This window comes from Burkholderia arboris, assembly GCF_902499125.1.
In the GTDB taxonomy this organism is placed as follows: domain Bacteria; phylum Pseudomonadota; class Gammaproteobacteria; order Burkholderiales; family Burkholderiaceae; genus Burkholderia; species Burkholderia arboris.
On record NZ_CABVPX010000016.1, the window covers coordinates 1 to 57671 of the forward strand.

Below are 57671 nucleotides of genomic sequence, written 5' to 3' on the forward strand. Positions count from 1 at the left end.
CCGGCCGCGGGCGCCGCGCCGCGGCGGGCGGCCATCGCGCGCACGCCGGCCGCAGCCTGCGTCGCAATCACGTCGAGCGCGCGCCGGTGGCCGGCGACGAGCGCGTCGTAGCCGTCGGCGACCGGTTCCGCGACGCTCGTGCGGCAGGTCATCACGGCCTGCGTGGCAAGCGAGCGCACGCTCCACACCGCGTCGACCGCCGCGCGTTTGCCGGGCCACGACTCGAAGCGCTGCACGTTCACGCTGACGCGGTACACGGGCACGCCGGGCGGGTACGCGGAATTCGCGACGTCGATCGTGCCGAGCTGCGCGGCGAGGTCGTCCGACAGCGCGCGGCGGATCTCGTCGGCGGGCGGCGACGCCCAGCGTTCCTGCTCGAGCACGTCGACCTGCGCGGCGTTCTTCTGCACGACCAGCTGGTTTTTCGCGACCTGTTCGGGCACGCCGACCGATGGCACCTCGATCAGGAACGCCGGGTTGGCCGGCGCGGTGCGCACCGGCGCTGCGGCGTCGGCCGGGCTGAGCGTGTAGAACCGCGCGGGCGGCGAGCTGCACGCGGCGAGCGCGAGTGCGGCGAAGGCCGCCGCCGCGCCGCTCGCGAAACCGTTCACGCGTGTCGTCATTGTTTATCTCCTGGCTTGCCCTTGAGCAGCGATTCGGGGTGGCGCTCGAGGTAGTCGGCGAGCGCGTTCAGCGATTGCAGCGTGCGCGTGAGCTCCTTCAGCGCGCCGCGCACGTCGGACTGCAGCGGCGAATCCTGCTGCAGCGTCGCTTCGGCGGTCGAGAAGGTCTGCTTCGCGGCCGACAGCGTGTCGCGCGCTTCCGGCGCGACCTGCGTGTCGAGCTGCTTGAACAGCTTGTCGGCGTTCGCGAGCGCGCTGTTCAGGTTCGCGCCGATCTGGTCGAACGGCACCTTGTCGAGCTTTTTCGCGATGTCGGCGACCTGCAGCTGCAGCTCGTCGAGCGAATTCGGCACGGTCGGCAGTTCGAGCGGCTGGCGCGTCGTGTCGATCTTCACGGTCGGCGCCTTCGGGAAGAAGTCGAGCGCGACGTACAGCTGGCTCGTCAGCAGGTTGCCGGTGCGCAGCTGGCCGCGCAGCCCGTGCCGGACGAGCCGCTCGACGATCTCGCGGCGGGCCGGTTCGCCCTTGCTCTCGATCGTTTCGCGGAAGCGGCGGCCGAGGCGTTCCGGATACACGTTCATCGTCACCGGCATCAGGAAGTTCTTCGTCTTCGGATCGAAGTCGATGCCGATGTTCGTCACTTCACCGAGCACGATGCCGCGGAAGTCGACCGGCGCGCCGACGGCGAGCCCGCGCAGCGACTGGTTGAAGTTCATCACGACCTGCAGCGGCTGGCCGTCCGGGTCGCGCATCGCGTCGGCCTCGTCGGAGCCGAGGCGGAACGTCGTGTTGTTCGCTGCCGTCGCACCGCTGCCCTGGTTCGGCGGCGTCTGGAACGCGATGCCGCCGAGGATCACCGTCGCGAGCGACTGCGTGTTCAGCTTCAGGCCGCTCGAATCGAGCCGCAGGTCGACGCCGCTCGCCTGCCACCAGCGCGAGTTGATGCCGACATACTGGTCGTACGGCGCATTGACGAACACGTTGAACGTGACGCCCGTGCCGTCCTTGTCGAGCGAGAAGCCGACCACCTGGCCGACCTGCACGCGGCGGTAGTAGACCGGCGAGCCGATGTCGACCGAGCCGAGCGAATCGCCGCGCAGCACGTATTGCGTGCCTTTCTGGTCGCCCGTGACGGCGGGCGGTGTTTCGAGGCCCGTGAAGTCGGTCAGCGTGTCCTGTCCGCGGCCGGCGTCGACGCCGATGTACGCGCCGGACAGCAGCGTGCCGAGCCCCGACACGCCGGTCGCGCCGACGCGCGGCCGCACGATCCAGAAGCGCGAGCCGTTGACCGCGAAGTCCTCGGCTTCCTTTTTCAGCTGCACCTGGACGAGCACGCGCGACAGGTCTTTCGACAGCTTGATCGTCTTGACCATGCCGATCTCGACGTCCTTGTACTTGACCTGGGTCTTGCCGGGCTCGAGCCCTTCGGCGCTGTGGAAGCTGATCGTGATTTCCGGGCCGCGCTCGCGCACGGACTTGATCACGAGGCCGATGCCGATCAGCGCGGCGATCAGCGGCACGAGCCAGACGAGCGACGGCAGCCAGCCGCTTTTCGTCGAGATCGTCGGATCGGGCGGCCGGGGCGCGTCGTGCTGCGGGCCTTGTGGACTATTCATGGTGATTCCCTGAGGTTTCGACTGGATCCCAGATCAGGCGGGGATCGAACTGCATCGACGCGAGCATCGTCAGGATCACGACCGAACCGAACGCGAGCGCGCCGGGGCCGGCCGTGATGATGGCGAGCGAACGGAAATGGACGAGCGCGACGGTCAGCGTCACGACGAAGATGTCGAGCATCGACCAGCGGCCGATGCGCTCGACGATCCGGAACAGACGCGTGCGCTGCAGCGGCCGCCATGCGGCGCGGCGCTGCGCGCTGATCACGAGGATCGACAGCACGCCGAGCTTGAGCATCGGCACGAGGATGCTCGCGACGAACACGACGACGGCGAGCGGCCAGTCGCCGGAGGTCCAGAACAGCACGACGCCGCTCATGATCGTGTCTTCCTGCGAGCCGACGATCGACGACGTGCGCATGATCGGCAGCAGGTTCGCCGGAATGTACAGGATCACGGCCGCGATCAGCAGCGCCCACGTGCGCATCAGGCTGTTCGGCGTCCTGAAATGGAGCGTGGCGCCGCAGCGGGCGCAGTGCGCGTGCGGATGATCGAGCGTCTGCACGAGCCCGCACGTGTGGCAGCTGACATAGCCCTCGCGGGCGGCGGTCGGGATCGTCATCGGCGGGCGGCTTCCGGCAGCGGCGCGGCCGGGTCGGGCTGCCCGGGCGAGCGTCCGGCGCGCAGGTCGTCGGCGATGTCCCACAGCGTACGGGGATCGAACATCAGCACGACGGCGATCATCAGCGTGAGCGCGCCGAATGCGAACAGCGCGGCATCGGGAACGACTCTTGCGAGACTCACCATCTTCACGATCGTGACGAGGATCCCGAGCATGAACACTTCGATCATGCTCCACGGCCGCGCGAGCTCGATCGCGCGCAGCACGAAGTTGAACCCGGGCGGCACGACGCCGCGCCGCATCGGCAGCAGCAGGTACAGCAGCGCGGCCATCTCGACGAGCGGAAACAGCACGGTCGAGCAGAACACCATCACGCCGACGACGGCCATGTCCTGGTGCCACAGCGCGTCGATCGCGCCGATCAGCGTCGTCTGCACGCGGTTGCCGTTCACGTCCATTTCGAGGATCGGGAACGCCTGCGCGATCGTGAACGTGATCAATGCCGCGAGCGCGAGCGCGCAAATCCGCTCGATCTGCGCGGCGCTGTTGCGATACAGGAGCGCGCCGCAGCGCGGACAGCGCGCGACTTCGCGGCCGCTCAGGCGCGGTTTGTGCAACAGTGCGTCGCACTCGTGGCAGGCAATCAGGTCGTTTCGTTGCATGGAAAAGGCAGTTGTGCGACGGCTGGGGGAACGCGTCGACGGGGCCGGAACCCGCGCCAATCTTACCAAAAGGCCTTTTTCGGCGTGTCAAGGATCGCGCGCTTGGTGACCGAGCGGTAACATGACAGGAAACCGTCAGCCGGCTGGCGTGCCTGTCCTCAGAGTCCGCGCGTGTCAAAAGGTTGCGGTAGCATGGCGCCCTTGACAAGCGTCGGATGCATGGCCGGCGCAGCTGTTCGCTGAACTGAGGAATCCAAGATGGTATCGAAATCGCCGCCGGCCGCGCCGGTACGTTATGCGCATACCGCGATCGCGCTGCACTGGCTGATCGCGCTGCTGATCGTCTGCGGCTTCGCGCTCGGCTGGGTGATGACCGACATCCCCGGCTTCACGCCGACGAAGCTGAAGTACTTCTCGTGGCACAAGTGGATCGGCGTGACGGTGTTCGCGCTGGCCGTCATCCGCGTGCTGTGGCGGGCGACGCACGTGCCGCCGCCGCTGCCGGACAATACGCCGGCGTGGCAGCGCGCGGTATCGCACGGCGTGCACATGCTGCTGTACGTGCTGATGATCGTGATCCCCGTGACGGGCTACCTGTACAGCTCGGCATCGAACATTCCGGTCGTCTACCTCGGCATCGTGCCGCTGCCGCGGCTGATCGACCCCGATCCGGTGCTCAAGGAAACCTTCAAGACGCTCCACGTGTCTTTGAATTACATTCTGCTTGCGCTCGTCGCGATGCACGTGCTCGCGGCGCTCAAGCACCAGTTGTTGGACCGCGACGGCCTGCTGTCGCGGATGCTTCCCTCTGCCAAATGAAGGATCTCATGAAAGTGTCTTTCTCCCGCTCCATGCTGACCGCGTTCGCCGCGGCGGCACTTGTCGCGTCGGGCGCGGCGCACGCCGATGTCGATCTCGCGAAGAGCAAGGTGTCTGCCGTGTCGAAGCAGATGAACGTGCCGACCGAAGGCGCGTTCAAGAAGTTTTCCGCGCAAGTGAAGTTCGACCCGGCGAAGGCCGCGCAGGGCACCGCGCAAATGACCATCGACATCGCGAGCTTCGACCTCGGCGACAAGATGTACAACGACCAGGTCGCAGGCAAGGACTGGTTCGACGCGAAGGCGTATCCGCAGGCGACGTTCGTTTCGTCCGCGATCGCGCCGGCCGGCGGCAACAAGTACAACGTGACCGGCAAGCTGACGATCAAGGGCAAGTCCGAGACCGTTACGGTGCCCGTCACGGTTGCGCAAAGCGGCGCGACGCAGACGTTCGACGGCGTGCTGCCGATCAAGCGTTCGGCCTTCAACGTCGGTACCGGCGAGTGGAAGGACACGTCGATCGTCGCCGACGAAGTGCAGATCAAGTTCCATCTCGTCGCCACCAAGTAAGCGGCGGGCTGTCGCCTCACCAGAATGCCGCGCGAGGGCGCGGCGCCGTTCCAAGGAGAAAGAGTTTGAAAAAGCAACTGATCATCGCCGCGGGCGCGCTGGCAGCATCGCTGTCGTTCTCGGCCTTCGCCGAAAGCGTCACGTACCAGTTCGACCCGAGCCACACGTACCCGAGCTTCGAAGCCGACCACATGGGCGGCCTGTCGGTCTGGCGCGGCAAGTTCGACAAGTCGAGCGGCACCGTGACGCTCGACCGTGCGGCGAAGACGGGTACGGTCGACGTGACGACCGACATCGCGTCGATCCACACCGGCAGCGCGAAGCTCGACGAGCACCTGCAGACGGCCGAGTTCTTCGACGCGGCGAAGTTCCCGCAGGCGAACTACAAGGGCGCGATCAAGTTCGACGGCGACAAGCCGGTGTCGGTGGTCGGCAACCTGACGCTGCATGGCGTCACGAAGCCGGTGACGCTGAAGATCGACGGCTTCAAGTGCATGCCGCATCCGATGCTCAAGCGTGAAGTGTGCGGCGTCGACGCCGTCGGCGAATTCGACCGCAGCGACTTCGGCCTCGACTACGGCAAGCAGTACGGCTTCAAGATGAAGACGAAGCTGCTGATCACGGCCGAAGCGCTCAAGCAGCAGTAAGGCCGCCGGCCTGCCGCGAGCAAACCGCCGCGCTCCCGTTTCCGGGAGCGCGGCGGTTTTTTTTGCGCGCCTATAATCGCCCGAGCGTCGCGTGCGGCGCCGGGCAGGCCGACGGCGCGAGCACGGCCGCTTCGAACAGAACGTACAACGACAAGGAGATCGCCGATGCATGCCGTCACGCAGTCCCGTTCCATTGCCTCGTCGCCGCGCGTGTGGCGCGCGGTGGTCGCCGCGTCGATCGGCAACGCGCTCGAGTGGTTCGATCTCGTCGTCTACGGCTTCTTCGCGGTGACGATCGCGAAGCTGTTCTTCCCGGCCGGCAACGACACCGTGTCGCTGCTGCTCACGCTCGGCACGTTCGGCGTGTCGTTCTTCATGCGGCCGCTCGGCGCGATCGTGCTCGGCGCGTATGCCGACCGTGAGGGCCGCAAGGCGGCGCTCACGTTGTCGATCCTGCTGATGATGGCCGGCACGCTGATCATCGCGGTGCTGCCGACCTACGAGACGATCGGCGTCGCCGCGCCGGTGATCCTCGTCGCCGCGCGGCTGATGCAGGGCTTCTCGGCCGGCGGCGAGTTCGGCAGCGCGACGGCGTTTCTCGCAGAACACGTGCCGGGCCGGCGCGGCTTCTTCGCGAGCTGGCAGGTTGCGAGCCAGGGGCTCACGACGCTGCTCGCGGCGGGCTTCGGCACCGTACTGAACGCGCAGCTCTCGGCCGCGCAGATGGCATCGTGGGGCTGGCGCGTGCCGTTCTTCTTCGGGCTGCTGCTCGGGCCCGTCGCGTACTACATCCGCACGAAGGTCGACGAGACGCCCGAATTCCTCGCGGCCGAAGGCACCGCGAACCCGCTGCGCGATACGTTCGCGTCGCACAAGGCGCGCCTGGTTGCCGCGATGGGCGTGGTCGTGCTCGGCACCGTCGCCACCTATCTCGTGCTGTTCATGCCGACCTACGGCGTGAAGCAGCTCGGCCTCGCGCCGTCGGCCGCGTTCGCGGCGATCCTCGTCGTCGGCGTGATCCAGATGGCGTTCGCACCGCTCGTCGGCCACTGGTCGGATCAATACGGCCGCGTGCGCGTGATGATCGCGCCGGCCATCGGCATCCTCGTGCTGATCTATCCGGCGTTCGCGTATCTCGTCGCGCATCCGGGTTTCGGCACGCTGATCGCGCTGCAGGTGCTGCTCGCGTTCCTGATGACCGGCTATTTCGCGGCGCTGCCGGGGCTGTTGTCAGAAGTGTTTCCGGTGCAGACGCGTACGACCGGGATGTCGCTTGCGTATAACGTCGCGGTGACGATTTTCGGCGGGTTCGGGCCGTTCATCATCGCGTGGCTGATCCGCGCGACCGGGATGAAGACCGCGCCGAGCTTCTACCTGATGTTCGCGGCCGTGCTGAGCCTCGCGGCACTGATCGTGCTGCGCAAGCGCTTCGGTTTTCGATAGAACGGCGGCGCGTCAGTTGTCGGCGCGCTCGCAGACCGGCTGCGCCGGCATCAGTTGCGCCGGCGCGTCGATGGTCCGCACCGGGCGCCCCGCGAGCGCGGCGAGCGCCTGTTGAAGCTGCCAGTCGGCGGCCGTGCCGAATGCGCGCTGCGGTAGCGCCGCGCTGTTCGCCGTATCGACCTTTGCGCGCACGCGTTTGTCGCGCAGCTGCTGCCGGGCCTTGCGCACCTGCACGAATGGATCGGGCGCCTGCCGGTCCGCATACGGCGCGCGCGCGAGATCGACTTCCCGATACCACATCAGTACACCGTCGACGTCCGAGTCGCGGCGTGGCGGCACGAGCCAGTCCGGCACGACGCCGTAGCCGTCCATCGGGCAGCCGTTCGGCCGCAGGTTGCGTGCGTACGTGAAATTCAGGCGCGTGCCGTCGATCAGGTCGACGCCCGTCTGCGCGAGCCCCTTCCCGTAGGTCGGCATGCCGAGCAGTTTCGCGCGGCCGAGATCCTTCAGCGCGGCGGCGGTCGCTTCGGCGGCCGACGCGCTCTGTCCGTCGACGAGCACGACGAGCGGCACGGTGCGCCACCAGTCGTCGGCCTGCAGCGGTGCGAGCGGATCCTGCCCGTGCATGACGGGCAGTGCGTAGTCGGGCCAGTTGGTCGTGTAGCGGCGGCGGTGCGTGTCGCCGCGCTCGACCGTCACCATCGCGGTACGGTCGCGTCCCGCGAACAGTGCGGTGATGCCGATCGCCGCATTCAGCGCGCCGCCGCCGTTGATGCGCAGGTCGAGAATCATCCCTTTCACTGGCGGGCCCGCGCGACGCGCGGCCTGTACGGCGTCGATATAGTCGCCGACCGCCGGCTCGGGGAAGCTCGACAGCCGCGTGTACAGGATGTCGCCGTCGAGCCGCTTCGCGATCGCCGGATGCGGCTTGACGATCGCGCGCACGGGCGCGAAGGTCAGCACCGCATGCGTCGGGCCGCGCTGCACCGTGAGCTTCAGCGGCACGCCCGCAGCGCCCTTTGCCAGTTTCACGAGTTCGCCGCTGTCGATGCCGACGACGCTCCTGTCGTTCATCGCGACGACGAGATCGTCGGGCCGTACGCCGGCTTTCTCGGCGGGGGCGTCGGGAATCACGTCGATGATGTGCAGTCCGTCAGGGCGCGTCTCGAACACGATCCCGATGCCCGGCGTGCCGTCGCGCGCACGCTGCTCGTCGTCGCGCCGTTCCTGCTCTTCCTTCGCGTTGAAGAAGCGCGCGTACGGCAGCGTCTTGATCCCGTCATGGGTGGCGGCGTCGAGCAGCGCGCCGATGTCGATGTCGGTCAGGTGCTGCTGCTTCAGCACTTCGACGGCCGCCTTCAGTTCGCAGAGCTGCGGTTCCCAGTCGGGCGGGCAGGGCGATGGCGGCTGGGCGACGGCGGGTGAAGCGGCGACGGGTGAAGCGACGGCGGGTGAAGCGGTGGCGGGCGACGCGGATGCCGGTTGCGCACCGGCGCGAGACGCACACGGCAGCAGCACGGCCGCGACGGTTGCGCAGGCGGCAAGGCGACGAACGACACGCATGGAAGGCATCATCGGGACGGCACGTTCGGACGGGGGGCGACCTGCCTGCCGGCGTGCGGCCGGCAGGCAAACGGGGCAGGGCGGTGACGATTGTAGCCGACGCCTGCGACGGTGCAGGTCGGTTCCGCCGCGCACCGCATCGCGGCGGCCTGCGCATAAAAAAAGCCGGCCCGATGGGCCGGCTTTTCTGCGATGCCGAAACGGCGGGGCGCTTAAACCTGCGCGCCTGCGTTCGGATCGTCCGGATCGTGCGCGGTCTTCTTGTCCTTGATCAGGTCTTCGCGCTTGATGCCGAGCCACATCGCGAGCGAGCCCGCGACGAACACCGACGAGTAGATGCCGAACATGATGCCGACCGTCAGCGCGAGCGCGAAGTAGTGCAGCGTCGGGCCGCCGAAGAAGAACATCGACAGCACCATCATTTCCGTCGACGTGTGCGTGATGATCGTACGCGACATCGTGGTCGTGATCGCGTGGTTGATCACTTCCTGCACGCTCATCTTGCGTTCGCGGCGGAACGTTTCGCGGATCCGGTCGAAGATGACGACCGACTCGTTGACCGAGTAGCCGAGCACCGCGAGGATTGCCGCGAGCACCGCCAGCGAGAACTCCCACTGGAAGAACGCGAAGAAGCCGAGAATGATCACGACGTCGTGCAGGTTGGCGATGATGCCCGCCACCGCGTACTTCCATTCGAAGCGGAACGACAGGTAGATCACGATGCCGATCACCACGCACGCGAGTGCGAGCAGACCGTCGGTCGCGAGCTCGCGGCCGACCTGCGGGCCGACGAACTCGACGCGTTGCAGCGTGACGTCCGGATTCTGGGCCTTCAGCGCGCCCATCACCTGGTCGCTCTGCTGCGCGGACGTGAGGCCTTCCTTCAGCTGCAGGCGGATCAGCACGTTGCGCGACGTGCCGAAGTTCTGCACCTGCGCGTCGGCGTAGCCGAGCTTGCCGAGCGTTGCGCGCACGGGTTCAAGCTCCGCGGCCTGCTGGTACTGCACCTCGATCACCGTACCGCCGGTGAATTCGACGGACAGGTGCAGCCCGCGGTGGAACAGGAAGAACACGGCGGCGAGGAACGTGACCAGCGAGATCACGTTGAACACCAGCGCGTGCCGCATGAACGGAATGTCTTTACGGATGCGGAAAAATTCCATGGTCTCGTCTCCGGGGCCTTATTGGGTCGAGCCCGGTTTCTTCGGCGACACGCCTTGCTGCGCGCGGTTGCGCAGCTGCGGCTTGCCGGCGCGCGGCGCGTTGCCCTTCGCCGGGGCGGCGAGCTTCGCGGCGCGTGCGGTGTCGGTCGATTCGTCCGCGTCGGTGAACGACGCGGTGGCGGCGGCGCCTTCCGGCTTCCACACCTGGCCGATCGCGAGCGACTTCAGCTTCTTGCGGCCGCCGTACCAGAGGTTGACGATCCCGCGCGAGAAGAACACCGCGGAGAACATCGACGTCAGGATACCGAGGCAGTGCACGATCGCGAACGCGCGAACCGGGCCCGAGCCGAACGCGAGCAGCGCGAGGCCGGCGATCAGCGTCGTGACGTTCGAGTCGAGAATCGTCGCCCACGCATGTGCGTAGCCGGCCTGGATCGCGAGCTGCGGCGGCTGGCCGGCGCGCAGTTCTTCACGCACGCGCTCGTTGATCAGCACGTTCGAGTCGATCGCCATACCGAGCGCGAGTGCGATTGCCGCGATACCGGGCAGCGTCAGCGTCGCCTGCATCAGCGACAGCACGGCGACGAGCAGCAGCAGGTTCACCGACAGGCCGATCACCGAGACCACGCCGAACAGCATGTAGTACGCGATCATGAACACGGCGATCGCGCAGAAGCCCCAGATCACCGAGTGGACGCCCATCTTGATGTTGTCGGCGCCGAGGCTCGGGCCGATCGTGCGTTCCTCGATGATGTCCATCGGTGCGGCGAGCGAACCGGCGCGCAGCAGCAGCGCGAGGTCGGCCGCGGCCTGCGGCGTCGGCTGGCCCGTGATCTGGAAGCGGTCGCCGAGTTCGGACTGGATCGTCGCGACCGTCAGCACTTCGCCCTTGCCCTTCTCGAACAGCACCATCGCCATCGGCTTGCCGATGTTGTCGCGCGACACCGTGCGCACCGCGCGGCCACCGGCCGAGTCGAGGCGGATGTTGACCGACGGGCGCTGGTGTTCGTCGAAGCCGGCCGATGCATCGATGATGCGGTCACCGGTGAAGATCACGTCCTTCTTCAGCAGCACGGGCGCCTGGATGCCCTGCGTGAACAGCTCCTCGCCCGGCGGAACGGGGTCGTTCGGGTTCGGGTGCGTGTTGATCGGATCGGCGAGGCGTGCCTCGAGCGTCGCGGTGCGGCCGATGATGTCCTTCGCCTTCGCGGTGTCCTGCACGCCCGGCAGTTCGACGACGATGCGGTCGCTGCCTTGCTGCTGCAGGATCGGCTCGGACACGCCGAGTTCGTTCACGCGGTTGTGGAGCGTCGTCAGGTTCTGCTTGAGCGCTGCGTCCTCGACGGACTTCTGCACGGCCGGCGTGAACGTGCCGACGACCTGCGTGCCGCCGCCGCCGGGCTGGGTCGCCCACTGCAGTTCGGTGATCGACGCGGCGAGCACCTTGCGGGCGTCTTCCGCCGTTTGCGCATCGCTGAAGTTGACGACCACGGACTGGTCGACGCGGCTCACGCCGCCGTCACGGATGTTCTTGTCGCGCAGCAGCGAGCGCGCGTCGGAAGCGTCGGAGTCGAGCTTCTTCGTGAGCGCGCCCGTCATGTCGACCTGGAGCAGGAAGTGCACCCCGCCGCGCAGGTCGAGGCCGAGATACATCGGCAGCGCGTGCAGGGCCGTCAGCCAGCGCGGCGACGCGCTCTGCAGGTTCAGTGCGACGACGTACTGCGGATCGTTCGGGTCGGCATTCAGCGACTTCTGCAGCAGGTCCTTGACGCGCAGCTGCGTATCGGTGTCCTTCAGGCGCACGCGGATGTTCGCGTTGGTCGCCGTATTCTCGAAGGTGACGTCGTCCGGCGTGATCTGCGCGGACGCGAGCGCCGATTCGACCTGGGTCAGCGTGGTCGAGTCGAGCTTGACCGTGGCCTTGCCGCTCGACACCTGCACCGCCGGCGCTTCGCCGAAGAAGTTGGGCAATGTGTACAGAAGGCCGATGGCGAGCGCCACGACCATCACGACATATTTCCAGAGTGGATAACGATTCATGAGGGGGCCGAACGGGTGGTTGGCGTGAAAGCGTCGCGTCCGGCGCCGCGGCGGCCCGCTCTCTCAGGCGGGCACGGCGCGGGGAGCCGGACGCTCGGTGAAGGGCTTACAGCGACTTGATCGTGCCCTTCGGCAGAATGGTCGTGACCGCAGCCTTCTGCACGGTGATTTCAGTGCCTTCGGCGATTTCGACGCCGATGTAGCCTTCGGTAACCTTCGTCACCTTGCCGACGAGGCCGCCGCTCGTGACGACTTCGTCGCCCTTGGCCATGGCCGACAGCATGTTGCGGTGTTCCTTCTGGCGCTTCATCTGCGGACGGATCATGATGAAGTAGAGCACCGCGAACATCAGGATGAGCGGCAGGAAGCTCATCAGGCTCGATTCGGCGCCACCGGCACCTTGCGCGAAGGCATTGGAAATGAACGGCACGTTGGTCTCTCCGTAGGGGAAGATCGAAAAATAAGCCGGTTATTCTACCACCGGCCCCATGCGCAAACGGATCGGCAAATGCGCTTTCGGATCAAGCTGTTAAAGCGCGAACCGATACCGTTGCGACTTGTTTGGAAAGGCAATTGTAATATTTGACGGTCACGCCTGGCGATTTGAACGCGTCAATTTGTACACGGCCTATGTGACCGGGCGCGGTGCGGCCCGCCGGCCGGTCAGTCGACCCCTCTTGCACGATCCTCCGCGAAGCGCTGGCGGAACGCGTCGAACGTGTGCGTTTCGATCGCCTCGCGGATCTCGCTCATCAGCTGCAGGTAGTAGTGCAGGTTGTGGATCGTGTTGAGCTGCGCGCCGAGGATTTCGCCGACGCGGTGCAGGTGATGCAGGTAGCCGCGCGAGAAGTTCTGGCACGTGTAGCACGTGCAGCTCGCGTCGAGCGGCTTCAGCGAGTTCTTGTGCGTCGCGTTGCGAATCTTCACGTCGCCGAAGCGCGTGAACAGCCAGCCGTTGCGCGCGTTGCGGGTCGGCATCACGCAGTCGAACATGTCGACGCCGTTCGCGACGCCCTCGACCAGGTCCTCCGGCGTGCCGACGCCCATCAGGTAGTGCGGCTTGTTGGCCGGCAGCTTCGGGCCCACGTGCCGCAGCACGCGCATCATGTCTTCCTTCGGCTCGCCGACCGACAGCCCGCCGATCGCGAGGCCGTGGAAGCCGAGTTCCGCGAGGCCCGCGAGCGATTCGTCGCGCAGGTCCTCGAACATCCCGCCCTGGACGATCCCGAACAGCGCGTTCGGGTTGCCGAGCCGGTCGAACTCGTCGAGCGAGCGCTTCGCCCAGCGCAGCGACATGCGCATCGAGTCGGCCGCTTCCTTGTGCGTGGTCGGCACGCCGTTGGTCGCGTACGGCGTGCACTCGTCGAACTGCATCACGACGTCGGAGTTCAGCACCTTCTGGATCTGCATCGACACTTCCGGCGACAGGAACAGCTTGTCGCCGTTGATCGGCGACGCGAACGTGACGCCGTCCTCGGTGATCTTGCGCAGATCGCCGAGCGAGAACACCTGGAAGCCGCCCGAGTCGGTCAGGATCGGCTTGTTCCAGCCCATGAAGCCGTGCAGGCCGCCGTGCGCGTCGATCGTGTCGAGGCCCGGGCGCAGCCACAGGTGGAACGTGTTGCCGAGGATGATCTGGGCCTTGATCTCGTGCAGCTCGCGCGGCTGGATCGCCTTCACGGTGCCGTACGTGCCGACCGGCATGAAGATCGGCGTCTCGACCACGCCGTGGTTGAGCTTCACGCGGCCGCGGCGCGCGTGGCCGTCGGTCGTCAGCAGTTCGAATTCGAGCCCGCCCGCCGGGCGGTCTTGCACGGGCGCGTGCGTATCGTGGGATGAACCTTCGGTCATCGCGTCATTCTCCTTGCTACCGAAGAACAGTTCGGCGCATGTTGGAAACGCCGCCGGGTATCCGGCGGCGGTGAAAAAAACGGGTGCGCGGCGGCGCGACGCTTACGCGTGCGGCGCCTCCGGCGTGTCGCGCCGCGTGAGCAGCATCGCGTCGCCGTAGCTGAAGAAACGGTAGCGTTCGTCGATCGCGTGCCGGTAGGCGGCGCGGATCGTCTCGACGCCCGCGAACGCGGACACCAGCATCAGCAGCGTCGACTTCGGCAGGTGGAAGTTCGTGACGAGCCGGTCGACCACGCGGAACCGGTAGCCGGGCGTGATGAAGATGTCGGTCTCGGCCTGCGTCGCCGCAAGCGGGCGGCCCGCTTCGTCGGCCGAGCGCGCGGCGGCTTCGAGCGCGCGCATCGACGTCGTGCCGACCGCGATCACGTTGCCGCCGCGTGCGCGGGTTGCGGCGATCCGGTCGACCAGCGACTGTGGCAGGTCGTACCACTCGCTGTGCATCTTGTGCTCGGCGATGTTGTCGACGCGCACCGGCTGGAACGTGCCGGCGCCGACGTGCAGCGTCAGCGTCGCGCGCTCGACGCCCATCGCGTCGAGCCGGTCGAGCAGCGGCTGGTCGAAGTGCAGCCCGGCCGTCGGTGCGGCGACCGCGCCCGGGTTGCTCGCATAGACGGTCTGGTAGCGCGTTTCGTCGGTCGCGTCGGGATCGTGCTCGATATACGGCGGCAGCGGCAGGCGGCCGAACTGCTCGATCAGGTCGAGGCACGGCGCCGGGAAGTGCAGCGTGAAGAACGGCTCGACGCGCTCGCCGACCGTCACGTCGAATGCGTCGGCGAGGCGCAGCGTCGTGCCGGCGCCCGGCGACTTGCTCGCGCGGATTTGCGCGAGCGCCGTGTGCGTGCCCGTCACGCGCTCGATCAGCACCTCGATCTTGCCGCCGCTGGCCTTCTGGCCGAAGAAGCGCGCCTTCAGCACCTTGGTATCGTTGAAGACGAGCAGGTCGCCGGGCGCGATGCACGACGGCAGCTCGGTGAAATGACGGTCGACGAGGCGTGCGGGCTCGACGCCGCGGTCGACCTCGAGCAGGCGGCTCGCGGTGCGATCGGGCAGCGCGGTTTGTGCAATCAGCTCGGGCGGCAGATTGAAATCGAAATCGGAAAGCGTGAACATGCGGGCTGGTTCGAAGCGGCCGGCGGGCGTCGCCGGCAGGGCGGAAACGCGTAATTGGGGCGCGCGAGCCGCTATGATGGCGGGATGCGCGGCCTGGCCGGCGTCGTTCGTTCGGACGACGTGAAAGCCGCTATTGTACTTGCCTTGCGAAGCACCCAGACGATCCGATGCCTGTGTCACCACGCCGTTCCCCCGCCGCCGTAGCCGATTCCGCCGATCCGTTCGACGCGGACGATACCGCATCGTCCGCACCGCCCGCGTCGGGCACTGGTGCGCGCCGTGCCGGCCCGAAGCGCGGCGCCGACGGGCGGCTCGCGCAGCCGGCCGCCGCCGCGCCCGATGCCGAAGGCGCCGCGGCGGGCGACGAAGCGGGCGCGGCGGGCGCGAAACGCAAGAAGAAGGCGGCCGCCGACAAGCCGGTGAAGACCGTCGACAAGCTCGCGAAGCTCGGCCTCACGCGTTCGATCGATCTCGTGCTGCATCTGCCGATGCGCTACGAGGACGAAACCACGCTCACGCCGATCGGCGAGCTGCTGCCGGGCGGCATCGCGCAGGCCGAAGGCGTGGTGTTCGACAACGAGGTCGCGTTCCGGCCGCGCCGCCAGCTCGTCGTGAAAATCCAGGACGACGACGGCGAGCATCTCGTGCTGCGCTTCCTGAATTTCTACGGGTCGCAGGTCAAGCAGATGGCCGTCGGCCAGCGGCTGCGGGTGCGCGGCGACGTGCGCGGCGGCTTCTTCGGGATGGAGATGGTGCATCCGGCCGTGCGTGTCGTCGAAGCCGATGCGCCGCTGCCGCAGGTGCTCACGCCCGTCTACCCGAGCACGGCCGGCGTGTCGCAGGCGTATCTGCGCAAGGCGATCGAGAACGCGGTCGAGCGCACGCCGCTGCCGGAGCTGTTGCCGCCGGAGATCGAGCGCGACTACCTGCGGCCGCTCGACGTGCCGACGCTCGAGCAGGCGGTACGCATCCTGCACCACCCGCGCGTCGATTCCGACGAAGCCGCGCTGATGGACGGCTCGCATCCGGCGTGGACGCGCATCAAGTTCGAGGAGCTGCTCGCGCAGCAGCTGTCGCTCAAGCGGGCGCACGAGGAGCGCCGCACGCGCGCCGCGCCCGCGATGCCGCGCCGCACCGCGAGCGATGCCGAGGCGCTGACGACGCGGCTCTATGCGGCGCTGCCGTTCACGCTGACGGGCGCGCAGGCGCGCGTCGTCGACGAGATCGCGCACGACCTCACGCTCGCCCATCCGATGCAGCGCCTGCTGCAGGGCGACGTCGGTAGCGGCAAGACGGTCGTCGCGGCACTGGCGGCCACGCAGGCGATCGACGCCGGCTACCAGGCCGCGCTGATGGCGCCCACCGAAATCCTCGCGGAACAGCACGCGCGCAAGCTGCGCGCGTGGCTCGAGCCGCTCGGCGTCACGGTCGCATGGCTCGCGGGCAGCCTGAAGGCGAAGGAGAAGCGCGCGGCGATCGAGGCGGCGGCGCTCGGCACCGCGCAACTCGTGATCGGCACGCACGCGATCATCCAGGATACGGTCGAATTCGCGCGGCTCGGCCTCGTGATCGTCGACGAACAGCACCGATTCGGCGTCGAGCAGCGTCTCGCGCTGCGCGCGAAGGCCGCGAACGCGGCCAACGGCGCGCGCGACTTCCAGCCACACCAGCTGATGATGTCGGCCACGCCGATCCCGCGCACGCTCGCGATGACGTATTACGCGGATCTCGAGGTCTCGACGATCGACGAGCTGCCGCCGGGCCGCACGCCCGTGCTGACGCGCCTCGTCGGCGATGCGCGGCGCGAGGAGGTGATCGCCCGCGTGCGCGAGGCCGCGCTGACCGGACGTCAGGTGTACTGGGTGTGCCCGCTGATCGAGGAGAGCGAGACCTTGCAGTTGCAGACGGCCGTCGAGACCTACGAGACGCTGGTCGCCGCACTCCCCGAGCTGAAGGTCGGGCTCGTGCATGGCCGGCTGTCGACGACCGACAAGGCGGCCGTGATGGAGGCGTTCACGCGCAACGACGTGCAGCTGCTGGTCGCGACGACCGTGATCGAAGTCGGCGTCGACGTGCCGAACGCGTCGCTGATGGTGATCGAGCATGCGGAGCGTTTCGGCCTCGCGCAGTTGCATCAGCTGCGCGGCCGCGTCGGGCGCGGCACCGCGGCGTCGGTGTGCGTGCTGCTGTACACGGGGCCGCTGTCGCTGACCGGCCGCGAGCGGCTGAAGACGATGCGCGAGACGACCGACGGTTTCGAAATCGCGCGGCGCGACCTCGAAATCCGCGGTCCCGGCGAGTTCCTCGGCGCACGCCAGTCGGGCGCGGCGATGCTGCGCTTCGCGAACCTCGAGACCGACGGCTGGCTGATCGACCCGGCCCGCGACGCCGCGACGCGGCTGATTGCCGCGTATCCCGAGGTCGTCACGCAGCATCTCGCACGCTGGCTCGGCGCGCGGGAGCAGTACCTGAAGGCCTGATTTACCGGCTTGGGGCCGGATCAAAATGCCACCCATCGACGCATCGCGATGCAGAGAAACTTGGCGAACCGGTGCCAGAGGGTGTATAAATTAAACCTATCGCCTGTATATCTCTGATTGACCCACAATGACGCTGACTGAATTGAAATACATCGTCGCGGTCGCACGCGAACGGCATTTCGGCCGTGCGGCCGAAGCCTGCTTCGTGAGCCAGCCGACGCTGTCGGTGGCGATCAAGAAGCTCGAAGACGAGCTCAACGTGCAGATTTTCGAGCGCGGCGCGAGCGAAGTGAGCGTGACGCCGATCGGCGACCAGATCGTCACGCAGGCGCAGCGCGTGCTCGAGCAGACCTTCGCGATCAAGGAGATCGCGAAGCAGGGCAAGGATCCGCTGGTCGGCCCGTTCCGCCTCGGCGTGATCTACACGATCGGGCCGTACCTGCTGCCGACGCTTGTCAAGCAAATGATCCAGCGTGTCCCGCAGATGCCGCTGATGCTGCAGGAGAACTACACGCTGAAGCTGCTCGAACTGCTGAAGCAGGGCGAGATCGACGCCGCGATCATGGCACTGCCGTTCCCGGAAACCGGCCTGATGGTGCGGCCGCTGTACGACGAGCCGTTCGTCGTCGCGCTGCCGGCCGGCCATCCGTGGGAGAAGCGCGAGGAAATCGACGCCGAGGACCTGAAGCAGGAAACCATGCTGCTGCTCGGCAACGGTCACTGCTTCCGCGATCACGTGCTCGGCGTGTGCCCGGAGCTGATGCGCTTCTCGCAGACGGCCGACGGCATCCAGAAGACCTTCGAGGGCTCGTCGCTCGAAACCATTCGCCACATGGTCGCGAGCGGTGTCGGCATCACCGTGCTGCCGCGGATGTCGGTCACCGAGGTCGGCCCGCGCGCGAACGGCCCCGATGCCGAGCTGCTGTCGTACGTGCCGTTCAACGAACCGGTGCCCGACCGCCGCGTGGTGCTCGTGTGGCGCAAGAGCTTCACGCGGATGCCTGCGATCGACGCGATCAGCGACGCGATTTCCGCGTGCGAGCTGCCGGGCGTCGCGAAGCTCGACATGCCGGCCACGATGAACTGACGCACCCGCCATGCGTGCGTGGCAGCATGATGAACGGGGTCCTGCGACCCCGTTTATTTTTCGCTATTACATAGATGAAATTTATCAATTTCAAATAATCGATAGATGTAAATAGAATTCATTACAGAGATTGGCGACACGCCGACGCGCGATCCGCACGTTGGATGCAAGCGTCAAAGGAGGATGTCATGATGCGGTCGGTATTGCAGCACGCGCAGCGGAACATCCCGTCGCGCAATGCGGTCGTACATCGCGCCAGGGCCGCGGTTCGCAGCCTGCGCCCGATTGCGTTCGCGTACCTGGCGGACCGTGTGTATGGCGGATGAGTGCCGCCGCGCGCCGGTTCTGTGTGCCCCCGATTTCCCTGCCGTCACGCCATGAGGGAGCATTGCATGTCCGAAAGCTGGAACACCCCACGCATCGCCGGCACGACGACGGCCGGCAGCCGCTTCCCCGAGCGCCCCGCCTGCGGCGCGTCGCAGCGGGAACGCGTGCCGAACGCCGCGCACGACATCCCGTAGTACGACAGGAGGATCTACCTGTTCTGTTTCCCATCCCTGCAATGACACTCCACGAACCGCGCCCGGCATGCCGCCGGAGCGAACCGGTGGAGGCATACGAGCAAGCCAAGGAGAAAACGCATGTCGAACGAAACGAAGTGCCCGTTCAATCACACCGCAGGCAGCGGCACGACGAACAAGGACTGGTGGCCGAATCAGCTGAACCTGAACATCCTGCATCGGCATTCGGCGCTGTCCGATCCGATGGACAAGGATTTCGACTACGCAGAGGCGTTCAAGAAGCTGGACCTCGCGGCGGTGAAGCAGGACCTGCACGCGCTGATGACGACGTCGCAGGACTGGTGGCCGGCCGACTTCGGCCATTACGGCGGCCTGTTCATCCGGATGGCATGGCATAGCGCCGGCACCTACCGCACGGCCGACGGCCGCGGCGGCGCGGGCGGCGGGCAGCAGCGCTTCGCGCCGCTCAACAGCTGGCCGGACAACGTGAGCCTCGACAAGGCACGCCGGCTGCTGTGGCCGATCAAGCAGAAGTACGGCCGCAACATCTCGTGGGCCGACCTGCTGATCCTGACCGGCAACGTCGCACTCGAATCGATGGGCTTCAAGACCTTCGGCTACGCCGGCGGCCGCGTCGACACGTGGGAGCCGGACGACGTGTACTGGGGTTCGGAAAAGATCTGGCTGGAACTGAGCGGCGGCCCGAACAGCCGCTACTCGGGCAAGCGTGACCTCGAAAGCCCGCTCGCCGCGGTGCAGATGGGCCTCATCTACGTGAACCCGGAAGGCCCGGACGGCAACCCCGACCCGGTCGCTGCCGCGCACGACATCCGTGAGACGTTCGCGCGGATGGCGATGAACGACGAAGAGACGGTTGCACTGATCGCGGGCGGCCACACGTTCGGCAAGACGCACGGCGCCGGTCCGGCGTCGAACGTCGGCGCCGAGCCGGAAGCCGCGGGCCTGGAAGAGCAGGGCCTCGGCTGGAAGAGCACGTTCGGTACGGGCAAGGGCAAGGATGCGATCACGAGCGGCCTCGAAGTCACGTGGACGTCGACGCCGACGCAGTGGAGCAACGACTTCTTCAAGCACCTGTTCAGCTATGAGTGGGAGCTGACGAAGAGCCCGGCCGGCGCGCACCAGTGGGTCGCGAAGGACGCCGGCGACGTGATCCCGGATGCGTTCGACGCGTCGAAGAAGCATCGCCCGACGATGCTGACGACCGACCTGTCGCTGCGCTTCGACCCGGCCTACGAAAAGATCTCGCGCCGCTTCTACGAGAATCCGGCCGAGTTCGCCGACGCGTTCGCACGCGCGTGGTTCAAGCTCACGCACCGCGACATGGGGCCGCGTGCCCGCTATCTCGGTACGGAAGTGCCGGCGGAACATCTGCTGTGGCAAGACCCGATCCCGGCCGTCGATCACAAGCTGATCGACGACGCGGACGTCGCGGCGCTGAAGGCGAAGGTGCTGGCAGCGGGCCTGTCGGTGTCGCAGCTCGTGTCGACCGCCTGGGCGTCGGCAGCGACGTTCCGCGGTTCGGACAAGCGCGGCGGCGCGAACGGTGCGCGCATTCGCCTCGCCCCGCAGAAGGACTGGGAAGTGAACCGTCCGGCTGAACTCGCGAAGGTGCTCGCGACGCTCGAAGGCGTGCAGAAGGCGTTCAACGACGCGCAGACGGGCGGCAAGAAGGTGTCGCTCGCCGACCTGATCGTGCTGGCCGGCGCGGCCGGCGTCGAGCAGGCGGCGAAGAACGCGGGCGTGGCGGTGACGGTGCCGTTCGCACCGGGCCGCGCGGATGCGACGCAGGAAGAGACCGACGTCGAGGCAATGGCCGTGCTCGAGCCGCTCGCCGACGGTTTCCGCAACTTCCTGAAGCACGCGTACAAGACGCCGGCCGAGGCGCTGCTGGTCGACAAGGCGCAGCTGCTGACGCTGAGCGCGCCGGAGATGACGGTGCTCGTCGGTGGGCTGCGTGTGCTCGGCGCGAATGCGGGCGACGCGAAGCACGGCGTGTTCACCGATCGTCCGGAAGCGCTGACGAACGACTTCTTCGTGAACCTGCTCGACATGGGCACGGAATGGAAGCCGGCGTCGGCCGCGAACGACGTGTTCGAAGGGCGCGATCGCGCGACGGGCAAGGTCAAGTGGACGGGCACGCGTGTCGACCTGATCTTCGGCTCGCATGCGCAACTGCGTGCGCTGGCCGAGGTGTACGGCAGCGCGGATGCGAAGGAGAAGTTCGCACGCGACTTCGTCGCCGCCTGGAACAAGGTGATGAACCTCGACCGCTTCGACCTCGCATGAGCGCCGCCGTGCAGTAGCACGGTGAGGCAGTAACGGGAAACGGCCGGTCGTCCGACCGGCCGTTTCTACTGGATCACGGATTTCGTTGAAGGAGTGACGATCATGTCGCAAATGATATTGAACATGCGCGCCGCACTGGCGGCGCCGAAGGTGCGGGCGCCGGCCGAGATCGCGCGGTACGTCGTCGGATTCGCGATTGTCATCGGCGGTGTGGCCGAACTGGTGTCACAAGCGCTGCACGCGATCGCGGCCGCCTGAGCGCGGCGCGGCATCGACAGCAGGTAGCCCGATTCGCTTTCATTGCCCTGGGTCATTGAATCAGGAGTCCGGAACATGCCGGGAATGACTCGTGCCGCGCCGATCAACATCGGCATCGGCGACAAGGGCCGCAAGAAGATCCCGGACGGCCTGTCGGGGCTGCTCGCCGATACGTTCTCGCTGTACCTGAGGACCCACAATTTCCACTGGAACGTCACGGGCCCGATGTTCAACACGCTGCACCTGATGTTCGAGGCGCAGTACAACGCACTGCGGCTCGCGGTCGATTCGGTCGCCGAGCGCATTCGCACGCTCGGCGTCGTTGCGCCGGGCACGTTCGCCGATTTCGCGAAACTGTCGTCGGTGCCGCAAGCGAAGGGCATGCCGGCCGCCGAGGAGATGATCCGCCAGCTCGTCGAAGGGCACGAGACGGTCGTGCGCACCGCACGCGACAGCTTCCCGATCGCCGACGCGGCGAGCGACGAGCCGACTGCTGACCTGCTGACGCAGCGCCTGCAGACGCATGAAAAGACCGCGTGGAGGCTGCTGTCGCTGCTCGCGTAAGCACGGCACGGCCGCGAACGGCTGCCTTTCGGTCCGATCCGCCGAGATGTCGAACCTGTCCCTTGATTGATGCGCACGACGGCACAGCCGCCTGCAGCGGGCCCGGGCGGCGTATGCCCGCCCGCCGGCAGCCGGCTGCGGGCTGCCCCGACATGACGCGAAGCGCCGCTCGGCTCTAAAATGCCGGGGTTATCTTCCCGGTGCTTCGCCATGCTTGCCCGCTTTCCCCTGTATCTGCGGCTCGTCCGGATGGACAAGCCGATCGGCAGCCTGCTGCTGCTGTGGCCGACGCTCAACGCGCTGTGGATCGCGTCGGACGGCCACCCGCGCTGGCCGCTGCTCGTGATCTTCACGCTCGGCACGCTGCTGATGCGCTCGGCCGGCTGCGCGATGAACGACTACGCCGACCGCGATTTCGACCGTCACGTGAAGCGCACGGCCGACCGGCCGCTGACGTCGGGCAAGATCCGCGCATGGGAGGCCGTCGCGATCGCGGTCGGGCTGTCGTTCATCGCATTCCTGCTGATCCTGCCGCTGAACACGCTGACGAAGGAGCTGTCTGTCGTCGCGCTGTTCGTCGCGGGCTCGTATCCGTTCATGAAGCGCTTCTTCGCGATTCCGCAGGCGTATCTCGGCATCGCGTTCGGCTTCGGGATCCCGATGGCGTTCGCGGCCGTGCAGGACACGGTACCGGTGATCGCGTGGATCATGCTGATCGCGAACATCTTCTGGTCGGTCGCGTACGACACCGAGTACGCAATGGTCGATCGCGACGACGACATCAAGATCGGCATCCGTACGTCCGCACTGACGTTCGGCCGCTTCGACGTCGCGGCCGTGATGGCGTGCTACGCGGTGACGCTCGGTATCTACGTGTGGGTCGGCGTGACGCTCGGCTTCGGTCTCGTGTACTGGGCCGGCTGGGCCGCCGCGGCCGGCTGCGCGCTGTATCACTACACGCTGATCAAGGACCGTGAGCGGATGCCGTGCTTCGCGGCGTTCCGGCACAACAACTGGCTCGGCGGCGTGCTGTTCGCGGGGATCGCCGCGCATTACCTGCTGGCGGGTAACTGAACGAAGCCGCGCGCCCGGCGCGCTGCCAATAAAAAAGCGGCCTGATGGCCGCTTTTTTTACGTCGCGTGCCGGAGACCCGGCGGGCGCGACCGTGCTTACGCGCGGCCGAGTTCGTCGCCCATTTCCTTCGCACGCGCTTCGGCCGCGAGCGCGCCGCGCACGATCGCTTCCTTCACGCCTTGCGCGTCGAACGCCGCGAGCGCAGCGGCCGTCGTGCCACCCTTCGACGTCACGCGCTCGCGCAGCACGCTCGCCGGCTCGCCCGATTGCGCGGCCAGTTGCGCGGCGCCCGTGAACGTCGCGACCGCGAGCGCGCGACCTTGCTCGTCGTTCATGCCGAGGCGGCGCGCAGCTTCCTGCAGTGCTTCGATGAAATAGAACACGTACGCGGGGCCGCTGCCCGAAATGGCCGTGACGGCGTCGAGCTGCGATTCGTCGTCGAACCACACGATCTCGCCGACCGCGCCGAGCACGTTCGATGCGAGTTCGCGGCCCGCCGCGTCGACGCCCGGCAGCGCGGCGAGGCCCGTCACGCCCATGCCGACCAGCGCAGGCGTGTTCGGCATCGTGCGCACGACGCGCGCGTAGTCGCCGAGCCAGCGCGCGAGATCCGTGCCGCGGATGCCCGCCGCGATGCTGATCACGAGCTGCGACGTCAGGTGCGGCGCGAGCGCCTGTGCGACGTCCTTCAGCACCTGCGGCTTCACCGCGAGCACGATCGCGTCGTACCCGGCGAGCGTCGCGTCGGTGGCCGCGCCGGTGCGCACGCCGAATTGCTGCGCGGCGCGCGCGCGGACGTCTTCGTTGACGTCGATGGCATACAGGCCGTCAGCGGCGACGCCGCGCTTGATCAGGCCGCCGATCAGGGCCGCGGCCATGTTGCCGCCGCCGATGAATGCGATTTTCATGATGTCCGAATGAGCAGGTGAGTGAACGGAAAGGCGGAAATGGCGCGGCGCTCAGTGCGAATAATCGCGCGCGCCGAAGATCGCGGTGCCGACGCGCACGATCGTCGCGCCTTCGAGCACGGCCGCGTCGAGATCGGCGGACATGCCCATCGACAGCGTGTCGAGCGGCAGGCCGTCGGCGCGCAACGTGTCGAACAGCGCGCGCAGCGCACGATGCGGCACGCGTTGTGCATCGGTATCGCCGGCCGGTTCGGGAATCGCCATCAGGCCGCGCAGCCGCAGCGACGGCAGCGCGGCAACCGCGCGCGCGACCTCGGCCACGTCGGCCGGCGCGACGCCGCTCTTCGACGCCTCGCCGCTGATGTTCACCTGCACGCACACGTTGAGCGGCGGCAGGTGGGCGGGGCGCTGTTCCGACAGGCGCTGCGCGATCTTCAGCCGGTCGACCGAATGGACCCAGTCGAAGCGCTCGGCGACGGGGCGCGTCTTGTTCGATTGCAGCGGCCCGATGAAATGCCATTCGAGGCTTGCGCGCAGGTCGGCGAGCGCGTCGATCTTGTCGATCGATTCCTGCACGTAGTTTTCACCGAACGCGCGTTGTCCGGCTTCATGCGCGGCGCGCACGTCGTCGGCGGGGAACGTCTTCGACACGGCGAGCAGCGAGATGGTGGCGGGATCGCGGCCGGCCGCGCGGGCGGCGTCGGCAATGCGGCGATGAACGGAGTCGAGACGGGCGGCAAGATCGGACATGACGGGCACGAAAGCAGGCACGGAAGCGGGCATGAAGCCGATGCGCCGCGACACGCGGCGCATCGATCCGCTCATTATACGGACGCCGCGCACACGCCCGTCATTGGCGGGAGCAGGGCTCAGCCGTACAGCAAATGCTCGACCAGCTGGACCCAGTGGGCGACCGGAATCTGCGTGCCGCTCTGCAGGTGTGCGATGCAGCCGATGTTGCCGGACACGATCATCTGCGGTTCGAGCGCCTGCAGCTTCAGCAGCTTCTGCTTGCGCAACCGGTACGACAGCGACGGCTGCGTCAGCGAATAGGTGCCGGCCGAGCCGCAGCACAGATGGCTGTCGGCCGGCAGCCGCACGTCGATGCCGAGCGTCTCGAGCAGCCGTTCGACCTTGCCGCGCGACTGCTGGCCGTGCTGCAGCGTGCACGGCGGGTGGTACGCGACCGTATGAATCGCGCGGCGCCGCGCGAGCGTCGCGAGTTCCGCCTCGAACGCGAGCAGCACGTCGGAGATGTCGCGCGTCAGCGACACGATGCGCTGCGCCTTTTCCGCGTAGGCCGGATCGTCGCGCAGCAGATGTGCATATTCGAGCACCGTCGCGCCGCAGCCCGACGCATTCATCACGATTGCCTCGGCGCCCTGTTCGACGTGCGGCCACCACGCGTCGATGTTGCGGCGCGCGTCGTCGAGCGCTTCGTCGTGATAGTTCAGGTGCAGGCGGATCGCGCCGCAGCAGCCCGCGTCGGGCGCGACGACCGTCTCGATGCCGAGCGCGTCGAGCACGCGCGCGGTCGCGATGTTGATGTTGGGCAGCATCGACGGCTGCACGCAGCCGCCGAGCATCAGCATCTTGCGCGTATGCGTGCGGTGCGGCCATTCGAGCAGCCGCGTGCGCGGCGGCACCTTGTCGCGCAGCCGCTTCGGCAACAGCGGCCGCACGTGCTGGCCGAGCCGCATCACCGGCGAGAACAGCGCGGCGTTCGGCACGAGGCTCGCGAGCACGCGGCGCATCAGGCGTTGCTGCACGGGGCGCTGCACCTGTGCTTCGACGTGCTTGCGGCCGATCTCGACGAGCCGGCCGTACTGGACGCCGGACGGGCAGGTCGTCTCGCAGCTGCGGCACGTGAGGCAGCGGTCGAGGTGCTGCTGCGTGCTGCGCGTGACGGGCGCCCCTTCGACCATCTGCTTGATCAGGTAGATGCGGCCGCGCGGGCCGTCGAGTTCGTCGCCGAGGAGCTGGTAGGTCGGGCAGGTCGCGGTGCAGAACCCGCAGTGCACGCACTTGCGCAGGATCGCGTCGGCCTCGTCGCCGTCGGGCGTGTTGCGGATGAAATCGGCGAGGTTCGTTTGCATCGATCCCTCAGAGATCAGGGTAGAGCCGGCCGCGGTTGAAGATGCGCGCGGGATCGAACGCGGCCTTCAGCCCGCGGTGGATTTTCATCATCGGGGCGGGGAGCGGCGTGAACACGCCCGCGCTGCGGTCGTACGCGTCGCCCGCGCGGAACAGCGTCGCGTGGCCGCCAGCCTGCTTCGCGCTCATGCGCACGGTCTGCGCATCGGCGTCGGTGATCCACCAGCGCTGCGCGCCGCCCCATTCCATCAGCTGGGTGCCGGGCAGGTGCATCGGTTCGGTGATCGACGGCAATGCGAGGCGCCACAGCGCGTAGCCAGGCGGGATGCCGTTGAAGAACGGGTCGGTATGCTCGCGCAGGCCGGCCCAGAAGCGCTCGGCTTCGACCGCGTCGACGACTTCGCCGCCGAGCAGCGTCTTCGCGGATTTCACGGCCGCTTCGGCGCCCGACAGGCGCAGCACGAGCGTGCCGTTGCGCCAGGCGCTGGCGCTGACGGGCAACGGATGGCCGCCCCATTCGTTGAGCTTGCGCACCGCGTCGGTCGCGGTCATCTCGAACTTCAGCGTGACCTCGGCGACGGGCATCGGCAGCACCTTGATCGACAGGTCGAGCATCAGCCCGAGCGTGCCGAGCGCGCCGGCCATCAGCCGCGACACGTCGTAGCCGGCGACGTTCTTCACGACCTGCCCGCCGAACCGCAGCAGCTCGCCGCGGCCGTTCATCAGCGCGACGCCGAGCACGAAATCGCGCGGGGCGCCGCAGGTGGCGCGGCGCGGGCCCGCGAGGCCGGCCGCGACGCAGCCGCCGACCGTGGCCGCGCGGCCGAAGTGCGGCGGCTCGAACGGCAGCATCTGGCCGCACTCGGCGAGGACGGTTTCAAGCTGCGCGAGCGGCGTGCCCGCGCGGACCGTGACGACGAGTTCGGCCGGGTCGTACGACACGACGCCCTGAAACGCGCGCGTGTCGAGAATTTCGCCTTCGAGCGCCTGGCCGTACCAGTCCTTGGTGCCGCCGCCGCGAATCCGCAGCGGCCGGCCATCGGCACTGGCCGCGCGGATGCGCTCGGCCCATCCGGCGACGATGTCGTCCTCTTCCATGTTCTGTTGCTGCCTCGACTTGTTGTTCGGTCGATTGTACCGGGGTGGCGCGATTCCACATCGCGACTATCCCTAAGCCCCGTATTGCATACCGCATGCCCGTGCGGACGCGCGCGCGGGCCGCGGCCCCCGCGCGACGCTCAGAAGCGCGGCAGGTCGGGGTGCGGCAGCAGCCCGCCGCGCACGTGCTGGCGGCCGTATTCGGCGCAGCGCGCGCGGGTCGGGATCCCCTTGTCCGGATTCAGCAACCCGGCCGGATCGAATGCGCGCTTGACCGCGAAGAATGCATCGCGCTCCTGCGGCGAGAACTGTACGCACATCGAATTGAGCTTCTCGATGCCGACACCGTGTTCGCCCGTCACGCTGCCGCCGAATTCCACGCAGCATTCGAGGATTTCCGCGCCGAACTGCTCGGCACGGTGCAGCTCGTCCGGATCGTTCGCGTTGTACAGGATCAGCGGATGCATGTTGCCGTCGCCCGCATGGAACACGTTGATGCAGCGTAACCCGTAGCGCGTCTCGAGTTGTTCGATGCGCGCGAGCAGCGGACCGATCGCGCGGCGCGGCACGGTGCCGTCCATGCAGTAGTAATCCGCGGAAATGCGGCCGGCTGCCGGGAACGCGTTCTTGCGGCCCGACCAGTAGCGCAGCCGCTCCTGTTCGTTGCGCGACACCTGGATGCGCGTCGCGCCGTGTTCGCGCAGCACGGCCGTCATCCGCACGATCTCCTCGGCGACTTCTTCCGGCGTGCCGTCCGATTCGCACAGCAGGATCGCCTTCGCATCGAGGTCGTAGCCCGCGTGCGTGAACGCCTCGACGGCCTGTGTGGCCGGCTTGTCCATCATCTCGAGCCCAGCGGGGATGATGCCCGACGCGATGATCGCCGCGACGGCCTCGCCGCCCTTGACGACGTCGTCAAAGCTCGCCATCACGAGCTGCGCGGTCTGCGGCTTCGGGATCAGCCGCACCGTCACTTCGGTGACGATCGCGAACATCCCTTCGCTGCCGATCATCACGGCGAGCAGGTCGAGGCCGGGCATGTCGAGCGCGAGCGAGCCGAATTCGACGACCTCGCCGTCGATCGTCACCGCGCGCACACGCATCACGTTGTGTACGGTCAGTCCGTATTTCAGGCAATGGACGCCGCCGGAATTTTCCGCGACGTTGCCGCCGATCGTGCACGCGATCTGCGATGAAGGATCGGGCGCGTAATACAGGCCGTACGGCGCGGCGGCTTCCGAGATCGCGAGGTTGCGCACGCCGGGTTGCACGGTCGCCGTGCGCGCGTACGGATCGACTTCGACGATGCGCGTGAAGCGCGCGAGCGACAGCACGACGCCGAGCGCGATCGGCAGCGCGCCGCCCGACAGGCTCGTGCCTGCGCCGCGCGGCACGATCGGCACTTCCATGCGGCGGCAGATCTGCACGATCCGCTGCACCTGCGATTCGGTTTCCGGCAGCGCGACCGCGAGCGGCAGGCGGCGGTACGCGGACAGGCCATCGCATTCGTACGGCGCCGTGTCTTCGTCGCGGTACAGCAGGCAGTGCGTCGGCAGCACGGCCATCAGCGCCTGCACCACTTCGCGCTGGCGCTGCGCGCGGGCCGCGCTCGACAGTTCGACGGGAGCGTTCATGAGGTCTCCTGCAGCAGGCGGCGCGATGGTGCGCCGCCGTGTCAGCACGTGAAAATCTTGCCCGGATTCATCAGGTTGCGCGGATCGAGCGCGAGCTTGATCGCGCGCATCGTGTCGATCGCGTTGTCGCCGTGCTCCTTCGGCAGGAAACGCATCTTGTGCAGCCCGACGCCGTGCTCGCCCGTGCAGGTGCCGCCGAGGCGCAGCGCGCGCTCGACGATCCGGTCGTTGATGTGCTCGGCTTCGGCGATTTCCTCGGGTTTGCCGGGATCGATCAGGATCGCGACGTGGAAATTGCCGTCGCCGACGTGACCGACGATCGGGCAGGGCAGCGACGACGCGCGCAGGTCGACTTCGGTTTCCTCGACGCATGCGGCGAGCTGCGAGATCGGCACGCACACGTCGGTCGTCACCGCGCGACAGCCGGGCTTCAGCTGCAGCATCGCGAAGTACGCGTTGTGGCGCGCGGCCCAGAGCCGGGTACGGTCCTCGGGGCGCGTCGCCCATTCGAAGCCCTGGCCGTTGTTCTGGCCGGCGAGCGCCTGCACGAGCTCGGCCTGTTCCTTCACGCCGGCCTCGGTGCCGTGGAATTCGAAGAACAGCGTCGGCGCTTCGGTCAGCGTCAGGTTCGAATGGCGGTTGATCGAACGCACGGCGAGCGCATCGACGAATTCGACGCGCGCGATCGGCACGCCGATCTGGATCGTCTCGATCACGGTGCGTACTGCGTCGCCCATCGTCGGGAACGTGCAGATGGCGGCCGATACGGCTTCGGGCAGCGGGTGCAGGCGCAGCGTGATCTCGGTGATCACGCCGAGCGTGCCTTCGGACCCGACGAACAGGCGCGTGAGGTCGTAGCCGGCCGACGACTTGCGGGCGCGCGAGCCGGTTTTCACCACGCGGCCGTCGGCGAGCACCGCGGTCAGGCCGAGCACGTTCTCGCGCATCGTGCCGTAGCGCACGGCGTTGGTGCCCGATGCGCGGGTCGCGGTCATTCCGCCGATGCTGGCGTCGGCGCCCGGGTCGATCGGGAAGAACAGGCCGGTGTCGCGCAGCGCTTCGTTGAGCGCCTTGCGCGTGATGCCCGGCTCGACCGTTACAGTCAGGTCTTCGGCGTTGATCGACAGCACACGGTTCATTTCCGACAGGTCGAGCGACACGCCGCCGCGCACCGCGAGCAGGTGGCCTTCCAGCGACGAGCCGGCGCCGTACGGGATCAGCGGTACGCTGTAGAGCGAGCACAGCGACACGACTTCGCATACGTCGTCGGTGCTGTGCGCGAACACGACGGCGTCGGGCAGTTGCGGATCGAACGGCGATTCGTCGCGGCCGTGGTGGGCGCGGACCGCGTCGGCGGTCGACACGCGCTCGCCGAAGGCGGCGCGCAGCGCATCGAGCATGGCGGGGGGCAGCGGGCGGCGCGTGGTGGCCGGCGGGGCAGGGTGATTCACGAATGTCTCCTGACTGCTTGTCAAACTTTCGGCCCATTCTACGCTGTAACGCCCGCTGCGCCTCCCGCCGCGGGCTGCGATAATCGCGTTCCAGCCAACCGGGCCGCATCGCGGCCGCGCACGAGAGGACATTCGCATGGGCAACCGCTTGAGCAAGATCGCGACGCGCACGGGCGACGACGGCACCACCGGCCTCGGCGACGGACGGCGCATCGGCAAGGACGACGCGCGGATCGCCGCGATCGGCGACGTCGACGAACTGAATTCGAATCTCGGCGTGCTGCTGGCCGAGACGCTGCCGGACGACGTGCGCACGGCGCTCGTCACGATCCAGCACGACCTGTTCGATCTCGGCGGCGAGCTGTGCATCCCCGGCCATGCGGTGCTCGACGACACGCACCTCGCTCGCCTCGACCGGTGGCTCGCCGACTACAACGCGACCCTGCCGCCGCTGAAGGAATTCATCCTGCCGGCCGGCTCGCGGGCGGCGTCGCTCGCGCACGTCTGCCGGACCGTGTGCCGCCGCGCGGAGCGCTCGATCGTCGCGCTCGGGCGCCATGACACGCTCCATGATGCGCCGCGGCGCTACGTGAACCGGCTGTCCGACCTGCTGTTCGTGCTCGCGCGCGTGCTGAACCGCGCCGGCGGCGGGGCCGACGTGCTGTGGGAGCGCGGGCGCGTCCGCTGACGCGCCGTCGCGTTTTTGCGCACTGCGACAATTTGCCCAGGGAGCGTGTATTTTTAAAGATGTATTGTATGGGCATGTTTAACGGAGAACGAACATGACCCACATCACCGCTGACCAGATGGCCCGTGTGAAGGCCACCGCCCCCGTCCTTGCCGTGCATGGCGCGACGATCACGAAGCACTTCTACCAGCGCATGTTCGCGCGTCATCCGGAACTGAAGAACCTGTTCAACCAGACGCACCAGAAGACCGGCAGCCAGCCGGAAACGCTCGCGAAGGCCGTCTACGCGTATGCGGCGAACATCGACAACCTCGGGGCGTTGGGCGGGGCGGTGTCGCACATCGCGCACAAGCATGCGAGCCTGAACATCCGTCCCGAGCATTACCCGATCGTCGGCGAGAACCTGCTCGCGTCGATCGTCGAAGTGCTCGGCGACGCGGTCGATGCGCAAACGCTCGAAGCGTGGCGCGTCGCATACGGCCAGCTCGCGCAGATCCTGATCGGCGCCGAGGCCGACCTGTACGCGGGCGCTGCGTGGAGCGGCTTCCGCCCGTTCAAGGTCGCGCGCAAGGTGCGCGAGAGCGACGAGATCACGTCGTTCTACCTGACACCCGCCGACGGCGGCGCGGCGCCGGCCTTCGAGCCGGGCCAGTACATCACGGTGAAGCGCTACGTCGGCGATCTGGGCGTCGACCAGCCGCGCCAGTACAGCCTGTCCGATGTGCCGCACGGCAAGTGGCTGCGCATCTCGGTGAAGCGCGAAGCCGGCCTGCCGGAAGCGATTCCCGCCGGCAAGGTGTCGACGCTGATGCACGACGGTGTCGAAGAGGGCTCGATCGTCGAAGTGACCGCGCCGATGGGCGAATTCTCGTTGAAGCGCGGCGTCGATACGCCGGTCGTGCTGATCTCCGGCGGCGTCGGCCTGACGCCGATGGTGTCGATGGCGTCGACGCTGGTCGACGAAGGCAGCAAACGTGACGTGCGGTTCGTCCACGCATGCCGTTCGGGCGCGGTGCACGCATTCCGCGACTGGCTGAACGAGACGGTGCACGAACACGCGAACGTCAAGCGCACGGTGGTGTACGAGCTGGTCGGCCCGAACGATCGCGCCGGCATCGACTACGACCTCGAGGGGCGCCTCACGCCGGAGCGCGTGCAGCAATACGCACGGGTGCCGGACGCCGACTACTACATCTGCGGCCCGGTCGCGTTCATGAAGGCGCAACGCGATGCGCTGGTGGCGCTCGGCGTCGCGCCGGAACGCATCAATACCGAGATCTTCGGTTCGGGCGCGCTCGAGTGATGTGTTGACCGGCAGTCAGCGGCCCATGAAAAAAGCCCGGCGCGAGCCGGGCTTTTTCGTTGCGGCGGTCCGGGCGATCAGTTGCCGCTGCCGCGCGCGACGCGGCGTGCCTTGACCGATTCCGCGAGGCCCTCGAGCACCTTCACGCTGTCGTCCCACGCGATGCACGCGTCGGTGATGCTCTGGCCGTAGGTCAGCGCGCAGCCTTCCTTCAGGTCCTGGCGGCCTTCGACCAGGTGCGACTCGATCATCACGCCGACGATGCGAGCGTCGCCGGCCGCGATCTGGCGGCCGATGTCCGCGCAGACGGGGATCTGGTTCTCGTGCTTCTTCGAGCTGTTCGCGTGGCTCGCGTCGATCATCAGGCGCGCGGCGAGGCCCGCCTTGCCGATGTCCGCGCAGGCGGCGTTCACGCTGTCCGCGTCGTAGTTCGGCGTCTTGCCGCCGCGCAGGATCACGTGGCAGTCCTCGTTGCCGGCCGTCGACACGATCGCCGAGTGGCCGCCCTTCGTCACCGACAGGAAATGGTGCGGCTGCGACGCGGCCTTGATCGCGTCGACCGCGATCTTCACGTTGCCGTCGGTGCCGTTCTTGAAGCCGACCGGGCACGACAGCCCCGACGCGAGCTCGCGGTGCACCTGCGACTCGGTCGTGCGCGCACCGATCGCGCCCCACGAGACCAGGTCGGCGATGTACTGCGGGCTGATCATGTCGAGGTATTCGGTCGCGGCCGGCAGCCCCATTTCGTTGATCTGCAGCAGCAGCTCGCGCGCGGTGCGCAGCCCTTCGTTGATCTTGAAGCTGTTGTCGAGGTGCGGATCGTTGATGAGCCCCTTCCAGCCGACCGTCGTGCGCGGCTTCTCGAAGTACACGCGCATCACGATTTCCAGTTCGCCCTTGAAGCGCTCGCGTTCCTTCACGAGCCGGCCCGCGTATTCGATCGCCGCCTTCGTGTCATGGATCGAGCACGGCCCGACGACGACGATCAGCCGGTCGTCCATCCCGTGCAGGATGCGGTGCATCGACTGGCGCGAGTTGTAGATCAGCTCGGACGCGGCTTCGGAGCACGCGAATTCGCGGATCAGGTGAGCGGGCGGCGTCAGTTCCTTGAGTTCGCGAATGCGGACGTCGTCGGTGTTGTGCGGGGGCATGCTGTTTCTCCTTGGTTCCGGGCGCCGTTCGATCAGTGGGCGTGCGGCAGATTCATCAATTCAAGCGATTCAGTGGTTTCGGTCGGGGCCGCGGGACCGCTGCGGCGGCGACCGGGTGGCGAAGGGCGAAAAAAAACCGCCGGGTTCGCCGGCGGTTTTTTCGGGAATTTCGGTTGCGCTTTACGCGCCATCAACCCTCTCGATCCGCCAGCGGTCTGAGATACCAAAAAAAGTAAAAGTAAAACTTGGCGGACATGACGGGGATTCGGTTCGTCAAAAAAGTTGATTCGGAATTTATACCGCGTCGCCGGACGGCTGGCAACCGGGAAACGTCGAAAATGCGGACAATCCGCGCGTTTTATCCAAAATGCGCGGATTGTCTGCGCCGCGATGCGGTTATGCCGTACCGCCGACGGTCATCCTGTCGATCCGCAGGGTCGGCTGGCCGACGCCGACCGGCACGCTCTGGCCTTCCTTGCCGCACACGCCGACACCCGAGTCGAGCGACATGTCGTTGCCGATCATGCTCACGTCCTTCAGCGATTCGGGGCCGCTGCCGATCAGCGTCGCGCCCTTCACCGGGTAGGTGATCTTGCCGTTCTCGATCATGTACGCCTCGGACGCCGAGAACACGAACTTGCCGTTCGTGATGTCGACCTGGCCGCCGCCGAAGTTCACCGCGTACAGGCCGTTCTTCACCGACGCGATGATTTCCTGCGGATCCTTGTCGCCGTTCAGCATGTACGTGTTCGTCATGCGCGGCATCGGCAGCGCCGCGTACGACTCGCGCCGCGCGTTGCCGGTGACCGGCATCTTCATCAGGCGTGCGTTCAGCGTGTCCTGGATGTAGCCCTTCAGGATGCCGTCCTCGATCAGCGTCGTGCACTGCGTCGGGTTGCCTTCGTCGTCGATGTTCAGCGAGCCGCGGCGGTTCGGCAGCGTGCCGTCGTCGACGACGGTCACGCCCTTGGCAGCAACCCGCTCGCCGATCCGGCCCGCGAAAGCCGACGAGCCCTTGCGGTTGAAATCGCCTTCGAGGCCGTGGCCGATCGCCTCGTGCAGCAGCACGCCCGGCCAGCCCGGCCCGAGCACGACCGTCATCGCGCCGGCCGGTGCGGGGCGGGCGTCGAGGTTGACGAGGGCCGCGTGCACGGCGTCGTCGACGTAGCGCGACAGGACTTCGTCGGTGAAGTAGCCGTAGTCGAAGCGGCCGCCGCCGCCGCCGGAGCCGATCTCGCGGCGGCCGTTTTGTTCGGCGATCACCGTGACCGACACGCGCACGAGCGGGCGGATGTCGGCCGCGAGCGCGCCGTCGCTGCGCGCGACCAGCACGACGTCGTATTCGCCGGCGAGGCCGGCCATCACCTGCGTGATGCGCGGGTCGCGCCCGCGCGCCATCTGCTCGATGCGCTCGAGCAGCTTGACCTTGGCCGTTGCGTCGAGCGATGCGAGCGGGTCGGACGGCAGGTACAGGTCGCGGCCCGAGATGCCCTTCAGCGACGTCGCGGCCTTGATCTTCTGGCGGCCGCCACCGGCTGCCGCGATCGCCTTGGTGGCCGCGGCGGCTTGCGCGATCGCTTCCGGCGACAGGTCGTCCGAGTACGCGAACGCGGTGCGGTCGCCCGCGACCGCGCGCACGCCGACGCCCTGGTCGATGCTGAAGCTGCCCGATTTGACGATGCCTTCCTCGAGGCTCCACGCTTCGCTGCGGGTCGCCTGGAAGTACAGGTCCGCGTAGTCGACGCGGTGCGTGAAGATGTCGGCGATCGTGCGCGTGAGCAGGCTTTCGTCGAGGCCGTACGGCGTGAGCAGGATGTCCTTCGCCAGCGCGAGGTTGCGGATGCCGGGTTCGATGATGTTCATGCGGATATCGGGGTTTCTCAAAAAGTTGTCGGGTGCTGCTGGGCAGATGGGTTGGCCGCGCGGCGTTTCAAGCGGTGCGGCGAATTCAGGTCAGTACGCGGTGCCGCCACGCGGGCAGGCTCTGGCGCACGTCGGCAATGCGTTGCGGGTCGATCGAGCCGAGCACGACGCTGGCACCGACATCGCGGACCGCGACGATCTCGCCCCACGGATCGATCAGCATGCTGTGGCCCCAGGTGCGCCGGCCGTTCTCGTGCTTGCCGCCCTGCGCGGCCGCGAGCACGTAGCACTGGTTCTCGACGGCCCGCGCGCGCAGCAGCGTTTCCCAGTGCGCGCGGCCTGTCGTATACGTAAACGCCGACGGGACGACGATCAGCGCGCAGTCGCCCATCCGGCGATACAGCTCCGGAAAGCGAAGATCGTAACAGACCGACAGGCCGACCCGCCCGAACGGCGCGTCGAACGCGACGACCGTGTCGCCCGCGCGGATCGTGCGGGCCTCGTCGAACGATTCGTCGCCTTTCTCGAAGTTGAACAGATGGATCTTGTCGTAGCGCGCGGCCTCGTGGCCGGACGGATCGAACACGAGCGTCGTGTTCAGCACGCGATCGGGTTCGGGCGCCTTCAGCGGCAGCGTGCCGCCGATCACCCAGACGCCGTGGCGCCGTGCGGCGTCCGCGAGGAAGCGCTGGATCGGGCCGTCCTGGTACGGTTCGGCGAGCGCGAGCTTGTCGGTGTCGCGATGGCCCATGAAGCAGAAATACTCGGGCAGCAGCACGAGCTGCGCGCCTTCGCCGGCGGCTTCCGCGATCAGGCGGCGCGCTTCGGCGAGATTGCGTGTGACGTCCGGCGTGCTCACCATCTGCAGCGCGGCGACCCGGAAGGGTGTGGCGGAACGGGTGTGGTCGGTCATCGCGGGATCGGTTGCGTCATAAATGGGGTGCGGCCCGGCACCACGGGCGGTTCGATGCGCGCTCAATGGTTCACCGCACCGGCCGGACCGTGATCCATCTTACCTTGATCGCCTCGCACCCGCTCGATGTGCGGGTGCGCCCACGAACCGGTGATCGCGTAGTCGAGCGCGAACGCGCGCGACAGCGTTTCCGACAGCGCGTAGTTCGCGGCCAGCACGCCGATGCCGAGCAGCGGGTTGATGACGGCCGCGCCGATCGCGGCTGCGCCCGCGCTGATTTTCGGCGCGACGTGCGCATGCAGGTCCTGCGTCTCGGTGCCGAGATCGACCGCGCCGCGCACGGTGACGTTCGCGGGCCCCGTCATCATCGAGAAGTCGTCGGTGCGTGCGATCCCGTTTGAAATCTGGCCGGTGCCCGTGATCTTGTCGAACGGCAGCCCCTTGCCCACCACATCGCGGAAATTCAGCGTCAGGAAGCGCGCGAGGCTCTGCAGGCTCAGCACGCCGAGGAGTTTCGCCGCGCCCGGATCGACTTTCAGGATTTGCCCGTGTTCGAGGTCGAGCGCGACCTGGCCGCCGAGCGATGGGAAGTCGAGCGCGGTCGGGCCGCCGCGCCAGCCGACCTTGCCCGTTACCGAGCCGTGACCGTCCGCGAGCGTCCGCGGCAAGCCGACGCGGTCGAGCAGCGCGCCCGCGTTGCCGATGTCGAGCTTGAAGTCGAACACGGTGCGGCGCGGCGCATCGTTTTCGTCGGCGCCGCGGGCGAGCGCGCGGCGCGACGTGCGCCAGTTGCCGGTCGCGGTCAGCTTCGCGGCCGGGTTCGACAGTTCCAGCTTGTCGAGCTGCCACACGGGCGTGCCGTCTTCGTCGATGTTGCGCGCGTTGACGACGAGACGGCCGATGTCGTGGTCGCGCGCGACGACCTGGTCGACGATCAGGTCGATCGACGGCATCGGGCGGTCGGTCGGCGTCGGCAGGTTCATCGCGCGGCCGACGAGGTCGTGCTGCGCACTCTGCGGCACCACGAGCTTCGCGAGCCGCGCATTCAGCACGCCTGCGCCGTTGTGGCCGCCGCCGGGCGCCCACGACAGGTAGCCCGATACCTGGTTCGATGCGATGTTCGCCTGCCAGAGGTCGTCGACATGCGACGCGCCGACGATCACGTTCTCCCAGTTGCGCTTGAGCAGCTTCAGCGTGCCGAAGTGGAACGCGAAGCGCTTCGGCGCGAAGCTCGCGAAATCGACGCGCGGCGCGGTCTGCGGCTCCGGTACGCGCGGCGTGTCCGGTTTCAGCGTGTGGGCGAGCGCGAGCCATGCGTCGGCGTCCAGCTCGTCGACGTCGACGGCCGCGCTCACGCCGTCCTGCGGCATGTCGGGCATCCGGTGGATGCCCATCGCGCCGCGCACCGCGCGCAGCGGCTGGCCGCGCGTCGCGTCGAGCAGGTAGGTCGCGGACACCGGGCCGAGCGTCAGGTCGGCATGTTCGAGGCGCTTGCCGTCCGCCTGCGGCGCCGGCTGCAGCGTGAAGCTGAACGGCATCGGCGTGCCGGCCTGTTTCGCGAACGGTGCCGGGAAGTTCAGCGCGACGCCCGTCAGGTCGGAATGCGCGCTGATGTCGGGCAGGCGGCCCGGCGCGCCGCGCACGGCGACCTTGTACGGCGCATCGCCGACCACGTGTTCGAGCAGCGCGGCCGCCGGGCCGTGCAGGTTCAGGCCACGTGCGGCGTCGAGCGCGAGCCGGCCGTCGACGTCCACCGTGTACGGGCCGTGCGACTGGAAGTTGCCGCTCGCGCGCACCGGGCCGCCGAGGAAGCGTCCCGACAGGTCGTGCAGCGATGCGCCGGCCTCGGTGAAGCGGACGCTGCCGCGCAGTGCCGACAGCGGCGGCACGCCGCGGGTCGACAGCGTGTTGCCGCCGAACGCGAGCGCGCCTTCGATGTGCGTATGCGGATGCGCGACGTGCTGCGGAATCGTGATCTTGAGCGCGAGCGACGCGGGCCCCTGCGCATCGATCCGCTGGCCGATATGGCCGCTCATCGTGCCGAGCGAGCTGTTGTCCGCATAGTCGACCAGGTCGGCGAGCGGCCCCTGTGCATGGCCGTCGATGATCAGCGGCGAGTGGGTCGGATTGCCGAGATCGTCGATGCGGCCCGCGACCTTCGTCAGCGCGACGCGCTTGTAGTGCGCGCGCTCGATGTCGAAGCGCAGCTTGTTCTGCGCGAGCTCGAACACGCCGTCGATCCCGTCGAGCGCCGGCCAGACGCTCGGCGTGCCGTTCGCGAGCTTGCGCGGCGGGTACGGCGTCGGCTCGAAGCGGCCGCCGGTGAATGGCGCGACGATGTGGAACACGCCGGCGTCCGGCTCGTGTTCGAACGGGAATTTCTCGAGCGGGCCGCGGGCGACGATCGACGCGCCCTGAGTGACCTTGCCGTCCTGCAGCGCGTGGCCGAGATAGTCGCGCAGGTGTTCGGACATCCCGGTCGGCAGGTAGCGCGGAATGCGCGCCACCGACGCGCGGGCGAACTCGGCGCGCAGGTCGAGCGAGCCGCGGCCGTGGCCGGGGTTCGTGTAGGAACCCGACACCGCGATTTCGGCATCGGGGTTCGACACGAGCAGGTCGGGCAGCGTCACGTCGACGCGCGCGTGCTTGTCGCCGGGCGCGGGCGCGATCACCCATTTGACGTTGCCGCGCAGCCGGTCGAACGTCAGGCGCGGCTCGTCGAACTCACCGGGCACCGTGACGGCCGCGTTGACCGTGTCGAAATGCGCGGTGCCGCCCGTCTCGCTCGCGTCGACGCGGCCCCACAGGTTTTCGACGCCCGGCCAGCCGGCGCGCGGGTGGCCGCGCGGCGACAGGCCGGGCGGCGGCTCCTGCGCGGCGAAGCTGAGGCCTTGCAGGTCGCCGAGGAAGCGATAGCGGACGATCGGCGCGGCGCCGGTGCGGCGCTCCTCTTCCGCGAGGTCGGCCCGCGCGGGTTTCGCGCGCTCGACTTCGATCTGGTAGTTCGACATCATCCCGCGCGGATCGATCTTGATCAGTTCGTTGCGCAGGCGCGCAGGCAGCGGTAGGCCGCGAATGAATTCGCTGAGGATGCCGAGATCGACGCGATCGCCGACGACGCTGATCAGTTGCCCCTGGGTCGCCGTCGGCACGCGGTAGCGGGCCGTCAGCGTCGACAGCGCGAGCGAGCGGGCGAGCGGCGTGCCGTCGTCGAGCGGCGGCTGGCCGAGTTCCGCGTGGAAGCGCGACAGGTGCAGCGTGTAGTCGTGCCCCGTGTCCATCGCCATGTCCCAGCCGAATCCGACCACCGGCACGTCGAGCCGCGGCTGCGTCGGCCGCACGCGCAGCGTGACGTCGGCGCCCTGCAGGTCGCCGCCCGCCGAGCGCAGCCGGCCGTCGCGGAAGGTCGCCCAGATCGCGTTGTCGATCCGGCCGGCATGGATCGTGAGCGGGATGTCGAGGTAACGGGCGAGCGTCTGCAGATCGACCGGGCCGGTCGACAGGTACGCGTCGCCGGTCCAGTTGGACGGCTTGCCGACCGGCGCGAGCGCCTTGTGCGTGAAGCGCGCGCGGAAATCGAGCGGGCCGAGCAGCAGTGTGCCGTTCGCGGGCGCCTGCAGCGCGGCCCGGTGTACGCGGCCGTCGTTGAGCACCGCGATCCGGATGCCCGACAGCACGAGCTCCGGCGCGTCGTGCTGCGCGTCGCGCCAGCGCAGCGTGCCGCCGCGCAGCACGATCGCTTCCTGCTTCAGCAGCCAGGTGCCGAACGTGTCGTTGCCGCCGTGGGTGGTCGCGACGCCGATGCCCGCGACGCTCAGCGAACCGTCGGCCGCGCGCGCGACGACGAGGTCGGGCTGGTCGACGATCAGGCTCGACAGCGCGGGCGACAGTCGCAGCAGCGACATCCACGACAGCGCGGCGGTCGCATGCGGTACCGACAGCGCGATCTTGCCGTCACGGCCGCGGATCGTCAGGTTCGTGAGTTCGACGCCCGGCTGCATGCCGGACCAGTTCGGGGAAAGCTTGCCGATCGAAAGCTGCGCGTGGAGCTTGTCGGACACGAGGCGCTCGATGCGCGGACGGAATTCGTCGATGCGGGGCAGCAGCACATAGCGCAGCCCGAGGAACGCGCCGGACGCAACGAAGTAGGTGCCGATCCCGACAGCCAGCGTCACCTTGAACACACGACGCAGGACCGGATGATCGTGCTTCGGAGGTCCCGCTTCGGGCGCAGCTACGGCGGATTCCTGACGGTCGGACATGCGGCGGACGGGCGGCGATATGGTAGTTTTGCAGACTGACGTTGAAATGTATCACACGGGTTCGTGCCGGCGGCCGTTGCGGCAGCACGGCACGGGCTTTCCGGCGCGCGGTTTCGCGGCGGACGCACGTGCGTCCGCCGCTGCCGCGCCGAGTTCACGAGACCGGCCGGCAGCGGGGCGCGTACGCGCCGGGCCGCTGCCGGCCGGCCTTTCCGCCAGGCCCGCTTCTCGATGACCGACGCTTCCGCCCTGATCAGCACGTCCTATTCCCGATACCTCGCCCGCGCGGCTGCCGCGCGGCCCGCGCTGGCCGACCAGGTCGCCGCATGGGCGGCCGCGCCGCTCGGCCGCGCGCAGCTCGACGCGCGCCTCACCGAATTGCTCGCGACGCCAGCCGGCACGGCCGCGCCGACCGAGGAGCAACTGAAGCGCGCGCTGCGGCAACTGCGCGCGGAGGCGTTCGGCGCGGTCGCGGAGCGCGACCTGCGCGGGCTGGTGGACGTCGCCGAAGTGACGGGCGCGATGACCGATCTCGCCGAAGTGGCCGTGCAGCGTTCGCTCGCGCTGCTGTCGACCGAGCTCGAGGCGCTGTACGGCGAGCCGCGCGGCGCCGACGGCCAGCGCGTCGTGCTCGGCGTGGTCGGAATGGGCAAGCTCGGCGGCCGTGAGCTTAACGTGTCGTCGGACATCGACCTGATCTTCGTCTACGAGGACGACGGCGAAACGACCGGCGGAGCGCGTTCGCCGCTGTCCACGCAGGAATACTTCACGCGGCTCGGCCGGCGCCTGATCGGCGTGCTGTCCGAGGTCACGGCCGACGGCTACGTGTTTCGCGTCGACATGCGGCTGCGCCCGAACGGCGATTCGGGGCCGCTCGTCTGCAGCCTCGGGATGCTCGAGGAATATTTCTACGTGCAGGGGCGCGAGTGGGAGCGCTATGCCTGGATCAAGGGGCGGCTCGTGTCGGAAGGCGACAGCGACGCGGCCCGGCGGCTGGAGTCGCAGCTCGAATCCATCGTCAAGCCGTTCGTGTACCGCCGCTATCTCGATTTCGGCGTGATCGGCGCGATCCGTTCGCTGCACCAGCAGATCCGTCACGAAGCCGCGCGCCGCGCGTCGATGCGGCCCGACAAGGCCGACGACATCAAGCTCGGGCGCGGCGGGATCCGCGAGATCGAGTTCAGCGCGCAGGTGTTCCAGCTGATCCGCGGCGGCCAGGATGCCGAATTCCGCGTGCGGCCGACGCTCGCGGTGCTGCGCCATGCGCAGGCGCGCGGGCTGATCGGCGAGGACGTGCGCGCGCGCCTGTCCGATGCTTACAACTTCCTGCGCACGCTCGAGCACCGGCTGCAGTACCGCAACGACGCGCAGACGCACGCGATGCCGGTCGAGCCCGACGAACGCGCGGCGCTGGCCGCATCGCTCGGCTTTGCCGACTATGCGGCGCTGATGACGGTGCTGGACGGCCACCGGACCTTCGTCGAGGCGCAGTTCCACCAGATCTTTGCCGACAAGGTGAGCGGCGGGCCTTGCGCGGCCGGCGACGACACGGCCGCCGCGTGGATCTGGAGCGGCGCGCTGGCCGACGACGGCGAGGACGACGCGCTGGTCGCGCGCCTCGACGGCCTCGGTTTCACCGATCCGGCCACCGTGCTCGCGCGGCTGCGCGCGATCTGGCAATCGTCGCGCTACACCGGGCTGCCGGAAAAGAGCCGGCAGCGCTTCGACAGCGTCGCGCAGCGGGCGCTCGACGCCGCCCCGAAGATCGACGCCGCACGCCGCGACGACACGATCGTGCGCCTCTTCGACCTGCTCGAGACGGTCAGCCGGCGCGGCGTCTATCTCGCGCTGCTGACCGAATACCCGGCCGCGCTCGACCGCGTGCTGTCGGTGCTCGGCGCGACGCGCTGGGGCGGCGGCTACCTGATCCGCCACCCGCAGCTGCTCGACGAGCTGCTCGACGACGAGGCGATCGCGAGCCCGTTCGACTGGCCCGCGTTCAAGGACGCGCTGCGCGCACGCCTCGCGGCGGCGGACGGCCCCGAGCAGCAGATGGACTTGCTGCGCCACGCGCAGCACGCGGAGGTGTTCCGGATCCTGCTGATCGATCTGGCCGGGCAACTGTCGGTCGAGCATGTGAGCGACCGGCTGTCGGAGCTGGCCGACGCGGTGCTCGACGTGACGATCGAAGTCGTCTGGTCGCAGCTCGCGAAGCGCCATCGCGACGTGCCGAAGTTCGCGGTGATCGCGTACGGCAAGCTGGGCGGCAAGGAGCTCGGCTACGCGTCGGATCTCGACCTGATCTTCCTGTACGACGACCCCGACGAGCGCTCGGCGGACGTCTACACGACCTTCACGCGGCGCCTCATCACGTGGCTCACGACCGCGACCGGGGCGGGGGCGCTGTTCGACATCGACCTGCGGTTGCGGCCGAACGGCGAGGCCGGGCTGCTCGTTACCGATCTCGATGCGTTCCGCCGCTATCAGCTGCGCGAGGGCGACGCCGCGAACACCGCGTGGGTGTGGGAGCACCAGGCGCTAACGCGTGCCCGCTACAGCGCGGGCGATGCGCAGATCGGCGCGGACTTCGAGGCGATCCGCCAGCAGGTGCTGACGACGCCGCGCGACGGCGGCGTGCTCGCGAAGGAGATCGTCGACATGCGCGGCAAGGTGTTTGCCGGCCACCCGAACCAGACCGAGCTGTTCGACCTGAAGCACGATCGCGGCGGGATGGTCGACATCGAGTTCATCGTCCAGTACTGGGTGCTGCTGCATGCGTCGAGCGACGCCGAGCTGATCCGCAATACCGGCAACATCGCGCTGCTGCGTGAGGTCGCCCGCTTCGGGCTGATGGGCGAGGACGAGGCCGAGCGCGTCGGCGCGGCGTACCGCAAGTACCGGAAGCTGCAGCACAAGCTGCGGCTCGACGGGATGGAGAAGGCGCGTGTCGATCCGGCGATGGTGGCCGACGAGCGGGCTGCGGTGACGGCGCTGTGGGAGCGCGTGTTCGGCGCGGTTGAAACGGGCGTTTGAACGAAAGCAGGGCGGTGCGCGGTATCGACCCGCGCACCGCCCTGAATCGCCAATGTGCGAACCCGTTCGGCTTGAACGGAGCAGGCGGCCGCGTCAGGCCGCCAGCATTTCCTTCGCGTGCTTGCGGGTGGTGGCGGTGATCTCGAGCCCGCCGAGCATCCGCGCGACTTCCTCGATCCGGTTGGCGCGGTCGAGTGCGACGACCGTCGACACCGTGCCGCCGCGATCGTCGGCGCCCTTCGCGACCTGGAAGTGATGGTCGCCGCGCGCGGCGACCTGCGGCAGGTGCGTCACGCACAGCACCTGGCGGTCGCGCCCGAGCTGGTGCAGCAGGCGGCCGACCACTTCGGCGACGCCGCCGCCGATCCCCGTATCGACTTCGTCGAAGATCAGCGTCGGCGTCGGGCTTGCCGCGCTCGCGATGACCGCGAGCGCGAGGCTGATCCGCGCGAGTTCGCCGCCCGACGCGACCTTCGCGAGCGGCCGCAGCGGCACGCCCGGATGCCCGGCGACGCGGAATTCGACCTGCTCGAGCCCGTGCGGACCGCCGTCGGCAAGCGGCACGAGTGCGACTTCGAAACTGCCGCCCGCCATCGACAATTCCTGCATGCCGGTCGTGACGGCCGTACCGAGCGCCTTCGCGGCCTGCGCGCGCGCCTTGGACAGGTGCCGGGCGTCGGCGAGATAGGCTTCGCGCGCCTTGGCCTGCGTCGCTTCGAGCGCGCCGAGATCGGCGGCTGCGTCGAGCGCGACGAGCTGCGCGCGGCGCGCCGCATGTTCCTCGTGCAGCGTGTCGGGCGGCAGCCGGAACTTGCGGGCGGTCGAGTGCAACGCATCGAGCCGCGTTTCGACCTGCGCGAGCCGCTCGGGATCGAGATCGGCGCGCTGCGCATAGTGCGACAGCGAATAGACGGCTTCCTGCAACTGGATCTCGGCCGGTTCGAGCGACGCGAGCGCATCGCTGAGCGAGGTGTCGTAGTCGGCCAGGCTGCGCAGCTTCGACACGATCGCGCCGAGTTGCGGGAGCATCGCGTCGTCGGATTCGGACAGCGCGTTGAGCGCGCCGCGCACGCCTTCGATCAGGTTCGCCGAATGCGACAACCGCTTGTGTTCGTTGCTGACTTCGTCCCATTCGCCGGGCTGCGGCGCGAGCTTGTCAAGCTCGGCGAGCTGCCACGCGAGCTTTTCGCGTTCGAGCTGCAACTCGCGCTCGTGCGCCTTCGCGGCGTCGATCGCCTGCGTCGCGTCGCGCCACACGCGCCATGCGCGTGCGACGTTCGCCGCATCGGCGACGAGCCCCGCGTGCGTGTCGAACAGCTCGCGCTGCGCGTCGGGCCGCATCAGCAACTGGTGCGCGTGCTGGCCGTGGATGTCGACGAGCATCTCGCCGAGTTCGCGCAGCTGTGCGAGCGTCGCGCTGGTGCCGTTGATGAACGCGCGCGAACGGCCATTCGCGTCGATCACGCGGCGCAGCATCACGGTGTCCTCGGCGTCGAACGCGTGTTCGTCGAGCCAGCGCGCGACGCGGTCGTGCGGCGTGAATTCGGCCGTGATGTCGGCGCGGCCGCAGCCGGTACGCACGACGCTCGCGTCGGAACGTTCGCCGAGCGCGAGGGCGAGGGCGTCGATCAGGATCGATTTCCCGGCGCCGGTTTCGCCGGAAAAGACGGAAAAGCCGCTGTCGAATTCGAGATCGAGCGCGGCCACGATGACGAAGTCGCGGATCGAGAGGTGGCGGAGCATGATGTAGGGCGGAGCGGCGTCAGGACGCCTTGTCGTCTTCGTTCGAGGCGTGTTCGTTCCAGTGCAGCTTCTTGCGCAGCGTCGTGTAGTAGCTGTAGCCGACCGGGTGCAGGAACGGCACCGTGTGCTTCGAGCGGCGCACCTCGATCGTGTCGTTCAGTTCGAGCGACGTGAACGACTGCATGTCGAAGTTCACGTTGACGTCGCGCCCGCCGACGATCTGGATCGCGATTTTCGAATCGTCGGGCAGCACGATCGGCCGGTTCGACAGCGCATGCGGCGCGATCGGCACGAGCACGATGCCCGCCAGCTGCGGGTGAAGAATCGGGCCGGCCGACGACAGCGCGTAGGCGGTCGAGCCGGTCGGCGTCGCGACGATCAGGCCGTCCGAACGCTGGTTGTACATGTACCGGCCGTCGACCGACGCGCGCAGCTCGACCATCCCGGAGAAGCCGCTGCGGTTCACGACGACGTCGTTGAACGCGATTGCGTGGTAGATCGGTTCGCCGTCGCGCATGATCCGCGCCTCGAGCAGCGCGCGCTCCTCGCGCTCGAACTTGCCGGCCAGCATCACGGGAACGAGCGCGTGCATGTCGGCCGCGGCGATGTCCGTGATGAAGCCGAGCCGCCCGTGGTTGATCCCGATCAGCGGTGTCCGGTACGGCGCAAGCTGGCGGCCGATGCCGAGCATCGTGCCGTCGCCGCCGAGCACCACCGCCACATCCGCTCGCGCCCCGATTTCGGCCGGGGTGAGCGCCGGGTAGCCGGTGATGCCGATTTCGCGCGCGGTATCGCCTTCGAACACGACCTCGAAGCCGAGCTTCGCGATGCTGGCAGCCAGCGTGGCGAGCGGCTCGGCGATGACGGGCGTGTTGCTCCGGCCGACGAGCGCGACAGTATTGAACTGATTACCGGTTTTCATGCCGGCATTACACCATAGCTCGTTGACGAAAAGAACCGGCTGTGCGCCGAAGGGGCCGGATCGGGCCGGCCCGCGCAACGGAGGGAGACGCCACTCGCCGCGGTCGCGCGGTTGCGCTAAAATTTTCCACCATGCTAGATCCTCGCGCACGAACCCTCCTGAAAACCCTGATCGAACGGTATATCGCCGACGGTCAGCCAGTCGGATCGCGCACGTTGTCCCGTTATTCCGGGCTCGAGCTGAGCCCGGCGACGATCCGCAACGTGATGTCCGACCTGGAGGAGCTCGGCCTCGTGTCGAGCCCGCACACGTCGGCCGGCCGCGTGCCGACGCCGCGCGGCTACCGGCTGTTCGTCGACACGATGCTGACGGTCGAGGCGCCGATCGACGCCGAAGCCGTCGCGCGGCAGGTGCAGAACACGCTGCAGGCCGGCGAGCCGCAGCAGCGGGTGGTCGCGGCCGCCGCGAGCGTGCTGTCGAACCTGTCGCAGTTCGCGGGCGTCGTGCTGACGCCGCGCCGCAGCCACGTGTTCAAGCAGATCGAGTTCATGCGCCTGTCCGACAAGCGCATCCTGCTGATCATCGTCACGCCCGAGGGCGACGTGCAGAACCGGATGCTCGCGACGCCGCGCGACTATTCGCCGTCGCAGCTGACCGAGGCGTCCAATTACATCAACGCGCATTTCGCCGGCCTGTCGTTCGACGAGGTGCGCCGCCGCCTGCGCGACGAGATCGACCAGCTGCGCGGCGACATGACCACGCTGATGCACGCGGCCGTGACGGCCAGTACCGAGGTGCCCGACACCGAGGACACCGTGCTGATTTCCGGCGAGCGCAACCTGCTCGAAGTGGCGGATCTGTCGTCCGACATGGCGCGGCTGCGCAAGCTGTTCGACGTGTTCGACCAAAAGACGGGCCTCCTGCAACTGCTCGACGTGTCGAGCCACGCCCAGGGCGTGCAGATCTTCATCGGCGGCGAATCGACGCTCGTGCCGATCGAGGAAATGAGCGTCGTCACCGCGCCTTACGAGGTGAACGGGCAGATCGTCGGCACGCTCGGCGTGATCGGCCCGACCCGCATGGCGTACAACCGCGTGATCCCGATCGTCGACATCACCGCGCGCCTGCTGTCGCTCACGCTGAGCCAGCAATAGGCTGCAATCGGCAGCCTGATCCCGCCCCGTCATCGTGTCGCAATGCCGCACGCGCCGACAGTCGGCCGAACGGCACGGGGCGGCCCGCTATAATTGAGAGCCGTCCGGTCCCGTGCCCCGAGCACGTTCTTGCCCATGCGTTTCGATCTTGAGCCGCCTTCGAGCATCGCGGCTGCCCATCGCATCGGTGTGCTGCTGATCAATCTCGGCACGCCCGACGCGCCCACGCCGCGTGCGGTGCGGCGCTACCTCGCCGAATTCCTGTCGGATCCGCGCGTCGTCGAGATTCCGCAGGCCGTCTGGCAGGTGCTGCTGCGCACGCTGATCCTGCCGCTGCGCGGCCGCGCGTCCGCGAAGAAATACGCGGCCGTCTGGATGCCCGAGGGCTCGCCGCTGCGCGTGTACACCGAGCGCCAGACCGACAGCGTGCGGCACCTGCTCACGTCGAACGGCTATCACGTGACGGTCGACTACGCGATGCGCTACGGCAGCCCCAGCATTTCGCACGCACTCGCGCAGTTCAAGCGCGCGGGCGTCGAGCGCGTGCTGCTGATGCCGATGTATCCGCAATACTCGGCGTCGACCACGGCCACCGCCTTCGATGCCGCCTTCGACGCGCTCGCGCGCATGCGCAACCAGCCGGAAGTGCGCACGGTACGGCATTACGCCGACCATCCGGCCTATATCCATGCGCTGGCCGAGCAGGTGCGCCAGTACTGGGCGCAGCACGGCCGCCCCGATTTCGCGGCCGGCGACAAGCTCGTGCTGAGTTTCCACGGCGTGCCGAAGCGCACGCTCGACCTCGGCGACCCGTATCACGACCAGTGCCAGCAGACGGGCGCGTTGCTGATGGCCGCGCTCGGGCTGTCGACGACCGAATGCCGCGTGACGTTCCAGTCGCGCTTCGGCAAGGCCGAATGGCTGCAGCCGTACACCGCGCCGACGCTGCGCGAGTTCGGCGAGGCCGGCGTGCGGCGGGCCGACGTGTTCTGTCCTGGTTTCACGGCCGATTGCCTGGAGACGATCGAGGAGATCGGCATGGAAGTGCGCGACGCGTTCCTCGCCGGCGGCGGCAAGACGTTCCACCGCATTCCGTGCCTGAACGGCGCGCCCGCGTGGATCGGCGCGGTCGGCGAGATCGTCGCCGAGAATCTGCAGGGCTGGCCGGTCAAGGCCGCGCAGCCCGAAACGGTGAACTGAGATGAAACGATCCCCACGCTCACTTTGCTCGCTGCCCCCCGAGGGGGCGGTCAGCCTCCTTGGGGCAGCCCGGCGGAGGCTGACATGAACTACCAGATTTCCACGGACCCCGGCGCGAAGCTGCGCATCGACAAATGGCTATGGGCGGCCCGCTTCTTCAAGACGCGCTCGCTCGCGACCGATGCGGTCGACAAGGGGCACGTGAAGATCGGCGGCGCGGCGATCAAGCCGGCGAAGGACGTGCGGGTGGGCGACGAGGTGGAGATTGCGATCGACGGCATCGTCTGGCACATTGCCGTGCTGGGCGTGTGCGACGTGCGCGGGCCTGCGAGCGTCGCGCAGGCGCTTTACGCGGAAACGGAAGCAGGGCGGGCCGCGCGGCTCGCCGAACTGGAGCGGCGCCGCACGTATCGCGAGCCGGCGGCCGAACTGCACGGCCGGCCGACGAAGCGCGACCGGCGCATCATCGACAGATTTTCGGGTGGGCGCTGAACATCTGGTCGAATGTCGCCCGCGCGCTGCCGTATTCGGTCGTGCGGTCGGTAACGGCTCCGGACAGGCAGATGGTGGTGGTGCCGGCAATGAGTACCAGCGCGACCACCGATATCGCAAAGGTCAGTTTCACGGTACTCCCCTCGGGCTCAAGGGTGAAAACGGCGCCAGGTGGATGTCAGGCGGCGGTCAGCTAGGGGTAAACACGCTTTTCCGACGCTTGACTGGAGTGTAGTGCAGCGGGCCTGTGCCAAGCTAGTACTTGCCAGGTAAGCGTTGTTACAGCCGGTTTCGCCCGATCTGGTGGACTGTGCGGGCCACGCACCGCCGGGCGGCGCGGTTGTTTCGCGGCATTGGCGAATGCCGGCGAATAACCCTCTTGAAATCGCAGTTTTCGCCCTTATTTGCACCAACAATGTGCGGTTCCGCCGGGTATACGGTCCGGCGGTTGCCGATTTGGCTTCAACCTCTAATCGACTTTCAGCGACATGGAAAACACGCAAGAGAACCCGGCTACCCAATCGGCCGAAGACATCGGCAGCGAGAAGCAGGCGGCGCAAGGCGCCGCTCCCGCCGCCGAAGCAGCCGACGCGGCGCTCGCGGAGGCTCAAGCCAAGGTCGCCGAGCTGCAGGAGAGCTACCTGCGGGCGAAGGCCGAGACCGAGAACGTCCGCCGCCGCGCGCAGGACGACGTGTCGAAGGCGCACAAGTTCGCGATCGAGAGCTTCGCGGAACACCTGCTGCCGGTGCTGGACAGCCTGGAAGCGGCCGTCAGCGACACGTCCGGCGACATCGCGAAGGTCCGCGAAGGCGTCGAGCTGACGCTGCGCCAGCTGACGAGCGCGCTCGAGAAGGGCCGCGTCGTCGCGCTCAACCCGGTCGGCGAGAAGTTCGATCCGCATCAGCACCAGGCGATTTCGATGGTGCCGGCCGATCAGGAGCCGAACACCGTCGTCACCGTGCTGCAAAAGGGCTATACGATCGCCGACCGCGTGCTGCGTCCGGCGCTCGTCACCGTCGCCCAGCCGAAGTAAGGCTGCCGGGATGGTGCCCGCCGGCGTCGATCCGGCCGCGTTCGACGCGTTCGACATGCAGGCGCTCGACGCCGGCACGTTCGACGCGGCCATCGGCGGCGCGGGCGACGCGCTGGCGGTGGTGTTCTTCTGGGGCGTCGACTGCTTCAACTGCGAGATCGCGAAGAAGGCGATGCTCGCCCAGCCCGACGCGATCCGCGCGCTGGATCTGAAGTGGTTCCATTGCAACGTGTACGAACACCATCAGCTGGGGCGCCGCTTCGGGCTGCACGGCGTGCCGACGTGGTTCTTCTTCCACCGCGGCAAGCGGCTGGGCCGCGCGACGGGCTGGCATGGCCTCGCGCAGTTCCAGGCGGCCGTGTCGGCGGCGCGGGCGAAGGTCGCGGCGGCGGCCGGCGATCCGCCGGGCGGCGATCCGCTGGCCGGCGGCGATTGAAAAAATTTAATATCCGCATCGCTCGTCGGGTCTTGAAAACGGACCGGACGGACGCATTTCGGGAACAGAGTTGAATTCTGGCGTGCGAAACCGCCCAAAAACGCGGGGTTTCGTGCAGCAAACAAGCATTTCTGGAGATTAGGAAAAATGGGAAAGATCATCGGTATTGACCTCGGCACCACGAACTCGTGCGTCGCCATCATGGAAGGCAACCAGGTCAAGGTCATCGAGAACTCGGAAGGCACGCGCACCACGCCGTCGATCATCGCCTACATGGACGACAACGAAGTGCTCGTCGGCGCGCCGGCCAAGCGTCAGTCGGTGACCAACCCGAAGAACACGCTGTTCGCCGTGAAGCGCCTGATCGGCCGCCGCTTCGAAGAGAAGGAAGTCCAGAAGGACATCGGCCTGATGCCGTACACCATCGTCAAGGCCGACAACGGCGACGCATGGGTTGAAGCGCACGGCGAAAAGCTCGCGCCGCCGCAGGTTTCGGCGGAAGTGCTGCGCAAGATGAAGAAGACGGCCGAAGACTACCTCGGCGAGCCGGTCACGGAAGCCGTGATCACGGTGCCGGCGTACTTCAACGACAGCCAGCGCCAGGCGACCAAGGACGCCGGCCGCATCGCAGGCCTCGAAGTCAAGCGGATCATCAACGAGCCGACCGCAGCCGCGCTCGCGTTCGGTCTCGACAAGGTCGAGAAGGGCGATCGAAAGATCGCCGTGTATGACCTCGGCGGCGGCACGTTCGACGTGTCGATCATCGAGATCGCGGACGTCGACGGCGAAATGCAGTTCGAAGTGCTGTCGACCAACGGCGACACGTTCCTCGGCGGCGAAGACTTCGACCAGCGCATCATCGATTACATCATCGGCGAGTTCAAGAAGGAGCAGGGCGTCGACCTGTCGAAGGACGTGCTCGCGCTGCAGCGCCTGAAGGAAGCCGCTGAAAAGGCGAAGATCGAGCTGTCGTCGAGCCAGCAGACCGAAATCAACCTGCCGTACATCACGGCGGACGCGTCGGGCCCGAAGCACTTGAACCTGAAGATCACCCGCGCGAAGCTGGAAGCGCTGGTGGAAGACCTCGTCGAGCGCACGATCGAACCGTGCCGCATCGCGATCAAGGACGCAGGCGTCAAGGTGTCGGACATCGACGACGTGATCCTGGTCGGCGGCCAGACGCGCATGCCGAAGGTGCTGGAAAAGGTGAAGGAGTTCTTCGGCAAGGATCCGCGCCGTGACGTGAACCCGGACGAAGCCGTCGCAGTCGGCGCGGCGATCCAGGGCCAGGTCCTGTCGGGCGACCGCAAGGACGTGCTGCTGCTCGACGTGACCCCGCTGTCGCTCGGTATCGAGACGCTCGGCGGCGTGATGACGAAGATGATCAGCAAGAACACGACGATCCCGACGAAGCACGCACAGGTGTACTCGACGGCCGACGACAACCAGGGCGCCGTGACGATCAAGGTGTTCCAGGGCGAGCGCGAAATGGCAGCGGGCAACAAGCTGCTCGGCGAGTTCAACCTCGAAGGCATCCCGCCCGCACCGCGTGGCGTGCCGCAGATCGAAGTGACCTTCGACATCGACGCGAACGGCATCCTGCACGTCGGCGCGAAGGACAAGGCGACCGGCAAGGAAAACAAGATCACGATCAAGGCGAACTCGGGCCTGTCCGAAGCTGAAATCGACCAGATGATCAAGGACGCGGAAGCGAACGCAGCGGAAGACCACAAGCTGCGCGAGCTGGCCGATTCGCGCAACCAGGGCGATGCACTGGTCCACAGCACGAAGAAGGCGCTGTCCGAGTACGGCGACAAGCTGGACGCGGGCGAGAAGGAAGCGATCGAAGCGTCGCTGAAGTCGCTCGAGGAAGTGCTGAAGGACACGTCGGCCGACAAGGCGGCGATCGACGCGAAGGTCGAGGAACTCGGCAAGGTGTCGCAGAAGCTCGGCGAGAAGATGTACGCCGACATGCAGGCCCAGCAGGCAGGTGCGGCTGGCGCGGCCGGTGCAGCGGAAGGCGCGGCCCACGCGGGTGGCGCACAGCAGGCTGCCGACGACGTCGTCGACGCCGAGTTCAAGGAAGTGAAGAAGGACTAAGCCGGGTTGCAATGGCACCGCACGCCGCGCGTGGAAACGCGCGCGGCGCGACTGACCAGCGGCTGAAAAGCGGTCTGTCTTTCCTTCCGGATGGCCGGATCGACTCCACGCCTGGCGGGCTTCGCGGCCCTCCGGGCACATTTGTTTTTTGGCGGGTGCTGCGCGAGCCGTCCGCGGACGGCGCAGCGCCAGACGAGTCGAGAGACTTTACTGCAGGCGAAAGGAGCCGCCGCGTGCGCGATGCGTGGCGGCACAGTGAATCGATATGGCGAAACGGGATTACTACGAGGTTCTGGGCGTCGCGAAGAATGCGAGCGACGACGAAATCAAGAAGGCATATCGCAAGCTTGCGATGAAGTATCACCCTGACCGCAATCCGGACAACAAGGATGCGGAAGAGCATTTCAAAGAGGTGAAGGAAGCCTATGAAATGCTGTCGGATGGTCAGAAGCGGGCCGCGTACGACCAGTACGGCCACGCGGGCGTCGATCCGAACATGGGCGGTGCGGGTGCACAGGGCTTCGGCGGCTTCGCGGATGCGTTCGGCGACATCTTCGGCGACATCTTCGGTCAGGCTGCGGGCGGCGCCGCGCGCGGCGGCCGTGGCGGCCCGCAGGTGTACCGCGGCGCCGACCTGCGCTACAGCATGGAAATCACGCTCGAGCAAGCTGCGCACGGCTACGACACGCAGATCCGCGTGCCGAGCTGGGTATCGTGCGAGGTGTGCCACGGGTCGGGCGCGAAGCCCGGCACGAAGCCGGAAACCTGCCCGACCTGTCATGGCCAGGGCACGGTGCGCATGTCGCAGGGCTTCTTCAGCATCCAGCAGACCTGCCCGAAGTGTCATGGCACGGGCACCTACATTCCCGAGCCGTGCGTGCATTGCCACGGGTCGGGCAAGGTGAAGGAAACCAAGACGCTCGAAGTGAAGATCCCGGCCGGGATCGACGACGGGATGCGGATCCGCTCGGCCGGCAACGGCGAGCCGGGCATCAACGGCGGGCCGCCGGGCGACCTGTACGTCGAGATCCACATCAAGCCGCACTCGGTGTTCGAGCGCGACGGCGACGATCTTCACTGCCAGATGCCGATCCCGTTCACGACCGCCGCGCTCGGCGGCGAGATCGAAGTGCCGACGCTGGCCGGCCGTGCATCGTTCCCGGTGCCGGAAGGCACGCAGTCGGGCAAGACGTTCCGCCTGCGCGGCAAGGGCATCAAGGGGCTGCGTTCGAGCATCGCGGGCGATCTGTACGTGCACGTGCAGGTCGAGACGCCCGTGAAACTGACCGACAACCAGCGCGACCTGCTCAAGCAGTTCGAGAAATCGCTGGCCGAGGGCGGCGCGCGTCACAGCCCGCAGAGCAAGAGCTGGTTTGACCGTGTGAAGAGCTTCTTCGAGTAAAGCATGACTGAAGGCAACGAGAGCGCGTCGTTCGCGCTCTTGGACGATTGCGACTCGACCGCGTCCGCGCGGTCGAGTCGTTTGTATTCGGGCTTCGTGCACGAACGCGTGTGCACGGACCCGGCGCAGCTCGACGAAATCGATGCGGCGGTCGCGCAGGACCTGCGCGACGGGCTGCACGCGGTCGTCGTCGGCGATTACGAATTCGGACGCAACCTGCAACGAGCGCAGCCGGGCCATGCCCCGCTGCGCTTTTTGCTGTATGCGCATTGCGAGCGCCTGTCGCGCGACGAAGTCGACGCGTGGCTTGCGCAGCAGGACGGCGGCGGCGCGCCGTCGATCGCGGGTGTCGCGCATGTCGCGAAAAGTGTATCGCGCGACGCGTTCGACGCGGCGATCGCCGCGGTGCACGACGCGTTGCGCGCGGGCGATTCGTACCAGGTCAACTACACGTACCGGCTGAATTTCGACGTATTCGGCACGCCGCTCGCGCTGTACCGGCGGCTGCGCGCGCGCCAGCCCGTGCGGTACGGCGCGCTGATCGCGCTGCCCGGCGGCGCGTGGGTCGTGTCGTGTTCGCCGGAACTGTTCGTCGAGAAGCACGGCGACGTGCTGCGCGCGCGGCCGATGAAGGGCACCGCGCCGCGGTCGGCCGATCCGCGCGACGACGCGGCAGCTGCCGCGTTCCTCGCGAACGATCCGAAGAACCGCGCGGAAAACGTGATGATCGTCGACCTGCTGCGCAACGACGTGTCGCGGATCGCGCGAACCGGCACCGTCAAGGTGCCGGCGCTGTTCTCCGTCGAACCGTATGCGTCGGTGTGGCAGATGACGTCGACGGTCGAGGCCGGCTGGCGCGATGGCACGACGTTCGCGCAGATGCTGCGCGCGCTGTTTCCATGTGGGTCGATCACGGGCGCGCCGAAGTACAAGACGATGCAGCTGATCGATGCGATCGAGTCGACGCCGCGCGGGCTTTATACGGGCGCGATCGGCTGGCTCGACGCCGTGAAGCAAGGCGCCGATTCCGACGCGACGGGTGATCGCCTGGCCGGTTGTGGCGACTTCTGCCTGTCGGTCGCGATCCGCACGTTGACGCTCGATGCTGCGGGCGACGGTGCTGACCGCGAAGGTGCGACCGGTGCCGGCGCCGAAGCACGCAATCCGGCAACGCCAATCACCGGTCGGCGCCGCGGCTCGATGGGTGTCGGCGCGGGCATCGTGCTCGACAGCGTCGCGGCCGACGAATATGCGGAGTGCGAATTGAAGGCACGATTCCTGACGGACGCCGATCCCGGCTTCCAGCTGTTCGAAACGACGGCCGCCACGCGTGCGGACGGTATTCGCCATCTCGACCGCCATCTCGCCCGGCTGCAGCGCAGCGCGGATGCGTTCGGCTTCCGCTTCGACGCCGACGCGTTGCGCCGCGAGATCGACGCGCGCTGCGCGGCGCTCGACGGCGGCGATGCTTACCGGATGAAGCTCGCGCTCGCGAAGGACGGCACGGTCGAAATCGTCGCGGCGGCGCTCAAGGCGTTGCCGGCAGGGCCGGTCGGCGTGATGCTGGCGTCCGCGCACGGTTTCGCACCGACCCGCGCGAGCGATGCGCTGCTGCTGCACAAGACCACGCGCCGCGCCGAATATGACCGCGCGTGGCAGGCGGCGGAAGCGCTGGGCGGCTTCGACATGCTGTTCGTCAACGAGCGCGGCGAGGTGACGGAAGGCGGGCGCTCGAACCTGTTCGTGAAGCTCGACGGCCAGTGGGTGACGCCGCCCCTCGCGTCCGGCGTGCTGCCAGGCGTGATGCGCGGCGTGCTGCTCGACGATCCGACACTAGGCGCAAAAGAGCGCGCGCTGATGCTCGATGATGTGCTGAACGCGGATGAGTTGATGATCTGCAATGCGTTGCGCGGGCCGATTGCAGCGCGGCTGATTCACGGCTGCGCACCGGCCTGAACGCGGATTACCTTTGCGGCGTACATTGCCAGCTTTGTACGATGGCGTGCCCACTTTTGTAGCGTGCGATGCAAGTCTGTGCCTGTTTGCCCAGTGGCCGTGCGATTACGACGCTCGTATTGCCGTAGTCGCACGAAACCCAGTAGTCTTCACGGTTTTCGGCAAGCGACCAGATATGAATGTCGCTTTTTGACTCGGAACGCGAGCGGTTCGGCCGCAACGACATCATCCGATCCGGCGGCCCTGACCAGAAGGTGACGCTGGCAAGTGGATAGGTGTTTTGCGTGTCGAAGTTTTTCCAGCCATCGGGTGGTTGACCATCGAGTTGCTGGGTAACGGCAATGCGTGTGGGGCAATCCGTGCTTGCCGCGAACGCGGGTAACGCGGCGAGCGGACTGCATGCGAGCGCGGCGATGGTGAGCAGCCGATTCGGTGTTGGGCGGATGAACATCGTCATTTCACGACCGAAAATGCATCGGCGTTATTGCTCGGATCGATGTAACGGCCGTTTTTGTCCTTGCCTTTGAACGGAATGCCTCTTCTCTGAATTGCCTTGAGTGAACGCCATTGTTCAACGACGTGGATACCTCGGACATCCTGGCCTAGATAGAACGCTGCATGATTGCCGTGTGGTCGGCTTGGGTAGCGATCGTTCTCGAACGTTGCAATGACGGTTCCAACGCGGAGACTCTGATCGCCGCTTGCTTTTTTCTCCGGGCGCCAGATGGCGGTGGGGCCGACGGAAGCGTAAATTTTGACCGGCGCGACGCATTCTCCGTCGCCTGCGAGCTTTTGCCCGACGAGTTCAGTCGCCTTCTCATACACGTGAGCCATCTTTGTCGCTCCTTCGATTGACGAAGGCTGGATGGTTTCAGCGACGAAGGCGAGCAGAAATAGGACGAGTTAGAAAGTATGTGCTGTCCATCGGGGCAGTGCGAATAGCGGTGTGCCGCAGCTTGCCGCCAGCGCGCCACGGCACTGTCGCCCGGATTAGAACGAATGCTCGGGGCCGGGGAACGACCGGTCCTTCACCGCGCTCACATAAGCTTCGACGGCCGCCTGAATGTTCGGCTGGCCCTGCATGAAGTCCTTCACGAATCGCGGCCGCTTGCCGGGAAACACGCCGAGCATGTCGTGCAGCACGAGCACCTGCCCCGAGCAGTCGACGCCCGCGCCGATGCCGATCGTCGGAATCTTCAGCATGTGCGTGACTTCGGACGCGACGAGCGTCGGCACGGCTTCGAGCACGACGAGTTGCGCGCCCGCGTCCTCGACCGCGCGCGCGTCGCGCAGCAGCTGCGCGGCGCCGGCTTCGGTCTTGCCCTGCACCTTGAAGCCGCCGAACGCATGCACCGATTGCGGCGTGAGGCCGACGTGCGCGCACACGGGCACCGAGCGTTCGACGAGGAAGCGGATCGTTTCGGCGAGCCATTCGCCGCCTTCGAGCTTGACCATCTGCGCGCCCGCGCGCATCAGCTTGACCGCGTTCGCGAACGCCTCGGCCGGCGTGCCGTACGTGCCGAACGGCAGATCGGCGACGACCAGCGCGCGCGGCTGCGCGCGTGCGACGCAGGCCGTGTGATAGGCGATGTCGTCGAGCGACACGGGCAGCGTGGTCGTGTGGCCCTGCAGCACGTTGCCGAGCGAATCGCCGATCAGCAGCACGTCGGTGCCCGCGCGATCGAGCAGCGCGGAAAAGCTCGCGTCGTAGCAGGTGAGCATCGCGATCTTCTCGCCGGCGTCGCGCATTGCCT

Annotated in this window: 49 protein-coding genes (1 of these 49 running past the window's edge); 22 read left to right on the plus strand and 27 right to left on the minus strand. The window is 67.7% G+C overall.

Annotated elements, in window-relative coordinates:
• The 4 genes from BLA15945_RS19865 to BLA15945_RS19880 form a co-directional block, all read right to left on the minus strand.
• The coding region (locus BLA15945_RS19865; protein ID WP_174993203.1) for a PqiC family protein at positions 1–623 on the minus strand (623 nt) is incomplete at its 3' end.
• Positions 620–2239 carry a PqiB family protein gene (locus BLA15945_RS19870; protein ID WP_059236064.1) on the minus strand — a complete coding sequence of 540 codons (1620 nt, stop codon included), beginning with the start codon at positions 2237–2239 and terminating at the stop codon, positions 620–622. The genes BLA15945_RS19865 and BLA15945_RS19870, both read right to left, overlap by 4 nt.
• A complete protein-coding gene (locus BLA15945_RS19875; protein ID WP_059236062.1) occupies positions 2232–2861 on the minus strand; it encodes a paraquat-inducible protein A in 630 nt (209 codons plus the stop codon). Before BLA15945_RS19875 ends, BLA15945_RS19870 begins: the two co-directional genes overlap by 8 nt.
• On the minus strand, positions 2858–3523 hold the full coding sequence (locus BLA15945_RS19880; RefSeq protein ID WP_059236060.1) for a paraquat-inducible protein A: 666 nt from the start codon (positions 3521–3523) through the stop codon (positions 2858–2860). The genes BLA15945_RS19875 and BLA15945_RS19880 overlap by 4 nt, the downstream gene beginning before the upstream one ends.
• Before the next feature lie 258 nt (positions 3524–3781).
• On the opposite strand from BLA15945_RS19880, the gene BLA15945_RS19885 reads away from it, so the two are divergent.
• From BLA15945_RS19885 to BLA15945_RS19900, 4 genes are all read left to right on the plus strand, one after another.
• On the plus strand, positions 3782–4342 hold the full coding sequence (locus BLA15945_RS19885; protein ID WP_059236058.1) for a cytochrome b: 561 nt from the start codon (positions 3782–3784) through the stop codon (positions 4340–4342).
• 8 nt (positions 4343–4350) lie between these two features.
• Positions 4351–4911, plus strand: coding sequence for a YceI family protein (locus BLA15945_RS19890; protein WP_059236904.1), 561 nt, complete (start codon positions 4351–4353; stop codon positions 4909–4911).
• A gap of 65 nt (positions 4912–4976) precedes the next feature.
• On the plus strand, positions 4977–5558 hold the full coding sequence (locus BLA15945_RS19895) for a YceI family protein (protein WP_059236056.1): 582 nt from the start codon (positions 4977–4979) through the stop codon (positions 5556–5558).
• 165 nt (positions 5559–5723) lie between these two features.
• Entirely contained in the window at positions 5724–7001 is a 1278-nt protein-coding gene (locus BLA15945_RS19900; RefSeq protein ID WP_059236054.1) for an MFS transporter, read from the plus strand.
• Positions 7002–7013: 12 nt separating this feature from the next.
• Here the strand turns inward: BLA15945_RS19900 and BLA15945_RS19905 are convergent, their stop codons facing one another.
• The 6 genes from BLA15945_RS19905 to queA all read right to left on the minus strand — a co-directional run bounded on the left by BLA15945_RS19905 (position 7014) and on the right by queA (position 14788).
• Complete coding sequence (locus tag BLA15945_RS19905) at positions 7014–8564, minus strand: S41 family peptidase (protein ID WP_174993204.1); 1551 nt, start codon at positions 8562–8564, stop codon at positions 7014–7016.
• A 212-nt stretch (positions 8565–8776) separates the two neighbouring features.
• Positions 8777–9727, minus strand: coding sequence for a protein translocase subunit SecF (gene secF, locus BLA15945_RS19910; RefSeq protein ID WP_059236052.1), 951 nt, complete (start codon positions 9725–9727; stop codon positions 8777–8779).
• 18 nt (positions 9728–9745) lie between these two features.
• On the minus strand, positions 9746–11767 hold the full coding sequence (secD, locus tag BLA15945_RS19915) for a protein translocase subunit SecD (RefSeq protein WP_059236050.1): 2022 nt from the start codon (positions 11765–11767) through the stop codon (positions 9746–9748).
• 106 nt (positions 11768–11873) lie between these two features.
• The gene (gene yajC / locus BLA15945_RS19920) at positions 11874–12197 is read right to left on the minus strand and encodes a preprotein translocase subunit YajC (protein WP_048250795.1); all 324 of its coding nucleotides are present in this window, start codon (positions 12195–12197) and stop codon (positions 11874–11876) included.
• A 233-nt stretch (positions 12198–12430) separates the two neighbouring features.
• Entirely contained in the window at positions 12431–13618 is a 1188-nt protein-coding gene (gene tgt / locus BLA15945_RS19925) for a tRNA guanosine(34) transglycosylase Tgt (RefSeq protein ID WP_059236048.1), read from the minus strand.
• Positions 13619–13720: 102 nt separating this feature from the next.
• Complete coding sequence (gene queA, locus BLA15945_RS19930; protein WP_059236046.1) at positions 13721–14788, minus strand: tRNA preQ1(34) S-adenosylmethionine ribosyltransferase-isomerase QueA; 1068 nt, start codon at positions 14786–14788, stop codon at positions 13721–13723.
• A 167-nt stretch (positions 14789–14955) separates the two neighbouring features.
• Here queA and recG point away from each other — a divergent pair, with 167 nt between their 5' ends.
• The 4 genes from recG to katG all read left to right on the plus strand — a co-directional run bounded on the left by recG (position 14956) and on the right by katG (position 21183).
• Positions 14956–17268 (plus strand): ATP-dependent DNA helicase RecG, encoded by a 2313-nt coding sequence (gene recG, locus BLA15945_RS19935; RefSeq protein ID WP_174993205.1) that lies wholly within the window; start codon positions 14956–14958, stop codon positions 17266–17268.
• 127 nt (positions 17269–17395) lie between these two features.
• A complete protein-coding gene (locus BLA15945_RS19940) occupies positions 17396–18355 on the plus strand; it encodes a hydrogen peroxide-inducible genes activator (protein WP_059236042.1) in 960 nt (319 codons plus the stop codon).
• Positions 18356–18747: 392 nt separating this feature from the next.
• Positions 18748–18876, plus strand: a complete 129-nt coding sequence (locus BLA15945_RS37870; RefSeq protein ID WP_256085575.1) for a hypothetical protein — start codon at positions 18748–18750, stop codon at positions 18874–18876.
• 120 nt (positions 18877–18996) lie between these two features.
• Positions 18997–21183, plus strand: coding sequence for a catalase/peroxidase HPI (gene katG, locus BLA15945_RS19945; RefSeq protein WP_174993206.1), 2187 nt, complete (start codon positions 18997–18999; stop codon positions 21181–21183).
• Between the two features lie 65 nt (positions 21184–21248).
• Here katG and BLA15945_RS19950 read toward each other — a convergent pair whose 3' ends face one another.
• Complete coding sequence (locus tag BLA15945_RS19950; protein WP_155627176.1) at positions 21249–21497, minus strand: hypothetical protein; 249 nt, start codon at positions 21495–21497, stop codon at positions 21249–21251.
• 19 nt (positions 21498–21516) lie between these two features.
• Here BLA15945_RS19950 and BLA15945_RS19955 point away from each other — a divergent pair, with 19 nt between their 5' ends.
• Together BLA15945_RS19955 and ubiA are read left to right on the plus strand one after the other, a co-directional pair.
• Complete coding sequence (locus BLA15945_RS19955; RefSeq protein WP_174993207.1) at positions 21517–22005, plus strand: Dps family protein; 489 nt, start codon at positions 21517–21519, stop codon at positions 22003–22005.
• Between the two features lie 210 nt (positions 22006–22215).
• Positions 22216–23079 (plus strand): 4-hydroxybenzoate octaprenyltransferase, encoded by an 864-nt coding sequence (gene ubiA / locus BLA15945_RS19960; RefSeq protein ID WP_059236036.1) that lies wholly within the window; start codon positions 22216–22218, stop codon positions 23077–23079.
• 96 nt (positions 23080–23175) lie between these two features.
• Here the strand turns inward: ubiA and proC are convergent, their stop codons facing one another.
• The 6 genes from proC to BLA15945_RS19990 all read right to left on the minus strand — a co-directional run bounded on the left by proC (position 23176) and on the right by BLA15945_RS19990 (position 30265).
• On the minus strand, positions 23176–23988 hold the full coding sequence (gene proC, locus BLA15945_RS19965; protein ID WP_059236035.1) for a pyrroline-5-carboxylate reductase: 813 nt from the start codon (positions 23986–23988) through the stop codon (positions 23176–23178).
• 51 nt (positions 23989–24039) lie between these two features.
• Positions 24040–24738 (minus strand): YggS family pyridoxal phosphate-dependent enzyme, encoded by a 699-nt coding sequence (locus BLA15945_RS19970; protein WP_174993208.1) that lies wholly within the window; start codon positions 24736–24738, stop codon positions 24040–24042.
• A 119-nt stretch (positions 24739–24857) separates the two neighbouring features.
• Positions 24858–26084, minus strand: a complete 1227-nt coding sequence (gene glcF, locus BLA15945_RS19975; RefSeq protein WP_059236033.1) for a glycolate oxidase subunit GlcF — start codon at positions 26082–26084, stop codon at positions 24858–24860.
• A gap of 7 nt (positions 26085–26091) precedes the next feature.
• The gene (gene glcE / locus BLA15945_RS19980) at positions 26092–27180 is read right to left on the minus strand and encodes a glycolate oxidase subunit GlcE (RefSeq protein ID WP_059236031.1); all 1089 of its coding nucleotides are present in this window, start codon (positions 27178–27180) and stop codon (positions 26092–26094) included.
• Positions 27181–27320: 140 nt separating this feature from the next.
• A complete protein-coding gene (locus tag BLA15945_RS19985) occupies positions 27321–28814 on the minus strand; it encodes an FAD-linked oxidase C-terminal domain-containing protein (RefSeq protein WP_059236029.1) in 1494 nt (497 codons plus the stop codon).
• Positions 28815–28855: 41 nt separating this feature from the next.
• Positions 28856–30265, minus strand: a complete 1410-nt coding sequence (locus BLA15945_RS19990; RefSeq protein WP_059236028.1) for an FAD-binding oxidoreductase — start codon at positions 30263–30265, stop codon at positions 28856–28858.
• Between the two features lie 136 nt (positions 30266–30401).
• Here BLA15945_RS19990 and BLA15945_RS19995 point away from each other — a divergent pair, with 136 nt between their 5' ends.
• Together BLA15945_RS19995 and hmpA are read left to right on the plus strand one after the other, a co-directional pair.
• A complete protein-coding gene (locus tag BLA15945_RS19995; protein ID WP_059236027.1) occupies positions 30402–30953 on the plus strand; it encodes a cob(I)yrinic acid a,c-diamide adenosyltransferase in 552 nt (183 codons plus the stop codon).
• A 94-nt stretch (positions 30954–31047) separates the two neighbouring features.
• The gene (gene hmpA / locus BLA15945_RS20000; RefSeq protein ID WP_174993209.1) at positions 31048–32256 is read left to right on the plus strand and encodes an NO-inducible flavohemoprotein; all 1209 of its coding nucleotides are present in this window, start codon (positions 31048–31050) and stop codon (positions 32254–32256) included.
• 77 nt (positions 32257–32333) lie between these two features.
• Here the strand turns inward: hmpA and aroG are convergent, their stop codons facing one another.
• Complete coding sequence (aroG, locus tag BLA15945_RS20005) at positions 32334–33407, minus strand: 3-deoxy-7-phosphoheptulonate synthase AroG (protein ID WP_059236025.1); 1074 nt, start codon at positions 33405–33407, stop codon at positions 32334–32336.
• On the opposite strand from aroG, the gene BLA15945_RS20010 reads away from it, so the two are divergent.
• Complete coding sequence (locus BLA15945_RS20010) at positions 33406–33693, plus strand: hypothetical protein (protein ID WP_174993210.1); 288 nt, start codon at positions 33406–33408, stop codon at positions 33691–33693. The two genes, aroG and BLA15945_RS20010, sit on opposite strands and share 2 nt — an antisense overlap.
• Before the next feature lie 110 nt (positions 33694–33803).
• Here BLA15945_RS20010 and tldD read toward each other — a convergent pair whose 3' ends face one another.
• The 3 genes from tldD to BLA15945_RS20025 form a co-directional block, all read right to left on the minus strand.
• Positions 33804–35270 (minus strand): metalloprotease TldD, encoded by a 1467-nt coding sequence (gene tldD / locus BLA15945_RS20015; protein WP_059236024.1) that lies wholly within the window; start codon positions 35268–35270, stop codon positions 33804–33806.
• 85 nt (positions 35271–35355) lie between these two features.
• Complete coding sequence (locus BLA15945_RS20020) at positions 35356–36183, minus strand: carbon-nitrogen hydrolase family protein (protein WP_174993211.1); 828 nt, start codon at positions 36181–36183, stop codon at positions 35356–35358.
• 62 nt (positions 36184–36245) lie between these two features.
• Positions 36246–40445 carry a YhdP family phospholipid transporter gene (locus BLA15945_RS20025; RefSeq protein WP_174993212.1) on the minus strand — a complete coding sequence of 1400 codons (4200 nt, stop codon included), beginning with the start codon at positions 40443–40445 and terminating at the stop codon, positions 36246–36248.
• A 231-nt stretch (positions 40446–40676) separates the two neighbouring features.
• Here BLA15945_RS20025 and glnE point away from each other — a divergent pair, with 231 nt between their 5' ends.
• A complete protein-coding gene (glnE, locus tag BLA15945_RS20030) occupies positions 40677–43478 on the plus strand; it encodes a bifunctional [glutamate--ammonia ligase]-adenylyl-L-tyrosine phosphorylase/[glutamate--ammonia-ligase] adenylyltransferase (protein ID WP_174993213.1) in 2802 nt (933 codons plus the stop codon).
• A 93-nt stretch (positions 43479–43571) separates the two neighbouring features.
• Here glnE and recN read toward each other — a convergent pair whose 3' ends face one another.
• Together recN and BLA15945_RS20040 are read right to left on the minus strand one after the other, a co-directional pair.
• Positions 43572–45221, minus strand: coding sequence for a DNA repair protein RecN (gene recN / locus BLA15945_RS20035; protein WP_059236017.1), 1650 nt, complete (start codon positions 45219–45221; stop codon positions 43572–43574).
• 19 nt (positions 45222–45240) lie between these two features.
• Positions 45241–46143 (minus strand): NAD kinase, encoded by a 903-nt coding sequence (locus BLA15945_RS20040; RefSeq protein WP_059236015.1) that lies wholly within the window; start codon positions 46141–46143, stop codon positions 45241–45243.
• A 131-nt stretch (positions 46144–46274) separates the two neighbouring features.
• Here BLA15945_RS20040 and hrcA point away from each other — a divergent pair, with 131 nt between their 5' ends.
• From hrcA to BLA15945_RS20055, 3 genes are all read left to right on the plus strand, one after another.
• Positions 46275–47297: a heat-inducible transcriptional repressor HrcA gene (hrcA, locus tag BLA15945_RS20045; protein WP_011544637.1), complete on the plus strand. Its 1023-nt coding sequence runs from the start codon at positions 46275–46277 to the stop codon at positions 47295–47297.
• Positions 47298–47432: 135 nt separating this feature from the next.
• Entirely contained in the window at positions 47433–48497 is a 1065-nt protein-coding gene (gene hemH, locus BLA15945_RS20050) for a ferrochelatase (RefSeq protein ID WP_059236013.1), read from the plus strand.
• A gap of 84 nt (positions 48498–48581) precedes the next feature.
• Positions 48582–48989 carry an RNA-binding S4 domain-containing protein gene (locus BLA15945_RS20055; protein ID WP_174993214.1) on the plus strand — a complete coding sequence of 136 codons (408 nt, stop codon included), beginning with the start codon at positions 48582–48584 and terminating at the stop codon, positions 48987–48989.
• On the opposite strand, the gene BLA15945_RS20060 is transcribed toward BLA15945_RS20055, so the two are convergent.
• Positions 48961–49122 carry a hypothetical protein gene (locus BLA15945_RS20060; protein WP_174993215.1) on the minus strand — a complete coding sequence of 54 codons (162 nt, stop codon included), beginning with the start codon at positions 49120–49122 and terminating at the stop codon, positions 48961–48963. The two genes, BLA15945_RS20055 and BLA15945_RS20060, sit on opposite strands and share 29 nt — an antisense overlap.
• A 355-nt stretch (positions 49123–49477) precedes the next feature.
• On the opposite strand from BLA15945_RS20060, the gene grpE reads away from it, so the two are divergent.
• From grpE to BLA15945_RS20085, 5 genes are all read left to right on the plus strand, one after another.
• Positions 49478–50023, plus strand: coding sequence for a nucleotide exchange factor GrpE (gene grpE, locus BLA15945_RS20065; RefSeq protein ID WP_059236009.1), 546 nt, complete (start codon positions 49478–49480; stop codon positions 50021–50023).
• Positions 50024–50033: 10 nt separating this feature from the next.
• The gene (locus tag BLA15945_RS20070; protein WP_059236007.1) at positions 50034–50459 is read left to right on the plus strand and encodes a thioredoxin family protein; all 426 of its coding nucleotides are present in this window, start codon (positions 50034–50036) and stop codon (positions 50457–50459) included.
• Between the two features lie 147 nt (positions 50460–50606).
• Positions 50607–52559, plus strand: a complete 1953-nt coding sequence (gene dnaK, locus BLA15945_RS20075) for a molecular chaperone DnaK (protein ID WP_174993216.1) — start codon at positions 50607–50609, stop codon at positions 52557–52559.
• Positions 52560–52824: 265 nt separating this feature from the next.
• Positions 52825–53961 (plus strand): molecular chaperone DnaJ, encoded by a 1137-nt coding sequence (dnaJ, locus tag BLA15945_RS20080; RefSeq protein ID WP_043189531.1) that lies wholly within the window; start codon positions 52825–52827, stop codon positions 53959–53961.
• Positions 53962–53964: 3 nt separating this feature from the next.
• Positions 53965–55917, plus strand: coding sequence for a chorismate-binding protein (locus tag BLA15945_RS20085; RefSeq protein WP_174993217.1), 1953 nt, complete (start codon positions 53965–53967; stop codon positions 55915–55917).
• A gap of 7 nt (positions 55918–55924) precedes the next feature.
• Here the strand turns inward: BLA15945_RS20085 and BLA15945_RS20090 are convergent, their stop codons facing one another.
• The 3 genes from BLA15945_RS20090 to panB all read right to left on the minus strand — a co-directional run.
• Positions 55925–56374, minus strand: coding sequence for an STY0301 family protein (locus BLA15945_RS20090; RefSeq protein WP_174993218.1), 450 nt, complete (start codon positions 56372–56374; stop codon positions 55925–55927).
• Positions 56371–56751, minus strand: coding sequence for a BPSL0067 family protein (locus BLA15945_RS20095; protein ID WP_174993219.1), 381 nt, complete (start codon positions 56749–56751; stop codon positions 56371–56373). The genes BLA15945_RS20090 and BLA15945_RS20095 overlap by 4 nt, the downstream gene beginning before the upstream one ends.
• Before the next feature lie 156 nt (positions 56752–56907).
• Positions 56908–57671, minus strand: partial view of a 3-methyl-2-oxobutanoate hydroxymethyltransferase gene (panB, locus tag BLA15945_RS20100; protein WP_059236002.1) — the 3' portion only. Its footprint extends 52 nt past the window's final position; 764 of the gene's 816 nt are visible here — the last part of the coding sequence; its start codon lies beyond the right edge, outside the window — the gene reads right to left on this strand; the stop codon is at positions 56908–56910.

Bases quoted from the DNA above. Each gene is read 5' to 3' on its own strand.
- BLA15945_RS19870 (WP_059236064.1), bottom strand. From the start codon at position 2,239: ATGAATAGTCCACAAGGCCCGCAGCACGACGCGCCCCGGCCGCCCGAT.
- BLA15945_RS19875 (WP_059236062.1), bottom strand. From the start codon at position 2,861: ATGACGATCCCGACCGCCGCCCGCGAGGGCTATGTCAGCTGCCACACG.
- BLA15945_RS19880 (WP_059236060.1), bottom strand. From the start codon at position 3,523: ATGCAACGAAACGACCTGATTGCCTGCCACGAGTGCGACGCACTGTTG.
- BLA15945_RS19885 (WP_059236058.1), top strand. From the start codon at position 3,782: ATGGTATCGAAATCGCCGCCGGCCGCGCCGGTACGTTATGCGCATACC.
- BLA15945_RS19890 (WP_059236904.1), top strand. From the start codon at position 4,351: ATGAAAGTGTCTTTCTCCCGCTCCATGCTGACCGCGTTCGCCGCGGCG.
- BLA15945_RS19900 (WP_059236054.1), top strand. From the start codon at position 5,724: ATGCATGCCGTCACGCAGTCCCGTTCCATTGCCTCGTCGCCGCGCGTG.
- BLA15945_RS19905 (WP_174993204.1), bottom strand. From the start codon at position 8,564: ATGCGTGTCGTTCGTCGCCTTGCCGCCTGCGCAACCGTCGCGGCCGTG.
- secF (WP_059236052.1), bottom strand. From the start codon at position 9,727: ATGGAATTTTTCCGCATCCGTAAAGACATTCCGTTCATGCGGCACGCG.
- secD (WP_059236050.1), bottom strand. From the start codon at position 11,767: ATGAATCGTTATCCACTCTGGAAATATGTCGTGATGGTCGTGGCGCTC.
- tgt (WP_059236048.1), bottom strand. From the start codon at position 13,618: ATGACCGAAGGTTCATCCCACGATACGCACGCGCCCGTGCAAGACCGC.
- queA (WP_059236046.1), bottom strand. From the start codon at position 14,788: ATGTTCACGCTTTCCGATTTCGATTTCAATCTGCCGCCCGAGCTGATT.
- recG (WP_174993205.1), top strand. From the start codon at position 14,956: ATGCCTGTGTCACCACGCCGTTCCCCCGCCGCCGTAGCCGATTCCGCC.
- BLA15945_RS19940 (WP_059236042.1), top strand. From the start codon at position 17,396: ATGACGCTGACTGAATTGAAATACATCGTCGCGGTCGCACGCGAACGG.
- BLA15945_RS37870 (WP_256085575.1), top strand. From the start codon at position 18,748: ATGTCCGAAAGCTGGAACACCCCACGCATCGCCGGCACGACGACGGCC.
- katG (WP_174993206.1), top strand. From the start codon at position 18,997: ATGTCGAACGAAACGAAGTGCCCGTTCAATCACACCGCAGGCAGCGGC.
- BLA15945_RS19950 (WP_155627176.1), bottom strand. From the start codon at position 21,497: ATGACCCAGGGCAATGAAAGCGAATCGGGCTACCTGCTGTCGATGCCG.
- BLA15945_RS19955 (WP_174993207.1), top strand. From the start codon at position 21,517: ATGCCGGGAATGACTCGTGCCGCGCCGATCAACATCGGCATCGGCGAC.
- ubiA (WP_059236036.1), top strand. From the start codon at position 22,216: ATGCTTGCCCGCTTTCCCCTGTATCTGCGGCTCGTCCGGATGGACAAG.
- proC (WP_059236035.1), bottom strand. From the start codon at position 23,988: ATGAAAATCGCATTCATCGGCGGCGGCAACATGGCCGCGGCCCTGATC.
- BLA15945_RS19970 (WP_174993208.1), bottom strand. From the start codon at position 24,738: ATGTCCGATCTTGCCGCCCGTCTCGACTCCGTTCATCGCCGCATTGCC.
- glcF (WP_059236033.1), bottom strand. From the start codon at position 26,084: ATGCAAACGAACCTCGCCGATTTCATCCGCAACACGCCCGACGGCGAC.
- glcE (WP_059236031.1), bottom strand. From the start codon at position 27,180: ATGGAAGAGGACGACATCGTCGCCGGATGGGCCGAGCGCATCCGCGCG.
- BLA15945_RS19985 (WP_059236029.1), bottom strand. From the start codon at position 28,814: ATGAACGCTCCCGTCGAACTGTCGAGCGCGGCCCGCGCGCAGCGCCAG.
- BLA15945_RS19995 (WP_059236027.1), top strand. From the start codon at position 30,402: ATGGGCAACCGCTTGAGCAAGATCGCGACGCGCACGGGCGACGACGGC.
- hmpA (WP_174993209.1), top strand. From the start codon at position 31,048: ATGACCCACATCACCGCTGACCAGATGGCCCGTGTGAAGGCCACCGCC.
- BLA15945_RS20010 (WP_174993210.1), top strand. From the start codon at position 33,406: ATGCTGTTTCTCCTTGGTTCCGGGCGCCGTTCGATCAGTGGGCGTGCG.
- aroG (WP_059236025.1), bottom strand. From the start codon at position 33,407: ATGCCCCCGCACAACACCGACGACGTCCGCATTCGCGAACTCAAGGAA.
- tldD (WP_059236024.1), bottom strand. From the start codon at position 35,270: ATGAACATCATCGAACCCGGCATCCGCAACCTCGCGCTGGCGAAGGAC.
- BLA15945_RS20020 (WP_174993211.1), bottom strand. From the start codon at position 36,183: ATGACCGACCACACCCGTTCCGCCACACCCTTCCGGGTCGCCGCGCTG.
- BLA15945_RS20025 (WP_174993212.1), bottom strand. From the start codon at position 40,445: ATGTCCGACCGTCAGGAATCCGCCGTAGCTGCGCCCGAAGCGGGACCT.
- glnE (WP_174993213.1), top strand. From the start codon at position 40,677: ATGACCGACGCTTCCGCCCTGATCAGCACGTCCTATTCCCGATACCTC.
- recN (WP_059236017.1), bottom strand. From the start codon at position 45,221: ATGCTCCGCCACCTCTCGATCCGCGACTTCGTCATCGTGGCCGCGCTC.
- BLA15945_RS20040 (WP_059236015.1), bottom strand. From the start codon at position 46,143: ATGAAAACCGGTAATCAGTTCAATACTGTCGCGCTCGTCGGCCGGAGC.
- hrcA (WP_011544637.1), top strand. From the start codon at position 46,275: ATGCTAGATCCTCGCGCACGAACCCTCCTGAAAACCCTGATCGAACGG.
- hemH (WP_059236013.1), top strand. From the start codon at position 47,433: ATGCGTTTCGATCTTGAGCCGCCTTCGAGCATCGCGGCTGCCCATCGC.
- BLA15945_RS20055 (WP_174993214.1), top strand. From the start codon at position 48,582: ATGAACTACCAGATTTCCACGGACCCCGGCGCGAAGCTGCGCATCGAC.
- grpE (WP_059236009.1), top strand. From the start codon at position 49,478: ATGGAAAACACGCAAGAGAACCCGGCTACCCAATCGGCCGAAGACATC.
- BLA15945_RS20070 (WP_059236007.1), top strand. From the start codon at position 50,034: ATGGTGCCCGCCGGCGTCGATCCGGCCGCGTTCGACGCGTTCGACATG.
- dnaK (WP_174993216.1), top strand. From the start codon at position 50,607: ATGGGAAAGATCATCGGTATTGACCTCGGCACCACGAACTCGTGCGTC.
- dnaJ (WP_043189531.1), top strand. From the start codon at position 52,825: ATGGCGAAACGGGATTACTACGAGGTTCTGGGCGTCGCGAAGAATGCG.
- BLA15945_RS20085 (WP_174993217.1), top strand. From the start codon at position 53,965: ATGACTGAAGGCAACGAGAGCGCGTCGTTCGCGCTCTTGGACGATTGC.
- BLA15945_RS20090 (WP_174993218.1), bottom strand. From the start codon at position 56,374: ATGACGATGTTCATCCGCCCAACACCGAATCGGCTGCTCACCATCGCC.
- BLA15945_RS20095 (WP_174993219.1), bottom strand. From the start codon at position 56,751: ATGGCTCACGTGTATGAGAAGGCGACTGAACTCGTCGGGCAAAAGCTC.